The following is a 56,260-nucleotide window of genomic DNA, read 5'->3' on the forward strand; positions in this document are numbered from 1 at the left end:
GCCTCCGGCCGGTTCGGGGTGACCTCGGAGTACCTGGTCAACGCCGACGACATCCAGATCAAGATGGCCCAGGGCGCCAAGCCGGGCGAGGGCGGGCAGTTGCCGCCGAACAAGGTCTACCCGTGGATCGCCCGCACCCGGCACTCCACCGCGGGCGTCGGGCTGATCTCCCCGCCGCCGCACCACGACATCTACTCCATCGAGGACCTCGCCCAGCTCATCCACGACCTCAAGAACGCCAACCCGGCCGCCCGCATCCACGTGAAGCTGGTCGCCGAGGCGGGCGTGGGCACGGTCGCGGCCGGTGTGTCCAAGGCGCACGCCGACGTCGTGCTGATCTCCGGGCACGACGGCGGCACCGGCGCCTCGCCGCTGTCGTCGATCAAGCACGCGGGCGGCCCGTGGGAGCTCGGCCTGGCCGAGACCCAGCAGACCCTGCTGGCCAACCGGCTGCGCGACCGCATCGTCGTGCAGACCGACGGGCAGCTCAAGACCGGGCGCGACGTCGTCATCGCCGCGCTGCTGGGCGCGGAGGAGTTCGGCTTCGCCACCGCCCCGCTGGTCGTCTCGGGCTGCATCATGATGCGCGTGTGCCACCTGGACACCTGCCCGGTGGGCGTGGCCACGCAGAACCCGGCGCTGCGGGCGAAGTTCTCCGGCAAGCCGGAGTTCGTCGTCAACTTCTTCGAGTTCATCGCCCAGGAGGTGCGCGAGTACCTGGCGGCGCTGGGCTTCCGGTCGGTCGAGGAGGCCGTCGGGCACGCCGAGGTGCTCGACACCCGCGCCGCGGTCGACCACTGGAAGGCCTCCGGCCTGGACCTGTCGCCGATCTTCTTCGTCCCGGAGCTGGAGCCGCGCGCGGCCAGGCACCGGGTCGTGGCCCAGGACCACGGCCTGGACAAGGCGCTGGACAACACGCTGATCCAGCTCGCCGAGGGCGCGCTGAACTCCGGCGACAAGGTGCGCCTGGAGATCCCGGTGCGCAACGTCAACCGGACCGTGGGCACGATGCTCGGCTCGGAGCTGACCAGGCGCTGGGGCGGCGACGGCCTGCCCGACGACACGATCGACATCACCTTCACCGGCACCGCCGGGCAGTCCTTCGGCGCGTTCGTGCCCAAGGGCATCACCCTGCGGCTGGTCGGCGACGGCAACGACTACGTGGGCAAGGGCCTGTCCGGCGGGCGGATCACCGTGCGCCCGCACCCGGGCGCGCAGTTCGCCGCCGAGCAGCACACCATCGCGGGCAACGTCATCGGCTACGGCGCCACCGGCGGGGAGATCTTCCTGCGCGGCAAGGTCGGCGAGCGGTTCTGCGTGCGCAACTCCGGCGCGCTGGCCGTCGTCGAGGGCGTGGGCGACCACGCGCTGGAGTACATGACCGGCGGCCGGGTCGTCATCCTCGGCCCGACCGGGCGCAACCTGGCCGCGGGCATGTCCGGCGGCGTCGGCTACGTGCTCGACCTGTCGGCGGTGCGGGTCAACCACGAGATGGTCGACCTGGACCCGCTCGACGCCGAGGACGCGGACTTCCTGCGCGACACTGTCGCCCGCCACGGCGACGAGACCGGCTCGGCGGTGGCGCGCGCGCTGCTGGCCGACTGGGACGCCGCGCTTTCCCGGTTCACCAAGGTGATGCCGAAGGACTACAAGCGGGTGCTGGTGGCGCGGGCCGCCGCCGAGCGCGACGGCCGCGACATCGACCAGGCGATCATGGAGGCGGCGCATGGCTGACCGGCGTCGGACCTCCCCCATGACCCACCCGTTCGGAACCCAGGAGGTGTTCTGCTGTGGCTGACCCGAAGGGCTTTCTCAAGACCCGGCGCGAGACCCCCGCCAGCAGGCCGGTGTTCCTGCGGCTCAAGGACTGGCGCGAGGTCTACGAGGAGAACTCCACCGCGGAGTTCCTCGCGGGCAAGGGCCAGGGCCAGGCGAGCCGCTGCATGGACTGCGGCATCCCGTTCTGCCACCAGGGCTGCCCGCTGGGCAACCTGGTGCCGGAGTGGAACACGCTGGTGTGGCGCGACGACTGGAAGGCGGCGGCGGAGCGGCTGCACGCCACCAACAACTTCCCGGAGTTCACCGGCACGCTGTGCCCGGCGCCGTGCGAGTCCGCGTGCGTCCTCGGGATCAACGACGACCCGGTGTCGATCAAGCGGATCGAGATCTCCATCATCGACCGGGCGTTCCAGGAGGGCTGGGTCACCCCGCGCCCGCCGTCGGTCAAGACCGGCAAGAAGGTCGCGGTCGTCGGCTCGGGCCCGGCCGGGCTCGCCGCCGCCCAGCAGCTCACCCGCGCGGGCCACGACGTGGTGGTCTACGAGCGGGCCGACGCCATCGGCGGGCTGCTGCGCTACGGCATCCCCGAGTTCAAGATGGAGAAGTTCCGCCTCGACCGCCGCCTCGCGCAGATGCGGGCGGAGGGCACCACGTTCGCCGCGGGCGTGGACATCGGCGAGGACATCACCGTCGAGCAGTTGCGCGCCGACCACGACGCGGTGGTCCTGGCGGGCGGCGCGACGGCGTGGCGCGACCTGCCCGCCCCCGGCCGCGAGCTCAACGGCGTCCACCAGGCCATGGAGTACCTGCCGGGGGCCAACCGGGTCGCGGCTGGCTCGCTGGCCGAGCCGCCCATCACCGCGGCGGGCAAGCACGTCGTGGTCATCGGCGGCGGCGACACCGGCGCGGACTGCGTCGGCACCGCCCACCGCCAGGGCGCGGCGTCGGTCACCCAGCTCGAGATCATGCCCCGGCCCTCGGACACGCGCACCGACGCGCACCCGTGGCCGACCTTCCCGATGCTCTACAAGGTCACCTCCGCGCACGAGGAGGGCGGCGAGCGCGTCTACGCGGTCTCCACCACCGAGTTCGTCGGCGACGACCAGGGCGACCTGCAGGCCGTGCGGATCACCGAGGTGGCCAACGAGGGCGGCAAGTTCGTCCCGGTGCCCGGCACCGAGCGCGACCTGCCCGCCCAGCTCGTCACCCTCGCCATGGGCTTCGTCGGCCCGGACAAGGGCGTCCTGCTCGACGACCTCGGCGTCGACCTGGACCCGCGCGGCAACGTCGCCCGCGGCGCCGACTACCAGACCAACGTCCCCGGCGTGTTCTCGGCCGGGGACATGGGCCGGGGGCAGTCCCTCATCGTGTGGGCGATCGCCGAGGGCCGCAGCGCCGCGGCTGGCGTCGACGCCTACCTGACCGGGCGGTCAGTGCTGCCGCGCCCGATCGAGCCGACGGACCGACCCCTGGTCTGACCCCCGCCTCGGCGACGGTCAACGGCGCCCGCACCGAGCCCGGCCCCCGCGGACAACGACGTCCGCGGGGGCCGACCCCTTCTCTGGCTCTTGCCCCGCGCTACGGCTCGGACCGGTCCGAGCCCTGGGCGGCGGTCTCCATCCTGGCCAGGAACGCCGCCACCTCGCCCTGCAGGGCGACGATCTGCTCCCGGGAGCTGCCCGAGGCCGCCAGGACGCCCTGCGGCACCCGCGCGATCCGCGGCCCGAGCGCCCGCCCGGCGCCGGTCAGCGCGACGGTGACGCTGCGCTCGTCGGCGGTGCTGCGCGCGCGGACCACCAGCCCGGCCGCCTCCATCCGCTTGAGCAGCGGCGACAGCGTCCCGGAGTCCAGCCGCAGGGTGGCGCCGAGGTCCTTCACCGACACCGGCTCGCGCTCGAGGAGGGCGAGCATCACCAGGTACTGCGGGTAGGTGAGCCCCAGGTCCTCGAGCAGCGGCCGGTAGCAGGTGGTCATCGCCCGCGAGGCCGAGTAGAGCGCGAAGCAGAGCTGCTGCTCGAGCCGCACCACGTCCGCCTCGCCCATCACTCACTCCTTCACGCCACCGAAAGCTGCACGTCGATGTTGCCACGCGTCGCGTTCGAGTACGGGCACACCTTGTGCGCTTCCTCCACCAGCTCCCGCACCTTTGCCTGGTCGACCTCCGGGATGGTCACGTGCAGGGCCACCGACAGCTCGAACCCGCCGCCGTCGGCCTTCCCGATCCCCACGGTCGCCTCCACCGACGACCCGTCGATCCTCACCTTCGCCTGCCGCGCCACAACCTGGAGCGCCCCGTGGAAGCACGCGGAGTACCCGGCCGCGAACAGCAGCTCCGGGTTCGGCTTGTCCCCACCCGGCCCACCCAGTCCCTCGGGAACCGCCAGGTCGAAGTCCAACACCTTGTCCTCCGACGCGACGTGCCCACCGCGCCCACCACCGGTCGCCGTCGCCTTGGCCTCGTACAGAGCCGCCATGACTGCCTCCTCCACTCGCCGTCCGAACTGTCGACACCGACGCTAGTGGACAATTAAATTGTGTACAACCAAATCGCCCGTGATGAACCCCATCGGGGAACCGGGAACACACGGGGGCTCAGCCGACGCGGGTGCGGAGCCAGTTCTCGGTGATCGTCAGCCGGGCCTGGTTGCCCAGGCTGCCCTGGGCCCCGGTGTCGTAGGCGTGGTTGGCGAAGGGCAGCTCGACCAAGGTCGTGTCGACGCCCGCGCGGGTGGCGCGGTCGGCGAAGTCCCGGACGCCCGCCGGGGGGACGACGACGTCGTCGTCCGGGGAGATGACCAGGGTGGGGGGCGCCGCGGGGGTGATCACGGCGGCGCCGGAGAGGGCTCGGTAGCGGTCGGGGACCTCGTCGGGGCTGCCACCGAAGTACGCGCGGCCCAACCGGCGGGTGTCGGTCGTCAGCGAGTCGCCGAGGGAGTAACCCTCGACGTAGCCGCCGACGGGGTCGACGGCGGGGTACTGGACGGCGACGGCCGAGGACTTGGGCACGGTGCCGCCGCAGGAGGACCGGGCCTGGTCGACGGCGGCCCGGTAGGCGTTGGTGATCGCCAACTGGCCGCCCGCGGAGTCGCCGAGGAGGGCGATCCTCGACGCGTCGCCGCCCCAGCGGGGGGCCTGGGCGGCGGCCCAGGTGAGCGCGCAGCCGACCTGCGGGCCCGCCACGTCCCAGGTGGCCCGGTCCGCCGTGGCCAGGGTGTACTCGACGCTCACGACGAGCCAGCCGCGGTCGGCGAACCAGCGCATGTCCTTGCCCCGGTCCAGCTCCGACCCGGCCACCCAGCCACCGCCGTGCACGTACACCAGCAGCGGCGAACCGGCCGCCGACGGGCGGTAGACGGCGGCGTGCAAGTCCTGCCCCGCCGGGGTCGTCGTGTAGACGAGGTGCTCGTCCGGTTCGGCCCGCGTCGACGGCGCGGGCACGAGCGCGGCGAAGGGGTTGACCGACCCGCCCGCGCTCGAGGTGGCCGACCAGATCATCCCGCTGATCACCAACGACGCCACCACCGCCAGGGCGCCCAGCCCCACCAGCGCCGACCCGACCCGGCGGAACCGCCGCCGCAGCAGCGCCGCGGCGCCGACAGCCACCAGTCCGACCAGGACGAACGGCGCGGCGGTGGTCGCGGCCACCGCCGTCCCGACGTCGCCGAGCAGCCCCAGCCCCGGCACGAACGCGCCCAGGCTCAACAGCAGCACCACCGCCACCCAGAACGCCACCACCACGACCGCGATGACACCCAGCACACCCGACACGACACCGCGCTCCCGAACCGCCACCACACCATCGTGGGCGAGTCGCAGGCCCCCCGCACGACGACGGCGCTCCCCGGGACGTCCCGGGGAGCGCCGTCGCGGTGGATCAGAAGTTGATCATGTGCCCGGCGAGGCCGTGCACGGCCTCCTTGACCGCCTCGCCCAGCGTCGGGTGGGCGTGGACGTTGCGGGCGACCTCGTGCACGGTCAGGTCCCACTGCTGGGCCAGGGTCAGCTCCGGCAGCAGCTCGGTGGCCTCGGGGCCGATGATGTGCCCGCCGAGCAGCTCGCCGTGGGTCTTGTCGCTGATCAGCTTGACGAAGCCGCCCGGGTCGGCCAGGCCGTGCGCCTTGCCGTTCGCGGTGAACGGGAACTTGGCGACCTGGACGTCGAAGCCCTTCTCCCTGGCCTGGGCCTCGGTGTAGCCGAAGCTGGCGATCTGCGGCTGGCAGTAGGTCGCGCGCGGGATCATCGGGAAGTCGAGCTCCATCGTCTCGACGTCGGCGATGGTCTCCGCGGCGATGACGCCCATCGACTCCGCGGCGTGGGCCAGCATCAGCTTGGCGGTGACGTCGCCGATGGCGAAGATGTGGCCGACGTTGGTGCGGCCGCGGCCGTCGACGGCGATGGCGCCGCGCTCGGTCAGCTCGACACCGGTGTTCTCCAAGCCGTAGCCCTCCACCCGGGGCTGGAAGCCGATCGCCTGCATCACCTTGTCGGTCTCCAGGACCTCCTCGGCGCCGTTCTTCGACACCGTCACGCGCACCTTGTCACCGGAGTCGTCGATCTTCTCCACGCGGGTGCCGGTGCGGACCTCGATGCCGAGCTTCTTGTACCGCTTGCCCAGCTCCTTGGACACCTCCTCGTCCTCCAGCGGGACGACGCGGTCGAGGAACTCGACGATGGTGACCTTGACGCCGTAGTTGTGCAGCACGTAGGCGAACTCGACGCCGATGGCGCCCGCGCCCGCGATGACGATGCTGTCCGGCAGCTCGGAGCTGAGGATCTGCTCCTCGTAGGTGACCACGCGCTCGGACAGCGAGGTGCCCGGCAGCAGCTTGGTGGTCGCCCCCGCGGCGATGACCGCGTTGCCGAACGTCACCGTCTCGGTGCCGCCGCCGCTGAGCTCGACCGAGATCGTGTTGGCGTCGGTGAACGAGCCGCGGCCCTCGAACTCGGTGATCTTGTTCTTCTTCATCAGGAAGTGGACGCCCTTGACGCGGCCGTCCGCGACCGAGCGGCTGCGCTTGTGCGCGGCGCCGTAGTCGAAGGTCACGCCCTCGGCGCCCCGCATGCCGAAGACAGCGGCCTCGTTCTTCACCAGGTGCGCCAGCTCCGCGTTGCGCAGCAGCGCCTTGGACGGGATGCAGCCGACGTTGAGGCAGACACCGCCCCAGTACTTCTCCTCGATGATGGCCGTGGACAGCCCCAGTTGCGCCGCGCGGATCGCCGCGACGTACCCGCCGGGGCCAGCACCGAGGACGACCACGTCGAAGTGTGTGCTCATGGTGCCCACGATATTGCCTGGCCGCGGCGGGCGCGGTGAGGGCCCGCTCAGCCCAGTCCGGCGGGTGACGCGCTGTGCCGGACCCGCAGCGGGGCGCCACCGACCGCGCCGCTGAGGCGGGCGGCGGGCAGGCCGACGCTGACCCGGCCCGCGCGCACCCCGGTCCGCAGCGCCCGCTCGATCGCGGCCACCACGAACTCGTCGGCCAGGTCGGGCTCCTCGACGTCGACGACCCTGCGCACGCGCACCCCGCCGGGCTCGGGCAGCTCGCCCGCCCCGACCAGGATCAGGCCCTGGACGGTCTCGCCGAACTCGGCGACCACCCGGGCGGCCACGTCGGCCAGCGACGCGTGCGCCACGACCTGGGTGTGGCTGTTGCGGTCGGCCAGGGTCTCCACCACGTCCTCGACCCGGTGCAGCGACTCCACGCCGTCGGGGACCACGCACCAGGCGACCTGGAAGCGCTGGGCCAGGGACTGCCAGCTCTCGGGCAGGTCACTGAGCCCGCGCACCGGACGGGGGACCAGGACGACGGCCGCGGGCCCGTACTCCAGTCCACGCCACAGCGGTGTGGCCGGGGTCGTCGGGGTCGTCGTTCTCGTTGCGTGCTCCTGCACTGGCGCCTCCTTGGTACAGCCCACCCTGATGGGTGGTTTACCCAGGACGGGTGGCTTCAATCACCATGACAGGCAGACGTGGTATTCGTCCCACATTGTGAGGAAAGGGAACAAAGCCCTCCCCCATATGGGGGAGGGCTTCGCGCTCACACCGCGGGCGGCTGTTCCAGCACCGCGAAGTTCAGGTGCCCGTCGGCGTCCTGCTGGACGTCGAGGACCTTGTCCGAGAGCAGGTCGGCCGCCCCCGGCTCCAGGAACACGTTGGCCTGGGGCTTGGGGGTCACCACCTGGTCGCCGTCGGTGGGCTCCTGGGCCAGGGCCACCGCGAGCGGGGCTCCGTCGGGCTGCTCGGGCTGGACCAGGGTGAACCGCAGGCCGCCGGAGTCTGCGATGCCGTCTTGCCGGGTCAGGGCGCTGATCGCGTCCGCTGCCGCTTCCGTTACCGCCAGCATGCACTGGCTCCTTTCCGTGTCGACCGGGTCCCGGGGTGGGGGGCCGGTCGCTGTTCGTCTCGAGTCGTGCGGCTTGCGCAACCCACGGTAGAGGGATCGCGCGACTCGCGCCGCGCGGAGCGGGCGACCCTGGCTTGCCCCCTCGCTCACGTGATCTTTAGAGTGGGGCCAGCGGTTGAGCAAGCAGCCGCAGCGCGCCGGATCGGTACTGCACCGGGTTCGGCGCTCGCGCGAAGCGAGAAGCTGCGAGTTGCCCGACCCGCACAGCGCCGTCCCGGCGTTCCCGAACCGCTTCGCGCGACCAGGTCCAGATTGGTCGACGGTGGAGGAACGACGATGGCCAGCGCGGTGCGAAGACCGCTGTCGTGCGGTGGAGGCGGCCGGTGAGCCCCGACCACGACAGTGCCGTCTCGCGGCTGCGGTCCGAATTGGACGGTCTGCGTCGGGCGCTGCGGACCAGGGCGACGATCGAGCAGGCCATGGGTGTGCTGGTGGCGCTGCGCCGGTGCGCGCCCGCCGAGGCGTTCGACGCGCTGGTGCGGTTGTCCCAGCAGCACAACACCAAGCTGCACCGGGTCGCGCACCTGGTGGTGGCGATGTTCGCCGAGCCGGGCGCCGAGCCGCTGGAGTCCTACCTGCGGCGGATGACCGGCGAGGGCGAGCTCGAGGCCGAGGCGCCCGCCCCGGACCCGGCGGTCGTCGACGACGACCTGGTGGCCCTGGCCAGCGGGCTGGCCTCGGCCTCGGACCCGGCGGAGCGCGAGCGGGCGGTGTACAAGCTGTACCGGCTGCTGCTCGAACGCGGCTGGGCGCCGCCCTACGAGGTCCTCGGCTCGATCGCCGAGGACCACGAACCGGCGTGATCCGCTCGGCGCCGGCAACCTTGGTCGCGCGCGGTGCCGAGCAGACCTGACACGATGGGAGCGCGGGGCGCAAGCCCCGCGCGAGCGATGGGAGCACGATGAGCGACAGCAGCCGTGAGGTGTCCGAGGACGCCGCCGGGTTCGCGCCCGCGGTGGACGACCGGATCCGCTTGCGGCTGGCCGCCGACCTGGCGAACCTGCCGGTGGTGCGGTCGGTCGCGGGGACGGTGGCGGCCATCGCCGACCACGACATCGATGCCATCTCCGACCTCAAGCTGGCCGTGGACGAGGTCTGCTCGACGCTGATCACCCGGGCCGCGCCCGGCGCGGCGCTGGAGTGCTCGTTCGCCAGCACCGGCGACGAGGTGTGCTTCGAGGGCGCCGTCACCGTCCGCGGCGAGCAACAGGCGCGGGTGGACACCTCCTCGTTCGGCTGGCGGGTGTTGACCACGCTGACCGACCGGGTCGACACGTGGGCCGGTCCGGGCCCCGAGGGGTTGCCGACACTGCACATCTGGATCGCCCGAGCACGCACGGCAGGGGGGGCAGCGTGAACAAGACCCCTGAGAGCGGCGGCCGGGCGAGAGAGCGGGGCGACGGCGGCCACGAGTACCGCCACCTGGCGCCCAAGTTCACCGAGCTCGCCGACCTGGCCGAGGACGACCCGCGCCGCGAGGCCGTGCGCGACGAGCTGGTCACCGGGCACCTGCCGCTGGCCGAGCACATCGCCACCCGCTTCGCCCACCGCGGCGTCGCGCGCGAGGACCTGGTGCAGGTCGGCACGGTCGGCCTGATCAACGCCGTGGACCGGTTCGACCCCACCCGGGGCATCGACTTCCTGTCCTACGCGGTGCCCACGATCATGGGCGAGGTCCGCCGGTACTTCCGCGACAGCGCCTGGTCGGTGCGGGTGCCGCGCAGGCTCAAGGAGCTGCACCTGACGATCTCGGCGGCGGGCAACGAGCTGTCGCAGCGGCTGGGCCGGGCGCCGACGCCCAGCGAGATCGCCGCCCACCTGGGCATCCCGAAGGACGAGGTCTACGAGGGGCTCGAGGCCGGGCAGGTCTACCAGTCGGTGTCGCTGGACGAGGCGCTGTCCTCCGGCGAGCCGGACTCCGACCCGCTGGCCGACACCCTCGGCGAGGACGACGCGGGCCTGCTGGGCATCGAGGACCACGAGTCGCTGCGCCCGCTGATCGAGCGGCTGCCCGAGCGCGAGCGGCGCATCCTGATGCTGCGGTTCTTCAAGAACATGACCCAGACCCAGATCGCCGAGCGGGTCGGCGTGTCGCAGATGCACGTGTCCCGGCTGCTGACCAAGACGCTGGAGACGCTGCGCACGGGACTGGTGGACCAGTCGGAGTGATCCCCCGGCTGGGGTGCGTGGGACATGCCACCGCCCCACCGGGCGGTTCACCCGGCGGGGCTCGGCCCACGCCGTCGTGCTCGATCAGGTGGTGCTCATCCGGTGTCCGGGAGGGGCGCGGGGACGGTGTGGGGCGGGGGCCCTAGCTGGCGGCCTTGGTCTTGCGCGAGCGGGCGGCGTAGGCGGCGCGGCGCTCGGCCTCGTCCAGCCCACCCCAGATCCCGTACGGCTCGATGACCGTCAGCGCGTGCTCCCGGCACTGCGCCAGCACCGGGCACGCCGCGCAGACCTCCTTGGCGCTGCGCACCCTGGCCGCCCTGGCCTGGCCGCGCTCGGCGTCCGGGTGGAAGAAGCGGGCGCTGTCCATGCCCCGGCACGAACCGCTGCGCTGCCAGTCCCAGGTGTCGGCGATCGGTCCGGGCAGGCGGGTCACGTCGCTCATCTCGGGGCTCCCCTCGTCGCTTGTTGACGCCGTGATACCCGAGCGGTTGCGCGACCAAACAACGTGTGGGAGAAATTCCCAGCCGGGTTGAGCAGGACTTTCCCGCCGTCGGCGACGCTGACGGCGTCCGGCTCGACCAGGCGGCCTGCGGAGGGTGACGTGGCGCGACCGATTTGGCACGGAGCGATCAATTTCGGCCTGGTGACTGTCCCGGTCGACATGTTCGGCGCGACCGAGGACCACACCGTCAGCTTCCGCCAGTTCGAGCGGGGCACCTCCGACCGCATCCGCTACAAGCGGGTGAACGAGCGCACCGGCGACGAGGTCGCCTACGGCGACATCGTCAAAGGCGCGGAGGTCGGCGACGGCGAGTACGTGATCATCGAGCCGGAGGAGCTCGACCAGATCGCCCCCGGCCGCTCCAGGACCATCGACATCTCCAGCTTCGTCGCCCTCGAGGAGATCGACCCGATCCACTTCCAGAAGACCTACTGGCTGGCCCCGGCGAAGGAGGAGTACGGCAAGGCCTACGGCCTGCTGCTGCAGGCCATGCGCAAGACCGGCCGCGCGGGCATCGCCAACTTCGTCATGCGCGGCAAGGAGTACCTCACCGCCGTCCGCGCGGGCGACGACGACCTGCTCCTGCTCACCACCCTCCTGTTCGCCGAGGACCTGCGCGACCCGGCCAAGGAGCTCAAGTCCCTGCCGGAGATCACCCCCGCCCGGGGCCGCGAACTGGACATGGCCGTCACCCTCATCGACTCCATGACCGACGACTGGACCCCCGAGGACTACGAGGACACCTACGCCCGCCGGGTCGAGAAGCTCATCGAGGACAAGAAGGCGGGCCGCGAGGTGGTCGCCGAGGACGCCCCCGCCCACCCCACCAAGGTCGTCGACCTCTTCGAGGCCCTCAGCAAGAGCGTCGAATCCCGCAAACGCCGCCGCTCGGACACCCCCTCGAAGCGCGCCGCCGCGAAACCGTCGGTGGACCTCAGTAACCTCACCAAGGCCGAACTAGACAAGATGGCCAGGGAACTCGACGTCAAGGGCCGCAGCAAGATGACCCGAGACCAACTCCAGGACGCGGTCGCCACAGCGTCCACGAGCGCCCAGGCCTCCTGACCACCCGGAGTACGAAGGTGCCAACCACCCCCGAACGCCGCTGCCCCGAGTGCGTGGCCGCTGTGGCCCACTGCCACGGCACCCTCATCCAGGCCGCCGCCCCCGAGTGCACAGACACGACGTGCGCCGACCTGGACATCGCCCTTCACCCCTTGGTGATCAACCTGGCAGACCTCACTCCCGTACGGTCACGGTCGGTGGCCTGAATTCCCGATAGGGGGAAAGCTGTCCACAGGCCCGCTGGAGGCCCTGGATTGTCAGACCTCGGGATTAGCCTTGATATCGGAACGGCGCGCGAGGCAGCAGGCGGTCGGCATGTGCCCTCTCCCACGCACCCGCCCACTGCGTCTTCTCCGGGGTCTCGCCGGTTGGCCCGACGTTGGTCTTGCGACAGCAGGGCCAGGCCGCGCGGGGTGTTGACGGAGCCGAGTGCGCGTCTCAGGCCGGGGCCCGCCGCGGCGTAGTTGAGCGTCGAGCAGCACGAGCGTGGCCGCCACGGCGTTGGCGGGCGGCTGGCTCAGCTTCGCCCGCGTCGCTGGCGTTCGACCCTGGTCGCTGGGCGTCCGACCCGGGTCGCTGGGGCCGCGCCGGGTCGCTGGGGGCAGCGGGATCGCGGCGCCGGGGCGTTGCTTGGGCGGACCCGTGCCTTGTCTTGCCCTCACCTCCGACGGCGCGGTCGACTTCGCGGGCGTCGCATTCGTAGCTCGCATCGGTGCTCTCGCCGTGGCGCGGGGCGATTCGCGATCGCGTGCGTGATCGCCGAATGGTGTGGTCGCGTGGCTATTCGGTGTGTTTTACAGGCTGAGACAGAAGCGGGTTGGTCAGCACTCGATGACGTTGAGGGCCAGGCCGCCTCGGGAGGTCTCCTTGTATTTGGTGTGCATGTCGGCGCCGGTTTGGCGCATGGTTTTGATGACCTTGTCCAGGTGGACGATGTGGGTGCCGTCGCCGCGGAGGGAGAGGCGGGAGGCGTTGATGGCCTTGGCGGAGGCCACGGCGTTGCGCTCGATGCAGGGGATTTGGACCAGGCCGCCGACGGGGTCGCAGGTGAGGCCCAGGTGGTGTTCCAAGCCGATCTCGGCGGCGTTCTCGACTTGGGCGGGGGTGCCGCCCAGGACCGCGGTGAGGGCGGCGGCGGCCATGGCGCAGGCGGAGCCGACCTCGCCCTGGCAGCCCACTTCGGCGCCGGAGATGGAGCCGGTTTCCTTGAGCACCACGCCGATGGCGGCGGCGGTGAGGAGGAAGTCGACCACGCCGTTGGAGGTGGCTGTGGGGATGAAGCGGGTGTAGTAGTGCAGGACGGCGGGGATGATGCCCGCGGCGCCGTTGGTGGGGGCGGTGACGACGCGGCCGCCGGAGGCGTTCTCCTCGTTGACGGCCAAGGCGTAGAGGGTGACCCAGTCCAGGACGTAGAGGGGGTCGTCGAGGCCGTCCTCGGCGAGGAGTTTGTCGTGCAGCGCCTTGGCGCGGCGGGGGACCTTGAGGCCGCCGGGCAGCACACCGTCGCGGACGATGCCCGCGGCGACGCAGGCGCGCATGACCTGCCAGATGTCGAGCAGCCCGGTGCGGACCTCGGCCTCGGTGCGCCAGACGAGTTCGTTGGCGAGCATGACCTGGGCGATGCTCAGGCCGGTGTCGGCGCAGTGCGCCAGGAGTTCGGCGGCGGTGCGGAACGGGTGCGGGACCGGGGTGGTGTCGGCGGAGATGACCGGGCCGTCGGCTGCGGTCTCGTCGAGGACGAAGCCGCCGCCGACGGAGTAGTAGGTCCGCTCGGCGACGGTCTGCCCGGTCGCGTCGAACGCGGTGAAGCGCATGCCGTTGGGGTGCAGCGGGAGTGCTTTGCGCCGGTGCAGGACCAGGTCGGTGTCGGCGAAGGCGATCTCGTGGGTGCCCAGCAGCCGGAGCCTGCCCGCCTGCTTGACGGCGGCGACGCGCTCGGGGACGGTGTCGGTGTCGACGTCCTCGGGGCGTTCGCCCGCCAAGCCGAGCAGGACGGCCCGGTCGCTGCCGTGGCCGTGGCCGGTGGCGCCCAGGGAACCGAACAACTGGGCTCTCACCCGCGCCACCCGGGGCAGGTCGCCAGCGGCACGGAGTCCGTCGGCGAACATCAGCGCGGCGCGCATCGGACCGACGGTGTGCGAACTCGACGGTCCGATGCCGACGCTGAACAGGTCGAAGGCGCTGATCGCCATGGCTGCCTCCTCGGCGGCTCACGACGGGCGGACCGGGTCTCGGTCCGCCCGCACTCGTCCGGCTCGGGTGGAGCCGGACTGGTCTCCAGGATCGTCCTGCGGCGCGAGTGGCGCTCACGGGACGGTGTGCGGGGTTGCCGTGCGGCCGGCCAAGTCCGGAAGCCGCACGATGCGGGTCAGGGCGCTCGGGTCGCGCCGGTGTCCAGGATCGCCCCGCGATGCGGTGGCGTTCGCGGGGCGGTGTGCGGGTCTCTGCGCGGCCGGTCCAGATTGGAGGCCGCACCGTGCGGGTCAAGGCGCTCGGGTGGCGCCGGTGTCCGGGATCGTCCCGCGGTACGGGTGGTGCTCGCGGGACGGTGTGCGAGGTCTGCGTGCGGCCGAGCCAGGTCTGGAAGCCGCTCGATGCGGGTCGGGGCGCTCGGGGCCGCTCTGTGGCACGAGTAGCGCTCACGGGACTGTGTGCGGGGTCGGCGTGCGGCCGAGCCAGGGTCGGAGGCCGCACGATGCGGGTCAGGGCGCTCGCGCAGCGCCGGGGGCAGGGATCGTCCTGCGGCGCGGGTCGCGCTCACGGGACGGCGTGCGAGGTTCATGCGACCGGTCCAGGTTCGAGCGGCTCGGGGCGCTCGGGTGGCGCCGGTGTCCAGGATCGTCCTGCGGTACGGGTGGTGTTCGCGGGGCGGTGTGCGGGGTCTGAGCGGCCGGGCTGGGTTGGGGGCCGCTTGGTGCGGGTCGGAGTGCTCGCGCAGCGCCGGTATTCAAGATTGCCCCGCAGCGCGAGTCGCGCTCACGGGACGACGTGCGAGGTTCGTACGACCAGTCCAGGTCCGGAAGCCGCACAATTCGGGTCAAGGCACTCGCACAGCGCCGGTATTCAAGATTGCCCCGCAGCGCGAGTCGCGCTCACGGGACGACGTGCGAGGTTCGTACGACCAGTCCAGGTCCGGAAGCCGCACAATTCGGGTCAAGGCACTCGCGCAGCGCCGGTGTTCAGGATCGTCCTGCGGCGCGAGTGGCGTTCGCGGGGCGGTGTGCGGGTCTGCTTGACCGGTCTGGATTGGGGGCCGCTTGGTGTTCGGGTGGTGTTGGAGCACCGTCGCGCGGTTTGGTGGGGGGGCGCGCACGGTGTGGGGTCGAGGGGTGGCGGGGCGGGCGCGGTGGGGTCGCCCGCCCCGGTCGGTCAGCCCAGGGTGGGGTAGAGCGGGCGGCGCTTGGCCAGTAGGTCGACGCGGGCCTTGAGGGGGGCGGGGTCGGTGGCCGGGTTGAGGGCCTGGGCGATGATCTCGGCGACCTCGGTGAAGTCGTCGGTGTCGAAGCCTCGGGTGGCCAGGGCGGGGGTGCCGATGCGGAGGCCGGAGGTGACCATCGGGGGGCGGGGGTCGAACGGCACGGCGTTGCGGTTGACGGTGATGCCGATGGAGTGCAGGCGGTCCTCGGCCTGCTGGCCGTCGAGGGTGGAGTCGACCAGGTCGACCAAGACCAGGTGGACGTCGGTGCCGCCGGAGGCGACCTTGACGCCGACGGCGGCGCAGTCGGGCTGTGCGAGTCGGTCGGCGAGGATGCGGGCGCCGTCGAGGACGCGGCGCTGGCGTTCGGCGAACTCCTCGGTGGCGGCGATCTTGAACGCGACGGCCTTGGCGGCGATGACGTGCTCGAGGGGGCCGCCCTGCTGGCCGGGGAAGACCGCGGAGTTGACCTTCTTGGCCAGCTCCTGCTTGCAGAGCACGACGCCGCCGCGGGGGCCGCCGAGTGTCTTGTGCGTGGTGGTGGTGACCAGGTCGGCGTGCGGGACCGGGTTGGGGTGCAGGCCCGCGGCGACCAGGCCCGCGAAGTGCGCCATGTCGACCATGAGCTTGGCGCCCACGGCGTCGGCGATGCGGCGGAACTCGGCGAAGTCGAGCTGGCGGGGGTAGGCCGACCAGCCCGCGATGATCAGGGCGGGCTTGTGCTCGTGGGCGAGGCGCTCGACCTCGGCCATGTCGACCAGGCCGGTCTCGCGGTCGACGTGGTAGGCGGCGACCTTGTACAGCTTGCCGGAGAAGTTGATCTTCATGCCGTGCGTGAGGTGTCCGCCGTGGGCCAGGTCGAGGCCGAGGATGGTGTCCCCCGGCTTGATCACGGCGACCATGGCGGCGGCGTTGGCGCTGGCGCCCGAGTGCGGCTGGACGTTGGCGTGCTCGGCGCCGAAGAGCTCCTTGACCCGGTCGATGGCGAGCTGCTCGATGACGTCGACGTGCTCGCAGCCGCCGTAGTAGCGCTTGCCCGGGTAGCCCTCGGCATACTTGTTGGTCAGCACCGAGCCCTGGGCCTCGAGCACGCCCAGCGGGGCGAAGTTCTCCGAGGCGATCATCTCGAGGGTGTCCTGCTGGCGGCCGAGCTCGGCGGCGACCGCCGCGGCGACCTCGGGGTCGACCTGGGCCAGTGTCTGGTCGAACGTGCTCACGCGTCCCCCTCGGTGGTCAGCTTGGTGTAGTCGGTGGCGGAGAGCAGCTCGGGGGCGTCGCCCGCGAGGCGGATCCGCACCAGCCAGCCGTCGCCGTACGGGTCGTTGTTGACGTGCTCGGGGGCGTCGACGACGGCCTCGTTGACCTCGACGACCTCGCCCGCGACCGGCGCGAACAGCTCGCTGACGGACTTGGTCGACTCGATCTCGCCGAACGACTCGCCCTCGGTGGCGGTGGCGCCGACCTCGGGCAGTTGGACGTAGACCACGTCGCCGAGCTGCTCGGCGGCGTAGGCGGTGACCCCCACGGTGGCAACCCCGTCGGTGAGGTCGACCCATTCGTGTTCCTGGGTGTAGGCCAGGTTCTCCGGGATGCTGCTCATGTTGTTCGTTGATCTCCTGCTCAGGCGGGACGCTGGTAGAAGGGCAGTGCGACGACCTCGACCGGGACGGCCGTGCCGCGGATGTCCACCGACAGGGCGGTGCCGGGCGCGCTGACCGCCGTGGGGACGTAGGCCAGCGCGATCGGGTGGCCCAAGGTCGGCGACAGCGAGCCGCTGGTGACCGTACCGACCTCGGTCCCGTCCGCGGCGAGGACCGGGTAGCCGTGTCGCGGCGACCTGCGGCCCTCGGCGACCAGGCCGACCAGCACCTTCTCTGGCACGTCGGCGTCGCGGCGGCGTTCCAGGGCGGCCCGGCCGACGAAGTCGCCCTTGTCGAACTTCACAACGCGGCCCAGGGCCGCGTCGAACGGGGTGCGGGTGGCGTCCAGCTCGTTGCCGTAGAGCGGCATGCCCGCTTCCAGGCGCAGGGTGTCGCGGCAGGCCAGGCCGCAGGGGACGAGCCCGTGCGCGGCGCCCGCGTCGGTGAGCGCCCGCCAGACCTCGGGGGCGCGCTCCCCCGCGACGTAGAGCTCGAAGCCGTCCTCGCCGGTGTAGCCGGTGCGGGCGAGCAGGACGTCGACGCCCGCGGCGACGGCGGGGGCGCTGGCGTAGTACTTGAGCGCGCCGAGGTCGGCGTCGGTGACCTGGGCCAGGATGGCTGCCGAGCGCGGCCCCTGGACGGCGATGAGCGCGGTGGCCGCGGAGCGGTCGGCGACCTCGACGTCGAACCCGGCCGCCCGTTCGGCGAGGGCGTCGGCGACGGCCGCGGCGTTGGCGGCGTTGGCGACGACCATGTACTCGTCGTCGGCGAGCCGGTAGACGACGAGGTCGTCGAGGACGCCGCCGTCGCCGCCGCAGACCATGGTGTAGCGGGCGCGGCCGGGCTTGACCGCGGAGAGCTTGCCGACCAGGGCGTAGTCCAGGGTGGCGGCGGCGTCGGGGCCGGTCAGCACGATCTCACCCATGTGGCTCAGGTCGAACAGGCCCGCGGCCGTGCGCACTGCCTCGTGCTCGGCGAGCTGGCTGCCGTAGCGCAGGGGCATGGTCCAACCCGCGAAGTCGGTGAACGAGGCGCCGAGGGCCTCGTGGACCGCGTGCAGGGGGGATGGTGTGCTCATCGGTGTCCGTTCTCGTTCGTCCTGGTCTGACCGGCTGCGCCCAGGGTGGCACGGGGCGCCGCCGTTGGGCAGGGGGGTGGGCGCGCCTGTGGACAACTCGGGTGGCGGGTCCGGTTCGGACGACGCGGCGGGCGGCCGCGGGGGTTTCGGGGACAACTCGGGAGTTCCTCCGGCTCGGCGGTGTGGGAACTCCCCCTCTGTCATGGGACCTGAGAGCTTCACCGCCGCTGAGGGCGGTTTGCACCGTGGGTGAGGCGCGCGGGGGCGCCTGCTTTCCAGAGTGGCCTGACCGGGGCGGTAGGTCTACCTGAGAGATTGGCGGGGAGCTTGCTCCTTCGGTGCCCCAGCGCTGTCCTGGGGGCTCTCCCGTCCCGGTTCGTGATGGCCCGATGTTCACTTGTGCGTCCAACGTAACCGGCCGGTCCCCGATCAGTCCAGCGCGAAGCCGTAGGGCAGTTCCAGCCGGTGGGCGGCGAGCAGGTCGGTGTCGGCGAGCAGGTCGCGCGTGGGGCGGTCGGCGACGACGACGCCCTCGTCGACGAGCACCCCGCGCGGGCAGAGCTGCAACGCGTAGGGCAGGTCGTGGGTGACCATGAGCGTGGTGCGGCCGAGGCCGAGCAGGACCTCGGCGAGTTCGCGGCGGGCGACCGGCTCGAGGTTGGCCGATGGTTCGTCGAGCACCAGGACGTCCGGGTCGCAGGCCAGGACGGTGGCCAGCGCCACCCGTCGCCGCTGCCCGCCGGAGAGGTGGGCCGGGGACCGGTCGGCGTGCCCGGCCATGCCGACGGCGTCCAGCGCCCAGTCGACGCGGGCGGCGAGCTCGTCGCCGCGCAGGCCGAAGTTGGCCGGGCCGAAGGCGACGTCCTCGCCGACGGTGGGCATGAACAGCTGGTCGTCGGGGTCCTGGAAGACGAGGCCGACCCGGCGGCGCACCTCGCGCAGCGTGGTCTTGCCGACCTCGATGCCGTTGACCACGACCCGGCCCGCGCCCGCGGTGTGCACGCCGTTGAGGTGCAGGGCGAGGGTGGTCTTGCCCGCGCCGTTGGGTCCCAGGACCGCGACCCGCTCCCCCGGTTCGACGCGCAGGTCGATGCCGAAGAGGGCTTGGTGGCCGTCGGGGTAGGCGTAGGCGAGGCCTTCGACGAGCAGCGCGGGCGGTGTCACGGCCACAGTGTGGTCCCCGCGACCGCGAGTCCGGCGAGGAGGGCGGGGGCGAGTCCGGCGACCCACGCGCGGGTCGGGGCGGGGGTCCCGGTCTCGGGCATCCGGCCGGTCCACCCGCGCGAGACCATCGCCAGGTGCACGCGTTCGCCGCGTTCGTAGGAGCGGATGAACAGGGTGCCCACGGAACGGGCGGTGGCGCCTGCCTGCCAGAGGAAGCGGGGGTTGTGGCCGCGGCAGACGCGGGCCAGCCGCATGCGCTGGGCCTCGGCGGCGATGACCTCCAGGTAGCGCAGCATGAGCGTGGCGATGGTGATGACCATGGACGGCACGCGCAGCCGTTGCAGTCCCACGAGCAGGTCTCGCGGGGAGGTGGTCGCGGCGAGGGTCAGCGAGGTGAGCACGCCCAGGGTGCCTTTGGCGAGGATGTTCCACCCCACCAGCAGCCCTGTCTGGGACAGGCTGACGCCCAGCACGTCCACCGCCGGGCCGCCCGAGAGGAACGGCAGCAGCAGCGCGAGCACGACGAAGGGGGCTTCGATGAGGGCGCGCGCGGCCAGCCACCCCGGTGGGACGCGCGCGATCACCCACACTCCCGCGAGGAGGGCCAGGTGGACGCCGAACGCCCAGAACGCGGTCCGCGGGGTGGTGACGACGCACAGCACGAACGCCAGCGCGGCGACGACCTTGACCTGCGGGGCGAGCCGGTGCACGGGGGTGTCGCCGGGCCGGTGCAGCAGGTGCGCGTGCCCCACGGCCTAGTTCTTGCTGGGGCGCTTGCGGAGCACCCAGAACAGGCCGAACGCCACGGCCAGGGTCGCGATGACGCCGACGACCCCCGCGAGACCGGACAGCCCCTCGTCACCGCCGACGGTGTAGTCGGCGAAGGGGCCTTCGGACAGGGGGTGGTCCTGGGCGTTCTGGGCGATGCACGAGCCCTGCAACTCCTCGCCCGCCTCGGTCTCGGCAACGGTGCAGCCTTGCAGCGTGGCGTGGTCGAGGCCGTCGGGGTTGGAGTCGGCGAAGTAGGACACGCCGCCCGCGAGGACGAGGGCGACGAGCAGGAACGCCGCGAGGAAGCCCAGGTTGCGCTTGGTGGTCGTGGTCATGCCGCCGCCTTCCCGCGCAGCTCCAGCGGCTTGGCCGTGCCGCGCAACAGGTAGACCAGGTCGGGACGGGCCGCGGCGACGGCGCCGACGGTCAGGGCGGTGATGACGCCCTCGCCGATGCCGATGAGCACGTGCACGCCGAGGACCGTGGCCGCGACGGTGCCCAGGCTGAACGCCGCGTCGCCGCCGATGGCGAACTCGATGACGAAGCCGAGCGCGGCCACGACCGTGTTGACCAGGGCCGCGATGAACGAGACCGCGACCAGCCCGGCCTTGCCGCGCGCGGCGAGCCGCTTGAGCGCCAGCGCCACGCCGAACCCGGCGGCGGTGCCGATCAGGGCCATGTTGGTGATGTTCGCGCCCAGCGCCGTCAGGCCGCCGTCGGAGAACAGGAGCGCCTGCACGACGAGCACGATGGACACGCACAGCGCGCCCACCCAGGGGCCGACGAGGATGGCGGCGAGCGCGCCGCCGAGCAGGTGCCCGGAGACCCCGGCCAGGACGGGGAAGTTGAGCATCTGGGTGGCGAAGACGAACGCGGCGACCAGCCCGGCCATGGGCGCGGCGCGGTCGTCGAGGTCGGCTCTGGCCTTCACGGCGGCGATCGCGACCCCGATGACGGCGACGCCGAGGAACAGCACCGTCGTCGGGGTGTTCAGCAGACCATCGCTCATGTGCATGGCGACCGGGGCGGTCATGGCACCTCCGAGCAGGGCGGATCGGAACCAGGTGAGCCTATTGCGCAATCGGTTTTAACGCCATCGGGTGGCAACTGCACACAGAGTGCGACCAGTCACGGCTGGTTCAGCGTGCTCGGGTGCCCGGCGCGGCGGCTTCGGGTGTCGCCGAGTCGAGCTGTTCGGGGCCGGTGGCCGGTGGGTGCTCGCCGCGCGATGGTCACGAACGAAGCACGCCCCGATCGGGTGATGAGCAAATCGGCGATCGGATACTACAGTCCGTGCTCGTGCTGTCACAAGAATCCGTGGACGCCTTGCGCCACGAGGGCGACCCGCTCGCCGACGCCGTGATCGAGGACCTGGTGTCCTCCGGGGCGATCGGCGAGGTCAACGCGGTGCTGACGGAGTTCCGCGGCAACGCCCAGCCGATCCCCGAGAACCTGCCCGCGCGCGTGCGCCAGTACTTGATCGACACTGACGTGCCCCCCGCCTGGATGGACCCTGAACGGGTGGCTGGGGCGCGGGAGTTCTTCGTCGACGACGGCGCGCACGTGGCGTCGGTGCTGTCCTACGGGTCGATGGTCGAGTGCTACGCCCAGGTGGTCCCGGCGAAGGTCCTCACCGCCACCCACCGCCTCAACCAGCCGCACCGGCGCCTGGCCGAGACCTCGCAGTTCGTGCTGAACATGATGGCCGACGACCCGTTCGGCGACCGCGGCGCGTTCGTGCCGACCATCCAGAAGACCCGGCTCATCCACGCGGCCGTGCGCCACCTGGTCACCGGGTCGCCGGACTGGGACCCGGCGGACGGGGTGCCGGTGTGCCAGCGCGACCTGCTGGGCGCGCTGCTGATCTTCTCGGTGCGGGTCGTGCACGGGATGCGCCGCATCGGTGTGTCGGTCACCGACGCGGAGGCCGAGGACTACTGGCACGTGTGGCGGGTCGCCGGGGCGATGCTGGGCATCCGCGAGGACGTGCTCCCGTGGTCGTTCGCCGAGGCCGACGCGCTGAACCGCGCGATGCTCGACCCGTACTTCGCGCCGTCGCCGGAGGGCACGGCGCTGACCGGGGAGATCTTGGCCCTGTACCAGGACTTCGTGCCGGGGAAGGTGTTCGACGGGGTGGTGCCCGCGATGGTCCGGCAGACGATCGGGCACGAGGTCGCCGACATGGTGGGGGTGCCGCGGTCGCCGGGGTGGGGGCGCGTGGTCGGCGGCGGGGCGCGGGTGATGCGGGCGTTGGAACGGGTTGAGGACAACAACAAGGCCGCGCGGGTCGTGCTGGACAAGGCGGGTGGGCTGTTGGTGAAGGTGAGCGCGCGGGTGCTGACGGGTGGCCGGTCCGCGCCGTTGGACATCCCCGCGGGGCTGCGGGGCTGTCCGATGAGCTGAGCCCGCGCGGGGCTTGCCCGCCCCGTCCGGTGCGGTGGTCGTCGGACCGGACGGTGCGGAGCGGGCCTAGAAGCGGATGAGGGTGCGCCCGCCCTTGCCCTGGCGCATGTCCTCGAAGGCGGCCTCGACGCCGGTGAGGTCGGTGGTGTTGGTGACCAGGGCGGAGACGTCGAGCTTGCCCTCGGCGGCCAGGGCGAGCAGGCGGGGGACGTCGACGTCGGGGTCGGTGGAGCCGAAGAGGCAGCCGGTGAGGGTGCGGCCCTGCCAGTAGAGCTCCAGGGCGCTGAACTCGACCATGGCCTTGGCGCTGCCCACGCCCACCACGACGACGTGGCCGCCGCGGCGGCTGGCGGACCAGGCGGCGCGGATGGTGGCGGGGATGCCGACGCACTCGAAGGCGACGTCGGCGCCGCGGCCGCCGGTGAGCTTGCGGATGGCCTTGGTGGTCGTGTCGTCGGAGACGAGGAAGTGGGTGGCGCCCTGGGCGCGGGCCAGCTCCTCCTTCTCCGCGTGCACGTCGACGGCGATGATCGGGGAGGCCCCGGCGATGCGCGCGGCCTGCAGCACCGACAGGCCGATGCCGCCGACGCCGACCACCAGGACGGCCTGGCCCGGCTGGACCTTGGCGGTGTTGAACACCGCGCCGACGCCGGTCAGCACCGCGCAGCCGAGCACGGCGGCCTGCTCCAGCGGGACGTCCGCGGGGATCGGGACCGCGCCGTTCTCCGGGACGATGGTCTCCTCGGCGAACGCGCCCGCGCCCAGGCCGGGGTAGAGGTCGGTGCCGTCGGCGAGCGTGCCGTGCGGGACGCCTGCGGCGTCGGAGTTGTGCGCGCACAGCCAGGGCTCGCCGTTGTCGCAGAACCAGCACTCCCGGCACGGCGGCGCCCAGTTGAGCAGCACGTGGTCGCCGACCGCGACCTTGGTGACCCCCTCGCCGATGGCCGTGACCACCCCGGCGCCCTCGTGGCCCAGCACCGCGGGCACCGGCTGGCGCAGCGTGCCGTTCGACAGCGACAGGTCCGAGTGGCACACCCCCGCCGCCGCGACCCGCACCCGCACCCGGCCGGGGCCGGGCTCCGGCAGGACGATGTCGACGACCTCCATCGGCTTGCCCTGCTCGGACAGAACGGCTGCCCTGACCATGTCACTCCTCGGTGTCGCGCGGGCCTGTGGACAACCTCGGTCCGGGCCCGGCTCGGTGTCGGTGGCCTGCGATAACGTTGAAATCAGGGGTCCCCTTCGCGGCCTGTGGACAACGGGGCGCGGCGGGGCGGTGCTGGTCGTACTCTGGCGGGTTGGCGGTGCGGCGGGGGTAAGGCAGGCGCCGCCGCCCGCCGAGTCGGGGACGGTGCCGGGTGGGCGGTGGGGCTCAGCCGAGCGTGCCGGAGACGCTGGCGTGGCCCTTGAGGATGTTGCGGGCGATGGTGCGGCGCTGGATCTCGTCGGTGCCCTCGTAGATGCGCAGCAGCCGCAGCTCGCGGTACCAGCGCTCGACGGGCAGCTCCCGCGTGTACCCCATGCCGCCGTGGATCTGCAGCACCCGGTCGACGATCTCGTTGGCCTTGACGCCGCCGTAGAGCTTGGCGATCGACTGCCAGTGGCGGGAGTCCTGGCCCTGGTCGACGACCCAGGCGGCGTGCAGGACCAGCCAGCGCAGGGCCTCGATCTCCACCGCGGAGTCGGCGATCATCCACTGGATGGCCTGGCGGTTGGCGATGGGCTCGCCGAAGGTGACCCGGGTGTTGGCCTGCTCGACGGCCATCTCGATGAGGCGTTCGCAGGCGCCGAGGGCGCGGGCGGGGAGCATGTAGCGGCCGCGGCCGATCCACTTCATGGCCAGGCCGAAGCCGTTGCCGACCTCGCCGAGGATGTTCTCCTTCGGGACGCGGACGTCCTCGAAGACCAGGGCGGCGGGGCCCCACTCCCCCATGGTGTCGATGTACTCGCTGCGCCAACCCTGGTCGCGGTCGACGAGGAAGCAAGTGACCGACTGGTCAGTATGCCTTTTGCTGTGCTTGTCCTTGTCGGTCACCGCGAAGACCATCGTGAAGTCGGCCTCGTTGCCGCCGGTGATGAAGGTCTTCTCACCGTTGATGATCCAGTCGGTGCCGTCCTGGCGGGCGGAGGTGCGGATGTTGCGCGCGTCGGACCCGGCGCCGGGCTCGGTGATGGCGAAGCAGGACTTGCGCTCGCCGGACAGCGTCGGGAGCAGGTAGCGCTGCTTCTGCTCGTCGTTGGCGTAGTAGAGGATGTTGTCGGCGTGGCCGCCGAAGCGGAACTGCACGAAGGAGCGGCCCAGCTCGGCCTCCAGCAGCGCCGACATCACCGCGCCCAACCCCATGCCGCCGTAGTCCTCCGGCGTCTGCACGCCCCAGAACCCGGACGCCTTCGCCTTGTCCTGCAGCTCCTTGAGCACGTCGGCGGTGAGGCCGGGCTGGTTGGCCCGCTCGCGGCGCAGGACCTCCTGCTCCAGCGGGATGATCTCCTTGCGGACGAAGGTGCGGACCCAGTCGCGGACCTGCTTCTCCTCGTCGCTGAGCGAGAAATCAACCATGACGTCCCCTCCTCTTGCTCTAGGCCGAACCTGTCACACAAAGGCGTTGATGCCGGTCAGCGCGCGACCGATCAGCAGCTTCTGGATCTGGGTGGTGCCCTCGTAGAGGGTCATCACGCGGGCGTCGCGCAGGTACTTCGCGACCGGGTACTCGTCGAGGTAGCCGTAGCCGCCGAAGACCTGGATGGCCAGGTTGGCCGCGGCGACGGCGTTCTCGCTGGCGTGCAGCTTGGCCATCGACGCGGCGGTGCCGAACGGCAGGCCGCGCTCGATCAGGTCGGCCACCCGCCACACCAGCAGCCGGGCGGCCTCGGTGTTGACCGCCATGTCGGCGAGCATCTCCTGCACGAGCTGGTACGAGGCGATGGGCTTGCCGAACTGCAGGCGCTCCTTGGCGTACTGCACGCTGGCCTGCAACGCGCCGTTGGCCAGGCCGACGCAGCCCGCGGCGACCGACATGCGGCCCTTGTCCAGCGCGCTCATCGCGATCTTGAAGCCGACGCCCTCGTCGCCGAGGCGGGCCGAGGCGGGCACGCGCACGCCGTCGAGGACCAGCTCGCCGGTCGACTGGCCGCGCAGGCCGAGCTTGCCCTTGATCTCGCGGTGCTCGAAGCCGGGGGCGTCGGTGGGCACCAGGAAGGCGCTGACGCCCTTGGGGCCGGGGCCGCCGGTGCGGGCGAAGACCAGGGACACGTCGGCCCAAGTGCCGTTGGTGATGAACATCTTCGAGCCGGTGATGACGTAGTCGTCGCCCTCGCGCACCGCCCGGGTGGACAGGTTGGCCGCGTCGGAGCCGGTGTCGGGCTCGGTGAGGCCGAAGCAGGCCAGCGACTCGCCGGAGCAGATACGCGGCAGCCAGTGCCGCTTCTGCTCCTCGCTGCCCCACTTGTGGATGGACTTGCCGACCAGGCCGAGCGAGACGCTGACGATGCCGCGGATGGCCGAGTCGCCGCGGCCGAGCTCCTCCATCATCAGGCAGTAGCTGAGGTTGTCGCCGCCGGAGCCGCCGTACTCCTCGGGGATGGTCATACCGAGGAAGCCGACCGCGCCCAGCTTGGCCACGATCCCCCGGTCGACCTGCTCGCGGCGGTCCCACTCCCGCGAGTTCGGCACCACCTCGCGGTCGATGAAGTCCCGGGCGAGGTCCCAGAGCGCCTGCTGCTCGTCGGAGAGGGACAGGTCCACGGCGTCTCCCGTCAGCAAACCATACAGTGTTAGGTATTCTCAGGATAGGATGCCCGCAACCCCGGGGCAACAGGGCGCGGGCGTGACCCGGGAGACACGAAGTGCCACGTCCGTCGACACCGCTGCTCAGCCGCGAGCGCATCCGGGCGCACGCCCTCGCGCTGGTGGACGGGCACGGCCTCGACGCCCTGTCGATGCGGCGGCTCGCGGCGGGCCTCGGCGTCCAGGCGGCGTCGCTGTACAGCCATTACCGCACGAAGGACGAGTTGCTGCAGGACGTGGCGGACGCGGTCATGTCCGATGTGGACGTATCGGACTTCGACGGCCCGGACTGGCAGACGGGCCTGCGCACCTGGGCCCGCTCCTACCGGGCGGCGATGGCCGCGCACCCCAACCTGGTGCCCGTGCTCGCCGCCGGACCCGCCCGCCGGGAGACGGCGCTGCAGCGCGCCGACGCCGTGCACGGCGGCCTGGTCCGCGCGGGCTGGCCGCCGCGCTACGCCACGCTGATCGGGGCGTCCACCAAGTACCTGGTGCTGGGGGCGGCGATGTCGTCGTTCTCCCGCGGCTTCGAGGACGACGTGCAGGTGTACGTGGACCGCTACCCGCACCTCAACCAGGCTCACCTGCTGCGCGAGAACGCCGACGCGATCGACGCGGAGAGCTTCGAGCTGGCGCTGGAGGCGTTCGTCGCCGGGCTGGTCGCGCTGCGCGCCAGGGTCGCCTGACCCCGCCGGGCCCCGACCTGGGTCAGCGCCACCCCCGCCAGCACCGCCGCCACCCCGGCCCACTGCGCCGCGCCCAGCCGCTCCCCCAGCACCAACGCCGCCAGGACCCCGCCCACGACGACCTCCAGCGCCGCCACCGAACTGGCCGCCGTCGGCGCGAGCCCGCGCTGCGCGACGACCCCGAGCAGCACCGCCAACGCCAGGCCGACCAGCCCCGCGTAGAGGACCAGCGCCCACACCGGCACCCCGTCGACGACGTCGGCGAGCACCGCGACCGGGAACGGCCGCACCACGAGCAGGGCCACCGCCCCGCAGGACGCGCCCCACATCGCGAGCACCAGCGGGTCGTGGTCGCGCAAACCCCGCTCCGCCAACAGGAACCGGCCCGCCATGGTCACCGCGGCGAGGAGCCCGAACAGCACGCCCACCGCGTCCAGCGGCCCCGTTCCCGTGCCGCCGACCAGCGCCACGCCGACCAGCAGCACGCCGGTGCCCGCCCACAGCGCGCCCGGGGCCGGGCTCCCGCGCGCGAACCGGACCCACAGCGCCACCAGCACCGGGGCCAGGTACTCCAGCAGCAGCGCGACCCCGACCGGCAGCCGCCCCAGTGCCACCACGTACACGACCTGGTTCACCGCGATGGTCACCACACCGTAGGCGGCGATCAGCGGCCACTGCGCCCTGGGCACCCGCAACCGCCGCCGCAGCGCCACAGCGGCGATCGACAGCGCCAGCGCGCCCAGCACGACCCGGGCCTGGATGACGTTGACCGGCGACAGCGCGGTCGATCCCAGCATCTTCAGGGCGGGCGCGGCGCTGCCCATCGCCACAGCGCCCAGCACGCCTGCCAGCAGGGCGGAAGTCGGTTTCGGCACGGTGAGAACGCTAGCCAGGTCACGCGCAACGCGATTGAGAGTTCACCGCCCGCGGCGCAACAATGTCGCGTGCCCAGACCCGAGCTCGACGACCTCGACCACGCCCTCCTCGGCCTGTTGCAGCGCGACAGCGCGCGCACGCTCGCGGCGCTCGGCGACCAGGTGGGCCTGTCCCCCAGCGCCGTGCAGCGGCGGATCGAGCGCTTCCGCGAGACCGGACTCGTCGACCGGACGGTCGCCGTGCTCGACGCCAAGCGGGCCGGGGCGCTGCTGGCGGTGTGCCTGGCGACGCTGGACCGGGAGTCGCGCGCGGAGCACGAGCGGTTCCGCGCGCACGTGCTGGCCAGTCCGCACGTGCAGCAGCTCTACAACGTCACCGGCGACTGGGACTACGTCGTGGTGCTGGCGACGACCGGCGTCGAGGAGCACCGCGTGGTGGCCGACGCGGTCCTCAAGGACGCGCCCAACCTGCGCCGCTACTCGACGATGCTCGTGCTCGACCCGGTGCGCGCCACCCTGGACCTGCCCACCCGGCCCGCGCCGTGACGCTTGCGCTGGATGAGCCAGTCGATCGCCTCGTCGATCTGCACGCCGTTCGGGCCCGCGGCGAACCGGCAGTCGGGGTACCGCTCGATCATCCGCGACAGCAGCTCGACGCCGAACCCCTTGCCCTGCCACGGGATCAGGACGCGCAGGCAGACGAGTTCGACGCGGGCGGCGTCGGCGTCGTGGTGGAACGAGGCGGTGGCCACCTTGTCGGTGCCGCGCCACAGGTCGAGGTGGGTGGCGCTGTCGCCGGGCACGAGGTCGACCCGGCACGACGGGTGCGGGTGCGGCAGTTCGGACCGCACGTCGGAGGCGAGGTCCTGCAGCAGGGAAGGCATGATCAGCCCACCCCCGCGCCGTGCAGGGTGACCCAGCGCTGCATGGCGTACTCGACCATGGTGATCAGGGATTGCTTGACGCTGGCCCGGTCGCGGGCGTCACAGGGGATGATGGGCACCTCCGGGGAGACGACGAGGGCGTCGCGGACCTCTTCGATGTCGTGCTTGAGGACGCCGTCGAAGCAGTTGAGGCCGATGACGTAGGGCAGTTCGCGCTCCTCGAAGAAGTCGATCGGGGAGAACGAGTCGGCCAGGCGGCGGGTGTCGGCCAGGACCACCGCGCCGATGGCGCCGCGGACCAGGTCGTCCCACATGAACCAGAACCGCTGCTGGCCGGGCGTGCCGAACAGGTACAGGATCAGGTCCGAGTCGAGTGAGACGCGGCCGAAGTCCATCGCGACCGTGGTGGTCGACTTGTCCGGGGTCGCCGAGGTGTCGTCGATGTCGCTGGAGGCCGAGGTCATCACGGCCTCGGTGGTCAGCGGGACGATCTCCGACACCGCGCCGACGAAGGTGGTCTTGCCCGCGCCGAACCCGCCCGCCACGACGATCTTGACCGAGGTGAGCGCCGGGGCTTCCGCGTCGTCATAGCCGACGGAGTCCACTGAGTACCCTTTCCATCAACACCAGGTGGGCGCGGTTGGCGCCCCCGGTCGCTGTCTTGTGCACGGTGATCAGGCCCAGTTGGGCCATGTCGCCCAGCAGGACCTTGGCGACCCCGAGCGGGGCGCCCATCAGGGTGGCGACCTCGGCCACCGACCTCGGCTGGTGGCACAGCGCGCCGATCGCCCGGTGCTCGGACTCGGCGAACGCGGCCGCGTCGGCGGCGCGCGCGCTGGTGGACACCATCGTCTCCAGCCGCAGCTCGAACGTGGAGCGGGTGCGGCCCCTGGTCCAGGCGTAGGGGCGGACGATCGAGGTGACCTCGTCGGCGATCACCCCGTCCGCCGCCGCGGCGTCGGAGAGGTCGGTGGCGGGCCACTGCGGCTCGGTGCGGCGCAGGACGCCGTCCTCGGCCACCGGGGCGGGCGGTGGCGGCGCGGGCACCTCGGCGGCCCGGTGGCGTTCGCGGCCTGCCATCGACAGGCCGTTGACCACGTCGGCGAACGTCGGCTCGTGGGGCTGCTCGGTCATCGGGCGCTCACGCGGGCTGCCGGACCATCCGCGCGGACCCGCCGCGCAGCGCCGCCCGAAGCTCGGGGGTCAGGATCTGGCCGACCCGGTCGACCAGCAGCGTCATCTCGTAGGCCACCTGGCCGATGTCGCAGGTCGGGGCGGCCAGCACGGCCAGGCAGGAGCCGTCGCTGATGGCCATCAGGAGCATGATGCCGCGCTCCATCTCGACCACGGTCTCCTTGACCGACCCGGCCTCGAAGCAGCGGGCCGCGCCCTGGGTCAGGCTGATCACCCCGGAGGCGACCGCGGCGAGCTGGTCGGCGCGGTCGACGGGCAGCCGCGCCGACGAGGTCAGCAGCAACCCGTCCGCGGAGACCACCACGGCGTGCGCGACGCCGACGATGCGGTCGGCGAAGTCGTTGACCAGCCATCCGAACTGGCTCGGCTTGGGCTGCGTGGTCGTCATCGTGCTCCATTCCTCACTGCTGGTGGCTGAGCTGGTCGGTGCGGTTCGGCGCTCACGGGCCGGCGCCCTCCTGGTGCTCGGGCCCGCGCCGGGCGAGGCTGTCGCGGCCCCGGCCGATGCCGCGCTGCAGGCTGCCCAGTCGCGAGCGCAGCGCCTCGGCGTCGCGCTCCATGACCGGGCCGCGGTGCGCGGTCGGGGCGGGCTTGTCGAGGCTGCCCGGCAGCAGCCGCTCCCGGGGGGTGCGCTGGGGCAGACCGTCCTGGCCGGGGGGTTCGCCGACGAACCCGAACCGCGCGCCGCGCAGGTCCAGGCCCCGCTCGGGGGTCGTCGGCTGATCCTGCGCGGGGTCGCTCTGCTGCGCGCCGCGGGCCCGGTGCACGCCGCGCTGGTAGCTGCTGAGCCTGCGGCGCAGCTCGGCGGCGTCGCGGGAGCCGAACGGGGCCCACTGCGGCAGTGGCCGGGCCTCGGGCTTGGGCTCGGGCCTGGCCTGGCCGTTGACCGAGCCGGGCACCAGGTTGCGCCGGGGGGTCCGGCGCGGCAGGCCGGTGTCGGTGAAGTCCTCGGGGGTGGTGTCGGCGACGGCCCGCGCGGCGCTGAACCCGTGGTCGGCGGCGAAGTCCCAGGCCTCGGGGACCTGGCTCGGCGCCTGGGTGGCGGGGTCGTCGGTGACCGTCCGGAACCAGGCGGAGACCATCTCGTCGAAGATCGGCGTGGTCTCGTGCATCGCGTCGGGCGGCGGCGCGCTCGCGCCGAGGCTGTCGTCGGACGGGGTGTCCCACCACCCGGTCTGCTCGGCGGGGCTGAACAGGTCCGGGGCCGCGGCGCGCGGCTCGGGCCGTTCGCGGCGGGGCAGCGGGACTTGGTCCTCGTCCGGTGCTGGCCGGGGCGCCGCCGGGGCCGCGGGGGCCGCCTTGCCCTGGTCGGGGGTGCGCGGCTGCGGCACCGAGTGGGGGAGTTGGGCCCCGTCGCCACCGGTGGGGCGGGTGTCGCGGGGTGTGCGGCGGGGCAGGCCGCCGTCGGTGGTGGGGCGGCCGTTGACGGCGGAGCCGTTGGTGCCGTTGGGCTTGTGCGACCCGTTGACCGACCCGTTCACCGCGCCGCGGCCGTTGACGGCCGTGCCGTTGGTGCCGTTGGTGCCGCTGCCGTTGACCCCGGCGCCGTTCACACCCGAGCCGTTGACGGCGTGCGGGGCGCGCTTGCCCTCGGCCGCGGGGGGCGGCGAGGCGGGCTTGGGCGGGACGGCGGGCAGGCCGATGACGTTGGCGGTCACCAGCTCCGGCGGGATCACCACGGTGGCCCGGGTGCCGGACTGGTTGCCCGCCCGCAGCGCCACCCGCACCCCGTGCCGGGCGGCCAGCCTGCCGACCACGAACAGGCCCATGCGGCGGGCGGTGGAGGCGTCGACGGTGCCCGCGTCGGCGAGGCGGTGGTTGGCCTCGGCCAACTCGTCGTCGCGCATGCCGATGCCGCGGTCGACGACCTCGATGCGCACCGCGCCGTCCTCGGTGTGCTGGCCCGCCACGGTCACCTGGGTGGTCGGGGCGGAGAACGCGGCGGCGTTGTCCAGCAGCTCGGCGACCAGGCGGATCAGGTCGCCCACGGCGTAGCCGACGACCAGGGCCGAGGGCGGCGACTGGATGACCACCCGTTGGTACTGCTCGATCTCGGAGACCGCGGCGCGCAGCAGGTCGGCCAGCGGCGCGGGCTGCTGGGCGCGGCGGGCGGGCTCGCTGCCGGAGAGCACCATCAGGTTCTCGTTGTTGCGGCGCATCCGGGTCGCGAGGTGGTCGAGCTGGAACAGGGTGGAGAGCTGGTCGGCGTCCTCCTCGTCGCGCTCGAGCCGTTCGAGCAGGTGCAGTTGGCGCTGGACCAGGCCCTGGCTGCGGCGCGACAGGTTGACGAAGACGTTGCCGTAGTTGGCCCGCAGCGCGGCCTGCTCGCCCGCCAGCCGCAGCGCCTGCTCGTGCACGGCGTCGAAGGCGCGGGCGACCTGCCCGACCTCGTCGGCCGACGGCACGGCGATCGGGTCGACCTTGGCGGTGACCTCGCCGCCGTCGCGGATGCGGGCCACCGCGGCGGGCAGCCGGGTGCGGGCGATGTCCAGCGCGCCGCGGCGCAGCTCGGCCAGCGACCGCAGGAGCTGGCGGCCCATCAGGAAGATGACCGCGGCGGCGAGCACGAGCGCGAGGATCAGCACGACCGAGGCGAGCCCGGCGGCGTCGCCCGCGTCGTCCTGCAGCGCGTCGGAGCGGGCCTTGATCCGCTCGCCCAGGGTGGCCGCCGCCGCGCTGAGGCGGGCGGAGGTCTGGTCGGAGGCGAGGTCCCAGTCCACGGCGGGCAGCGGCAGCGGCACGTCGACCGCGGCGGGCGCGGCGGCGTCGCCGAGGACCCGGGTGAGCAGCGCGGACCGGTCGCGGACGACCGGCACGGACACCTGCCGCTCGAACTCGGCGCGCTCGGCCTCGGTGGCCACCGCGCGGAAGCCGGAGTTGTGGTCGTCCAGGCGGGCCTGCGAGGAGCGCAGCGCGGTCAGCTCGGCGCTGTTGAGCCCGCCGCGGGCGATGCCGACGGCGACCAGCGCCCACTGGAACCGCACCTCCTCCTGGGCCGCGTCGAGCTGGGCCAGGGCGGCGGCGGTGCCGGAGAGCTCGCGGTCGGTGATCTCCTCGGCGACGGCGCGGTCGAAGTCGAGCAGCACGCCGATGATGCCGGTGAACTGGGCCAGCGCGGTGGCCGCGTCGACCGCGCCGCCGGAGACCGAGCGGCGCAGCACGTCGAGCCGCTGCAGGGCGGTCCGGGCGTCGGCGGCGCGGGCGGCGGTGACCGGGGAGCCGAACTCGGCGGCGGCCACGGCGGCCCGCAGTTGCTCGCGGGCGTAGTCGGCGCTGCGCCGCTCGGTGGCGGTGGCCTCGTCGATGGCGGCGCCGCCGGTGAGCGCGACCGCGGACTTGGTCCGCTCGCGCTGCACCCAGCCGAGCAGGCCGCGCAGCGAGTCGGTGACCTCGACGACCCGGTCCACCTGGCGGTAGCCGTCGGCGCGGTTGACCTGGTCGGTGATCCGCAGGGCGCCGAGCACGACGGCGAACAGCACCGGGACGGCGATGACGGCGGTCAGCTTGACCGGGATGGACCAGTCCCGCCAGGCGGTCAGGGATCGCCACCGTGACCTGCCCGACCGCCCGCCGGCTTCCCCACCGGCGGCGGCGCGGCGCCCGTCGGCCACGTCGTTGTCGTCCCGGCCCGCCCCCGCCCGGCCGGTGGACGTGGGAGAGGACCTGGTGCGGGGGACGGTCGCGGTCATGCGCGTCCTCCCGCGACGGACCGCCTTCGCCGTCGGAGCAACACCTTCACCGCGCCGCTCTCCTTCCACGGTTGGAACCTGGACAGCACAGGGCACCTGCAGGGCATTTCCCGGGGACTCCCGGGAACGGCTCGTCGTCCGCCACCCTTCACGGACATCGGCGTTCACCGGGGGAACTTGAGGGCCAACCGTACCCCAATCAAGCGATCTGGCCCCGCTTCTGATGAAACCATTGCTGACCAGCCACGACACCCTTTTTCCGCGCCTTGGAACGGTGCGCCTGCCCGTTCTTGCGAGCGATTTGGTCACTCTCCGGAGATCAATCGACCTTGAGTCGCTCGATCGGGTGGGACGTCTCCTGGTATGACCCAAGACCTCACCCGTACCGGTGACAGGCCCGCTGAGCTGCCCTCTTCGGTCCGGCCGAATCGACGAAGGGTTGTTCCGGCGCGCCAAACGACAAACCGGCCCGGGAGGGCGGCTTGCGATCGGCAACTTCCGCTCGGCATCCTGATTGCACAGTTCACTATTACGTGTGACAGTTCGTCGATCTCGAACCAATATCGCCCTGATCTCGTTCTCCGGACTGCCGACGCGCATTAGACCGTTCTCGCGGCGGGTGGTTAACATGGCCCGGGCCATTCGCCCCGACGCCCTTTCCGCCACCACCGGCGCGGCGTCCATTCCCCGCCTCCCCCTCGCCTAGGAGGAATGTATGACCGCCCCAGCCGCACGGGCGACCGCGCCCGCGGGCGACCGGCCAGCCGCCTTCGGCGGCGTGGACCGCGTCCCCGCCCCGACCGCCCCGCCCGACTTCGCCGCGCTGCACGCGAGCCCGGAGTTCACCGCTCTGCGCGCGCGGTTCCGCCGCTTCACCTTCCCGGCCACCGGCTTGTTCCTGAGCTGGTACCTCACCTACGTGCTGCTCGCCGCCTACGCCCCCGGCCTGCTGGCGATCCGGGTCAGCGGCGCGGTGACCCTCGGCCTGCTGCTGGGCCTGGGCCAGTTCGCCAGCACGATCGCGCTCACCCTCGTCTACACCCGCTGGGCGCGGCGGTCGCTGGACCCCGCCGCCGCCGCGATCCGGCAGTCGGCGGGTGAGCGCGGGTGATCACCGCCCAGGCGCAGGCCGGGGTGGGCGACCCCGCGCTCAACACCGCCGTGTTCGCCGCGTTCGTGCTCATCACGCTGTACGTGGTCTACCGGTTCAACAGCGGGGGCACGACCGCCGACGACTACTACGCGGCAGGGGGGCGGTTCACCGGTGTGCAGAACGGGTTCGCCCTCTCCGGCGACTTCCTGTCCGCCGCGTCCTTCCTCGGCGTCGCGGGCGCCATCGCGATCACCGGCTACGACGGCTTCCTGTACTCGATCGGCTTCCTGGTCGCCTGGCTGGTGAACCTGCTGCTGGTCGCCGAGCTGGTCCGCAACACCGGCCGGTTCACCATGGGCGACGTGCTGGCCTACCGGATGCGCCAGCGCCCGGTGCGCGCGGCCGCGGCGACCTCGACGCTGGTGATCTCGCTGTTCTACATGCTGGCGCAGATGGCGGGCGCGGGCGCGGTCGTGGCCCTGCTGCTCGACGTGCACGGTGCGGTCGGGCAGGCGGTGGTCATCACCGTCGTCGGCCTGATCATGATCTGCTACGTGCTCGTCGGCGGGATGAAGGGCACCACCTGGGTGCAGATTATCAAGGCCGGGCTGCTGCTGCTCACCGTGGTGCTGATGACGGTGTTCCTGCTGGGCAAGTTCGGGTTCAGCCCGAGCTCGCTGCTGGAGCAGGCCGCGGCGAACAACACCAACGGCGAGCGGGTCCTCGGCCCCGGGGTGCAGTACGGGCAGTCGCCGACGGCCACGCTGGACTTCGTGTCGCTGTCGCTGGCGCTGATCCTGGGCGCGGCCGGGCTGCCGCACGTGCTGATGCGCTTCTACACCGTGCCCGACGCCCGCGAGGCGCGGCGGTCGGTGGTCTGGGCGGTGGGCGCGATGAGCGTGTTCTACCTGGGCACGCTGGTCATCGGCTACGGCGCGTCGGCGCTGGTCGGCTCCGAGCGCATCCTGGCCGCCACCGGCCGGGAGAACTCGGCGGTGCCGCTGCTGGCCTTCGAGGTCGGCGGCACCGTGCTGATGGGGGTGGTGGCGGCGGTCGCGTTCGCGACGATCCTGGCCGTGGTGGCCGGGTTGACGATCACCGCGTCGGCGTCGTTCGCCCACGACGTGTACGCCAACATCCTGCGCAGGGGCACGCCGGAGCCGGGCGCCGAGGTCCGCGTCGCCCGGTTGACCGCGGTGGTGATCGGGCTGCTGGCGATCGTCGGCGGCATCCTGGCCAACGGGCAGAACGTGGCGTTCCTGGTGGCGCTGGCGTTCGCCTTCGCCGCGTCGGCCAACCTGTCGACGCTGCTGTACTCGTTGTTCTGGAAGCGGTTCACCACCACCGGGACGCTGTGGGCGATGTACGGCGGGCTGGGGTCGTGCCTGCTGCTGGTGTCGCTGTCGCCGGTGGTCTCCGGGGCGCCGACCTCGATCCTGTCCGATGTGGACTTCGCGGTGTTCCCGCTGTCGAACCCCGGCATCGTCTCGATCCCGGTGTCGTTCCTGTGCGGCTACCTGGGCACGGTGTTGGGCAAGGACGAGGCGGACCCCGAGCGGCAGAAGGAGATGGAGGTCCGGGCGCTCACGGGGCTGGGGCGCCAGGCCTCGCCGCGGGCGCGCTGAGCCCGCGCTGCCGCAGCAGCGGCAGCGTGGCCAGCACCAGCAGCGGGGGCAGCACCGCGAACCCCACGACGATGGCGGTCGACGCCGACCCGGGCTGCGCGGCCGGGTCGGCGCCCGCCGCGTAGCCGCCGATCCCCAGCACGAGGCCGAACAGGCCGGGCCCCAGCGCCAGGCCGAGCGTGTCGCCCGCGGTCCACACCCCGGCGAACAGCCCGGCCCGGGTCTGGCCCGCCTTGGCCTCCTCGTCGGCGATCAGGTCGGCGAGCAGGGTCAGCGGGAACACCTGCAGCCCCGCGTAGGCGACACCGCCGAGGGCGACCAGGCCGATCAGGACCGGGGTGGGCGGGCCGAAGGCGATCCCGCCGAACGCGGCGGCGAACAGCACCGTCGCCACCGACCACGACCGCTGCACGCCCCACCGCGCCGCGACCCTGCGCAGCACCGGCATGACCACCAGCGCGGGCCCCACGAACGCCGCGAACAGCAGCGTCTGCGCCCCCGGCTCGCCCAGCACGACCCTGGCCAGGTAGTCCACCCCGGCCAGCAGGGTGCCGATCGCCGTGGACTGGATGACGAACGCGGTCAGCAGCACCCGGAACCGGCGGGCCTGGCGCAGCAGCGCCACCAGCTCCCGACCCCGCACGCCGGTCTCCTGCGGCTTGGCCCTGGGCGCGTGCTTGGTGCCCCACATCACCCCCGCGGTGCCCACCACGATGACCAGACCCACGCCGACGCCCATGCCGAGGTAGCCGAACTCGTCGCGGACGAGCGGGGCGCCCGCGCCGCAGACCAGGATGCCCAGGGCGAGCACCGCGATCCGCCAGGCGGTCAGCCGGGTCCGGTCCTCCTGGGTGGTGGCCAGCTCCGGCGGCAGCGCGTTGTAGGGCACCTGGAAGAAGGCGAACGCGGTCGCGCACAGGACGAACACGACGGCCACGTAGGCCCCGTCGAGCCAGGGCGAGCCGAACAGCGGCGGCAGGAACAGCAGCGCGAACAGCACCGCGAGCGAGAGGCCGCCGCGCAGCAGGAACGGGCGGCGTGGTCCGTCCGGGTGCCGCGACGCGTCGCTGACGCGCCCCGCGACCGGGTTGAACACGACGTCCCAGGCCTTGGGCAGCAGCACCAGCACCCCGGCGACGGCGGCGGGGATCGCCAGCGAGTCGGTCAGGTAGGGCAGCAGCAGGAGGCCGGGAACCGTCCCGAAGGCGGCGGTGGCCAGCGAACCGAGCGAGTACCCGGCGCGGACCCGCGCGGACGGGGGCGGGAGGGCCGTCATGATCACCGATGGTACGACTCGCGCCCGGGGTGGCGACGGCCACGGCACCCCCGCACGGGGGTCACTCGGTATTACAGTGCACGCCGTGTTCCCCCCCACGGAGGCAGCAGCGACCGCCGATCAGCGGTTGCGCGCGTTCCTCGACGACAACGCGCCCACCACGCCGTGCCTGGTGGTGGACCTGGCGACCGTCCGGGAGAACTTCCGGTCGCTGCGCGCTGAACTGCCCGGCGCGGACGTCCTGTACGCGGTGAAGGCCAACCCCGCCCCCGAGGTGGTGGCCGCGCTGGTCGCCGAGGGCAGCGGGTTCGACGTGGCCAGCACCGGCGAGGTCGAGCTCTGCCTGGCGCAGGGCGCGGACCCCTCGTCGCTGTCCTACGGGAACCCGATCAAGAAGGCGTCGGACATCGCGCGCGCGCACGCGGCGGGTGTGCGGCGGTTCACCTTCGACTCCGACGGGGACCTGGAGAACCTGGCCGAGCACGCGCCGGGGGCGCGGGTGGCGTGCCGGTTCCTGGTCGACGCCCCGGCGTCGGGCACCCCGTTCGGCGCGAAGTTCGGCTGCGCGCCGGAGATGGCGGCGCGGCTGCTGCGGCGCGCGGCGGGCCTGGGGCTGTCGGTCGACGGCGCGGCCTTCCACGTGGGCTCTCAGCACACCGACCCGGCCGCGTGGGTGGCGGGCATCCGGCAGGCCGCCGAGCTGGGCGTGCCGATGCGGGCGCTGAACATCGGCGGCGGCTTCCCCACCGGCTACCGCGATCCCGCTCCCCCGCTGTCCGAGCACGCGGCCGCGATCCGCGGCGCGCTCGCCGAGCACTTCCCGACCCCGCCCGCGCTGGTGGTCGAGCCGGGGCGTGCGGTGGTGGCGACCGCGGGCGTCATCCGGACCGAGGTGGTGCTGGTGTCGCGCAAGTCCGACGCCGACGAGCACCGCTGGGTCTACCTCGACGTCGGCCGGTACTCCGGCCTGGCCGAGACGGAGAACGAGTACATCGCCTACCGGCTGCGCACCGCGCACCCCGGCGGCGGCGACGGCCCGGTGGTCATCGCGGGCCCGACCTGCGACGGCGACGACGTCGTCTACCAGCGCACGCCGTACCGGTTGCCGCTCGCCCTGCGGGCGGGCGATCTCGTTGACATCCTGGACGCCGGTGCGTACACCGCGAGCTACTCGTCGGTGTCGTTCAACGGGTTCCCGCCCCTGCCGACGCTGGTCGTCGGCTGACCAACACCCCTAGTTGGAGGTCACATGTCCTACGACGGCGCGCCCGCTGCGGGCGTCGGCCAGTTCGCGGGCAGGCACGTGCTCGCCGAGTTCGGCGGTATCGATCCGTCGCTCCTGGACGACCTCGGCTTCCTGCGCACCACGCTCGAGGGTGCGCTCACAGCCGCAGGCGCCACCATCTGCGACGTGGTGTCCAAGCGCTTCGAGCCGCAGGGTGTGACCGTGCTCGCCCTGCTGTCGGAGTCGCACGCCTCCATCCACACCTACCCGGAGATCGGCGCGATGTTCCTCGACATCTTCACCTGCGGCGACACCGCGGACCCGGAGCTGGCGGCCACGGTGCTGCGCGACCGCCTCGGCGCGGCGCACGCGCGCGTCAACACCGTCCACAGGGGACACCGGATGGAGTCGGCGGCGTGATCAACGAGCCACTGGGCCCCGGCCTGTCCCGCGCCTGGGACGTCGAGTCGACCACCGTCGACACCCGGACACCGTTCCAGCACCTGGTGATCGCGCGGACCGCGCAGGGCGTGTCCCTGTTCTGCGACGACGACCGGCAGAGCACCGAGTTCTCCCAGCTCACCTACCACGAGGCCCTGATGGTCCCGGCGTTCCTGCTGGTCCCCTCGGTGACCCGGGTGCTGGTCATCGGCTCCTCGGAGGGCGTCGCGTCGGAGATGTCGGTCACCGCGGGCGCCCGCGTCGTCGACCACGTCGACATCGACCAGCAGGCCGTCGAACTGTGCGCCGAGCACCTGCCCTACGGCTACACCGCGGCCGCCCTCGCCGACGCGGTTCGGGGCGAGGGCCCGATCCGCGTCCACTACGCCGACGGCCACCGGTTCGTCGAGGACGCGACCGACACCTACGACATCGTCGTGGTCGACCTCCCCGACGAGCGCCCGGAGTTCGCCCAGCACAACCGCCTCTATGAGGCGGAGTTCCTGGGCGAGTGCAAGGCGCTGCTGTCCCCCGGGGGTGTCGTGGTGTGCCAGGCGGGCTGCCAGACCATGTGGCGCAACGAGACCCTCGTCCGGTCCTGGCAGCGCTTCAACTCGGTCTTCCCGGAGACGGTCTACTACGGCTCCGACGAGCACGAGTGGGCGTTCCTGTTCGGCCTCGCCGACGCCCTGCCGGACTCGCTGGCCACGATGACCGCGCGGCTGGAGACCCTGCCGTACCGGCCGGAGACCATCGACGCGTTGGCGCTGCGCGGCAACACCATCCCGCCGTACCGGGTGCGCAACCCGGGCTGAGCCGACACGCGCGGGCCCTGGGGGTGGTTCCCCTGGGCCCGCGCGTGTCCGGTGTCAGATCTTCTCGCCCGCGCGGACCTTGGTGGTGACCTTGCGCTCGACGACGAAGGAGACGAAGGGGACCATGCCCGCGAGCAGGACGCCGAGGGTGGACTTGACCGACCAGCGGGCCTTGAGGGCGAGGTCGAAGGCGAAGACCAGGTAGACGGCGTAGACGAAGCCGTGCGCCGGGCCGACGACGGCCATCGGGGCGGCGTTGTCGAAGGCGTACTTGACGACCATGGCCGCGACGAGGGCGAGCAGGCCGATGCCGACGATGTAGGCCAGGACGCGGTAGCGGGCGAGGGCGCCGCGCACCCCCTTGACGCCGACGGCCTGGGCCGGGTGTTCCTCGTCGGTCATGCTCATCGGGGCTCCTGGGCGTTGAGTCGGGCGAGGTAGCGGTTGTACTCCGCGAGCTCGGGGTCTTCGTCGTCGGTCACCGGCGGCACGGCGGCGAGCACCGGGGCGGGCCCGGGTGCGGGGCGGTCCGGCGTGGCGACGGCCTGGTCCTGCTGCCGCTCCTGCTCGCGCAGCTTGCGCATGCGCCAGAACATGTACCCCGGCGCTATCCCGAACAGCGGCCACTGCAGCACGTACCCGAGGTTCTGGAACGTGCCGTTGGCCGACTCGAACCGCTGCCACTGCCACCAGGCCAGACCGCAGCACGCGACCAGCGACAACGCGCTGACGAGGATGACGAGGAGCTTGCGGGGCACACGCCGATGCTAACCCGGGGCCGCTGAGGGCCGGTCAGCCCCCGGCGGCGGCGCGGGCGTAGCCGTCGGCCAGGCCGAAGACCTTCTGGCCGTACTCGACGGAGTTGTTGTAGGAGAACACCGCCGCCCACCAGCCCGCCGGGGCGCCCAGGTCGCGCCCGCCCGCGCACAGGTAGCGGCCCGCGGCGAGGGCGGCGTCGTCGAGCTGCTGGGGGTCGCCGCGGCCGTCACCGTCGGCGTCGGCGGCCCACCTGCGCCAGGTCGAGGGGATGAACTGCATCGGGCCGACCGCCCGGTCCACGGTCGGGTCGCCGTCGAACTCGCCGCCGTCGGTGTCGCCGATCGCCCTGACCCCGGCCGAGCCGTCCAGGGGCACGCCGATGATCGGGATGGACGGGCGCCCGTCCGCGCCGAGGACCGCGCCCGCGTACCGGCCGTGGTCGGACTCGATCCGGCCGATCCCGGCCAGCGTCGCCCAGGACAGGCGGCAGCCGGGGGTGGTGGAGCGCACGACCAGCTCGGCGTTGCCGTAGGCCATCAGCGCCCTGGCGGGCACGCCGGTGCGGCCCGCGAGCCGGCCCGCCCACGCGCGCAGCGGATCGGCGCCCTGGGCCGCGGCCTGCGGCTGGGGCGCGGGCCGCGGGTCGGCGGCCTGGGCCGGGGCGAGCGAGTTCGGCTCGACGTCGGCGGCCTGGACCCGCGCGGCGGGGACCTCGGGCGCGGGCGGGCCCGCGGCGGGGGTGATCGCCCACCGGACGCCGACGACCGCACCCGCCGCGACGGCGAGCGCGACCACGACGACGGCCAGCCGGGCGGGCAGCCCGGTCGGCCGGAGCGATCCGGTCACCCGGGACAGGCGGCTCGACCGGGGCGGCGGGCGCCGCCCCGGTTCCCGCGCCACCGACGAGGTCGGGGTTCGTGTGTCCGCCACCTGCTCCAGCCCTGGGTCCGCTCCGGTCCCGGGCGCGCGGCTCGCGCGTCCGGGACTGACAGCATCAACGACCCCGCCACCCCGGCGTTACGCGGGTCGGCCCGTCCCCGCGGCAGGGAGTGCTCCAAATGGTGAAACATTCCCCGACCGGGGGCGTGGCCTGGCGGCGGGGACCGGGTGGGGCTTGCGGCCCCGGACCCGGCTCGTCGCGGGCGGGTGTCGGCGGGCTGGGCGCCGACGAGCACCGGGTGGCAGGCGGCCGTTGCCCCGGGGGGACCTGCGCTGTCGGGTGGCGTGTCGCCGTTGCCCCGACGGGTGGGTCTCCGGGTGGCCGTGCCGTTGCCCCGGTTTGCCGCGGCCCGGGTGGCTGGTGGCCGTTGCCCCGGACGTGGGCAAGATCAGGCGGTGCTGGTCGAGCGGCGCCGTGCGCTGGGGGGGTGGCTGGTCAGGCGGCTCCGTCTCGGCGCTGGCGCTGGAGTCGGGCGACGCACCAGGCGGGGGCGCTGCCCCTGCGGAGGTGGTCGAGGACGGTCAGTGGACCGAGCCGGCGCGCGAGGTCGGACGGGGCCAGCCCCGCCGCGCGGTAGTCCAGTGCGCGCTGGTCGAGCGGGCTCAGCCCCGCGTCCCACCACTCCTCGGCCTCCGCCACGCCACCGACCATCTGCCACCAGCTCGCGGCGGCGGCCAGCAGCTCCTCGGGCACCTCGGGGAGGCGCTCGCGCATGGCGGTGAGGTAGCGGGGGTCCGCGGTCTCCACCGACGCCCACCGGGCGTCCTTGCCGCCCCGCTGGCCGGGGATGCCCGGCAGGGGCCGCGCGGTGGTGGTGGGCGCGTCGGCCAGCCACTCGGAGGCGATGCGGCTCGCCTCCACCGCCTCCGCGTCCTGTGCTCGCTCTGCGGTCCACTGTCGGACCAGGGCATCGACCCCGGGATCGTCGAGCATTCTGCCTCCTGGAGGTCTCATGATCACTCGATGGCTGAAACCGTAGGGCCAGGGACCGACAGATCGCCAGACCCCAGGCCGACCCATTTCCCGGATTGGGTCGGTTGACCGCCAGATCCACCCGGACGGTCCAGTGTGGATCTCCAGAATCGGTAAGATCATCACAGAAAGTGATCGTCGGCGGCGGCGGACCACTTCGGCCGGACACCCGCGACCGGAAACCCTTACCAGCCAGTAGTCCTACCCGACGGTAGAACCGACGGGTAGGACACGTGGAGGTAACACGCCGTCACCCATTAGGGGCGGTGGCGAGATCCACGGGCCTAGGCGAACACGTTCTTGAGGAACGTGATGATCGCCTCGGCGCCGTCCCGCAGCCACCCGAGGATGCCCTGCACCATCCCGGCGGCCTGGCCCGGCTGGGTGATCACGTAGAACAGCGCCAGCGCGACGAACACGACGATCATGACCTTCTTGACGTTCATCGGGCTCTCCGTCCGCTCCGCCCCGGGCCCCGCCCGGGACCCCGCCCCATGATCCACCACAGGGGTGGCCGATGGGGCCTCAACCACCAGATTGGCGGCACCCAGGGTGAGGATCACCGCCGGAAACCGCCGCGGGTCACTCTACGGGCGTAGCCGGTCGGTCACGCGCGGGGATATGCCGTGGTGCCCTCAAGTCCGGTGAACGACCACTCACCAATCCCGGAAACGGTGTCACCTTCGGGTAGGTGTCTGGAAAATGACACCACGGACTGTCCGGGTCTTATAAAAATGACAGCGGACCGGAACGGGAGGGATCTCCCCCGGTCCCGGCCTGGAGACGGGCCCGCCGCGCGGACCCAGCAGGCCCGCGCGAGAGCACACCTGGGGCTGTGAGGACGCCACAAGCGTCCTCACAGCCATCCCTCTAGGCGATGACGCCCCCGGCGCGCAGGCGCGCGATCTCCGCCTCCTCCAGCCCGAGCCCGGCCAGCACCTCGGCGGTGTCCGAGCGGGCCGCGCTCGGCGGCGTGGGCGCGGCCGGGGTCGACCGGCTGAACTTCGGCGCGGGCGCGGGCTGCGGCGCGCCGTCGACCTCGACGAACGTCCCGCGCGCCACGTTGTGCGGGTGCGCAAGCGCCTCCCCGGGGCTGAGCACCGGGCTCAGGCAGGCGTCGGTGCCCTCGGCCAGCGCCGCCCACTCGTCGCGCGTCCGAGTGCGCAGCGTCTCGGCGAGGCGGGCCCGCAGCCCCGGCCAGTTCGCCGGGTCGGTGTGCGCGGGCACGGTGGCCGGGTCCCAGCCCAGGACGCCGACCAGCGCCGCCCAGAACCGGGCCTCGATCGCGCCGACGGCGACGTGCCTGCCGTCGGCGGCCTCGTAGGTGTCGTAGAACGGCGCGCCGCCGTCGAGCAGGTTCTCGCCCCGCCCGTTGGGCCACATCCCGATGTTGCGCAGGCCGTGCAGGTGCGTGGTGAGCAGCGCCGCACCGTCGACCATCGAGGTGTCGACGACCTGGCCGCGGCCGGAGGTCTGCCGCTCGACGAGCGCGGCGAGCACGCCCATCGCCAGGACCAGCCCGCCGCCGCCGAAGTCGCCGAGCAGGTTGACCGGCGGCACCGGCTTGCCGCCGGGCAGCCCGATCGGGTCCAGCGCGCCCGCGATGGCGATGTAGTTGATGTCGTGGCCCGCGGTGGGCGCCAGCGGCCCGTCCTGGCCCCAGCCGGTGATCCGGCCGTAGACCAGGCGCGGGTTGCGCTCGAGCAGCGCGTCCGGGCCCAGCCCCATGCGCTCGGCGACGCCGGGCCGGAAACCCTCGACGAGCACGTCGGCCCCGTCCACCAGCCGCAGCACCAGGTCCAGCCCCTCGGGGGACTTGACGTCGACGCCGATCCACCTGCGGGAGCGGGTCAGCGGGTCGTTCGGGAACGAGATCACGTCCGCGCCCGGCCGCGCCCGGTCGACCCGGACGACCTCGGCGCCCAGGTCGGCCAGGACGGTGCAGGCGAACGGCGCGGGCGCGAGCCCGGCCAGCTCGACGACCTTGATCCCGGTGAGCGGTCCTGCCATCGTTCCTCGTTCCCTTCCGCGCCCCGCTGGTCCACCCCCCGTCACAGCGAGCGGGAGATGATTTCCTTCATGATCTCGTTGGTGCCGCCGTAGATGCGCTGCACCCGCAGGTCGGTGTACATGCGGGCGATCGGGTACTCGTTCATGTACCCGTAGCCGCCGTGCAGTTGCAGGCACTCGTCGACGGCCTTCATGGCGCGGTCGCTGGTGTAGTACTTGAGCATCGCCACGGTGGGGATGTCGAGCTGGCCCTTGAGGTGCTTGTCGATGCAGTGGTCGAGGAAGACCCGGCAGACCCTGGCCTCGGTGGCCACCTCGGCGAGGGTGAACTTGGTGTTCTGGAAGGCGAAGACCGGGCGGCCGAAGGCCTGGCGCTCCTTGGTGTAGCGCAGGGTCTCGGCCAGGGCCAGCTCCAAGCAGACCACCGAGGACACGCCGATGATCAGGCGCTCCTGCGGGAGCTGCTGCATGAGCTGGACGAAGCCCTGCCCCTCCTCGGGGCCGAGCAGGTTGTCGACCGGGACGCGCACGTCGTCGAAGAACAGCTCGGCGGTGTCCTGGGCCTTGAGGCCGATCTTGTCCAGCACGCGGCCGCGGCGGAAGCCCTCGCGCGCGGTCTCGACGCCGATCAGCGAGATGCCCTTGGCGCCCTCGTCCGCGGCGGTCTTGGCCACGACGATGACGAAGTCGGCCTGCGCGCCGTTGGTGATGAAGGTCTTGGCGCCGTTGACGACGTACTCGTCGCCGTCGCGGCGCGCCTTGGTCTTGATGTTCTGCAGGTCCGAGCCGGTGCCGGGCTCGGTCATCGCGATGGCGCCGACCCACTCGCCGGAGGCCAGCTTGGGCAGCCAGGCGCGCTTCTGCTCCTCGGTGCCGTAGGCCAGGACGTAGTGGGCGACGATGCCGTTGTGCAGGGACACGCCCCAGCCGCTGTCGCCGGAGCGGGCCTGCTCCTCGATCAGCACGGTCTCGTGGGCGAAGCTGCCGCCGCCGCCGCCGTACTCCTCGGGGATCGACAGGCACAGCAGGCCGACCCCGCCCGCCTTGGTCCACAGCTCCCGGTCGACGTGCTTCTGCTCGATCCAGCGCTCGACGTTGGGGGTCAGCTCCTTCTCGCAGAAGGAGCGGGCCAGGTCCCGGAACGCGTCCAGGTCCTCGTCCATCCAGGGGGAGCGCTCGGTCACGACAGGCCTCCAGCGGGTCTGAGCAGCGGTTTCGACAGAAACAATCACACGTGCATGTAAGTTCTCCCATGAAGGTACATGCGACCCGGACGGCAAGTAAAGTGACCTCGACACCGGCCCCCGGAGGTGGACCCGCCCGTGCCGACCGCCCGCACGCACCGCACCCAGGCACAGCGCCGCGAGCAGACCCGCGAGGCGCTGCTCGAGGCGACGATCGCCTGCCTGGTGGAGCTCGGGTACGCGCGCACCACGGTGCAGGAGATCGCCGCCCGCGCCGGGGTCTCGCGCGGCGCCCAGCAGCACCACTTCACGACCAAGGCCGAGCTGATGACCGCCGCGCTGGAGCACCTGTTCGGCAGGCTGATCCGCGAGGTCACCACGGCCGCTGACAGCGGCCCCGACGCCGCGCTGCCCGCCGGGCGCGAGCGGGTGGCCAGGGGCATCGACCTGCTGTGGCAGGCCTACTCGGGGACGCTGTCGACCGCGGCGGTGGAGCTGTGGGTGGCCGCGCGGACCGATCCGGAGCTGCGGGCGTCGCTGCGGCCGGTGGACCGCCAGCTCGGCCACGCGACGCTGGAGCTCTACCGGCGGGCGGTGGGCGGGGAGCTGCCGGAGGCCGAGGTGGAGACCCTGATGCTGCTCAGCGTGAACCTGGTCCGCGGCCTGGCGCTGGACGCGATGATGGGCGGCGACCCCGACCGCAGGACGCGACTGCTCGACGAGTGGAAGGCGCGCGTCCTGGAGAGCGTGGGCCGCTGACCGCCCGGCGGGGCGGACCAGCGGCCGACCCGGCCCTCGCTCGGGTCGGCCGCCGCACACAGTGAAGAGGCGGCCACGGTCGGATCATGACGTTCGCTTTCGCTAAGACCTGGCGTGCCGGGCCATCCGCCCACCGCGGCTCGTGGCCGCGGAGGTCCACTCCGTGGCCGTTCCCACGGCGGGCGAGCGGGTCGCGACCGGCGTGCGCGCGCCGACCGGGCGCTGTCGCATGTGGACGGATCAGCAGCGGTCGCCCGTCGACTCCGACCGCGGGCGCGCGGACCACTCCCGGGCAAGAGCCTCAAGCGCTCCGGGGCGGCAGCGGCACCGGCAGCGCCGCCAGGCCGTCGAGGCTGGTGGGGACGTGCGGCTTGCCCGCGCAGTAGGCGGCGAACTCCTCGTCGGTCTTGCGGCCGAAGTACTCGGCGTGCAGAGTCCGCTCCTCCCGGTAGTCCATGAAGGGCACCGCGAACCCGCAGGTGTCGCTGATCCGCGTCGCGGTGACCACGACCACCGCCCGGATCGCGGGCGCGCCCCCGTCGGGGAACAGCGCGATCAGGTCGGCCCACCTCGGGTCGTCGCGAAACACCGGCTCTCCCCTGCCGTGCACGCGCACGATGGACGGCGGGCCGTCGAAGGCGCACCACATCAGGGTGATCCGCCCGTTCTCCCGCAGGTGCGCGATCGTCTCCGCGCCACTGCCGCCGAAGTCCAGATAGGCCACTGTCCGCTCGTCGAGCACCCGCAACGACCCGGACCGCCCCTTGGGGGAGAGGTTCACGTGGCCGTCGCCGGACAGCGGCGCGGTGGCCGCGAAGAACACCGGCTGCCGGTCGATGAACTCCCGCAGCCGACCGTCGATGCGGTCGAAGGTTTTCCCCATGCGGGGATTCTGCGCCCGCCCCCGGCCGCACGACAGCGGATTTCCGTCACAGACCTCAACCGCGCGGGGGGCGATCTGACTCGGGGTAAGTTCCCCCTGTCGCTCGTACCTACCGCGAAGTAACATGGGCCCACTGTCGAGCAGAGGGAGCGTTCATGTCCGTCGCCGCGTCCGCCACCACCATCGGCGCCGTCCCCGGCGCCCCGTCGTCGGCCAGGGCGGCCGAGTTGGTCGGGCGGTCGGTCCCCGGCGCCGAGCCGACCACCGTCGAGATGGCCGCCCCGTTCACCGGCGAGCCGATCACCACGCTGCCGCAGATCGCCGACCAGGACGTGCGCGAGGCCTTCGCCCGCGCCCGCAAGGCGCAGGCGGAGTGGGCGGCGACCCCGGTCGAGGAGCGGGCCAAGGTCTTCCTGCGGCTGCACGACCTGCTGCTGGCCCACCAGGACGAGGCCCTGGACATCATGCAGGTGGAGACCGGCAAGTCCCGGATGGACGCCTACGACGAGATCGCGGTGACCGCGATGGCCGCGGCCTACTACGGCCGCAAGGCGCCCAAGCTGCTCGCGCCCAAGCGCAAGGCGGGCGCGCTGCCGGTGCTGACCCGCACCACCGAGGTCCGCCACCCCAAGGGCGTCATCTCGATGATCTCGCCGTGGAACTACCCGCTGGCGCTGACCGGACTCGACGCCATCCCGGCGCTGGCCGCGGGCAACGCGCTGGTGCAGAAGCCGGACAACCAGACCGCGCTGAGCGCGCTGTGGATCCAGGAGCTGGCGGAGAAGGCCGGGCTGCCCGCCGAGGTGTGGCAGATCGTGCTCGGCCGCGGCTCCAAGATCGGCAAGGCGCTGATGGAGGAGGGCGACTACCTCGCCTTCACCGGCTCCACCGACACCGGCAAGAGCCTCGCCGCGCAGGCCGCCGCCCTGCTGACCAGCTACTCCATGGAGCTCGGCGGCAAGAACCCGATGATCATCCTGCCGGACGCCGACGTGGACAAGACCGCCGCGGGCGCGGTCACCGCGTGCTTCTCCTCGGCCGGGCAGCTCTGCGTGTCGGTCGAGCGGATCTACGTGCACGAGAGCATCCGCGCCCGGTTCACCCAGGCGTTCGTCAACCGCACCAAGGCGATGAAGCTGGGCTCGACCCTGGGCTACAGCGTCGACATGGGGTCGCTGACCTCCACCGAGCAGCTCGAGACCATCGCCAAGCACGTCGAGGACGCCAGGACCAAGGGCGCGACGGTGCTCGCGGGCGGCAAGGCCCGCCCCGACCTGGGACCGATGTTCTACGAGCCCACCGTCCTCACCGACGTGCGCGAGGGCATGGAGCTGTTCAAGGAGGAGACGTTCGGCCCGGTCGTGTCCATCTACGGCTACACCGACGTCGACGAGGCCATCGCCCGCGCCAACGACACCCGCTACGGCCTCAACGCCAGCGTGTGGACCCGCGACACCCGCGAGGGCGAGCGCGTCGCGACCCTCATCCACGCGGGCACGGTAAACGTCAACGACGGCTTCGGCGCGGCGTTCGCCTCCGTGGACGCCCCGATGGGCGGCATGGGCGAGTCCGGCGTCGGCCGCCGCAACGGCGCGGAGGGCCTGCTCAAGTACACCGAGGCGCAGACCATCGCCACCCAGCAGCTCATCCCGCTGCGGCCGGGCAAGGCCATCCCGAACCGGGCCTGGACCGCGGGCCTGACCGTGGGCCTGCGCGCGATCAAGCGCCTGCCCAGGTAACACCGGGGCAGTCCTGGCGGATCTTCCCCGGAAGAGCACGCACGACCCACTGGGGAGAGCACGACAGTGAAGGCAAGGAAGGCGCTGGCGGCCGCCGCACTCGTGGCGGCCGCCGCGGCAGGCTGCACCACCGCACAGGGCGACACCGCCCCCGCCCCGTCCACCAGCGCGGCGCCGAGCACACCGGCCAAGCCGGAGCTCAGTCGCGAGGCGTACCAGGAGCTGCTCGACGCCGCCGAGGCGGCGCTCATGCCCGCCGCGGGCGCGTTGTCGTGGGCAGGCACGTCGGCCGCCTACAAGGAAGCCGCCGGGAAGCTGCACAAGGCGCTCGGCGAGCAGCGGGACGCCCTGGCCGGGCAGACCCCGCCCGCGGCGGTCGCGACCGCGCACACCGCCCTGCTGCGCGGGCTGCGGGCTGCGCAGCGCGCGGCGAAGACCGTGCGGCTGCCGGGCCCCCAGCGCAACGCCTGCGGCGCGGTCGACGCGCTGCCCAGGCAGACCGCCCGCCGGTTCCCGGACCGGCTGCTGGACGAGAGCAGGCTCGTGCGCCGCGTCGAGGCGATCCAGGCCGGGGGCTACATGTTCGGCGCGTTCGTCACCGTGCTGGCCGCCCCGCGCGCGGCCGAGGCCGAGATGCCCTCCGGCGCAGCCGTGGTGCCGCTCGGCGCCAAGGGCGCGGGCACGCTGGAGTTCACCAACAAGCTGCGCCACGACGCCGTGGCCTACCTGGTCTCGAGTGGCGACACCGCGAAACCCCTCGCGGCTGTGTACGTCCGCAAGGACGAGACGGCGACGGTCCCCGGGATCGGCGGGTCCTACGAGATCTACGTCAAGGCGGGGTCCGACTGGGACTCGGGCGCCTCGGCGTTCACCCGGGACTGCTACTTCGCGCGGTTCAACGAGGCGATGGGGGCCGACAAGGTCACCACGGCGACCATCTTGGCCACCGACACCCCCCAGGAGAACGGTCCCGTCGAGATCCCCCCGTTCTGAGCGGGCCGACCGGGCATCCGGCCCCGGGGCCAGGCGCATGGCCACCGGGGTCGGCGGGTGGGGTGGTCCGGGGGAACGGGGCCACGGCCGCGACCGTGGCCCCGCCCGTCGACTGTCGAGCCGGGACCGGGGTGCTGTCGATCACCCCGGTCGGGCCGCGCGCGGCCCGCCTCAGCGGGTCCTGAGCACGCCGCCCTTCACCTCGTTGAGGAACTCGGCCCACTCGACGTCCGCGAACGCCAGGTGCCCGGACTCGGTGTTCTTCGAGTCCCGCACCGCTGCGCCGCTCCTGCTGACCACGAGCTCCACGCAGTCGTTACCTCCACCGCTGTGGCTGCTCTTGCGCCAGACGGCGCCTGCCAGGTCAGAAACGGTCACGCCCCACTCCTCTCGTCGTCGATCAACCGCGGGCCAGCCGCTCAGCCGCCCGTGCGACCATGTCGGCGGTGTCATCGGGTCTCAACGCCGCCGCGCGCAGATGGTCGAAAATCAGGGCGTACCGGTGGACGTCGGACGGCTCTTCTAGGTAGACGCCCGACATGGAGTTCTCGACGTAGACGACGTCCGGGTCCGCCTGCTCCGGGAAGCCCAGGATCAGGAAGGGGGATTCCATGCCCGCGTGCGCCCCGGCCCCGAAGGGGACCACCTGCAGCGTCACGTGCGGCATGGCCGTCGCCTCGACGAGCCGGGTCAGCTGCGCGTGCATGACCTCGGGTCCACCGGTCGCCCGGTGCAGCACGGCCTCGTCGAGGACCGCCCAGTACTCGGGCGGCTGAGGGTCGGTGAGCAGGCGTTGGCGCTCGAGCCTGCCCTTGACCCTCTTCTCGATCTCGGCCTCCTCGACACCCGGGCGCGAGGCCCGGATGACGGCTCTGGCGTAGTCCTCGGTCTGCAGCAGTCCGGGGATCAACAGCGCCTGGTGGGTGTGCAGGGACGTCGCCTCCGCCTCCAGGCCGACGAAGGAGCCGGTGAAGACCTCGTTGTAGGCGTGCCACCACCCCCGCTGGCGGGCCTCCCTGGCCAACTGCACCAAGGCCTCGCGCCGGTCCTCCTCGATGCCGTAGAGCTCGAGCATGTCCCGCACGTCGCGCGGGGTGACCCCCACCGTGCCGGTCTCGATCCGGCTGATCTTCGACGCGGAGCACTCCAGCTTCTCGCCCACCTCGTCGATCGTCAGCGCGGCGGCCTCGCGGAAACGGCGCAGCTCGCTGGCGAGCCTGCGACGGCGCACCGTCGGGCTGTGGCCTCGCACCAAAGTCGTCCACCTCGTCTCTGCCCGCACAACGACACGACGCGGCCCAGGTTCCCGCGTCGCGCTTCGCGGGTCAGTGTCAGTGCTGATCACGCGGAAACACAAGAGATCTTCCACCACACTGGGGACTGAAAGCGTGGAGGGCTAACTGTGACTGGCTGGATCATCACCCGATCGGGTAATGCAACTTGCAGAATGTCGTTGGCAAGTCGCAAGCTGCACATACCGGCGATGGCGCTGGACCCGCTGTGCCGGATTGCTCGCCGCGGCACAAAGGTCATCGGCAGGTCACCGCCGGAACTTGAGCACGGGAAACGAACACCGACACGGAATTCGAACGCGATCCGGCCGAGCGCGGGACGGAAGGTGGAGCGGGCGGTGACGAGGTCTCTCTTCGGACACATGGAGGCTTCCCTGCGGGGATACCTGACCGAGATCGATTCCCGGGCCAGCGCGGGCCACGGGGCCGCCGAACTGGCCCGCGTGGAGATCCCCAGGGTCGTCGCCGCCCTGCGCGCGCTGCTCGACGACCACCAACCCGACCCCGACGGCCGCTGCCCCAGTTGCCGCACCCGCTGGTTCACCCGGGCCCCCTCTCCCTGCCGCGCCTACCTGACGACCCACCTGTGCCTGCTGGCGGCCGAGGATGAGGTCGAGGACTTCACCACCGCCACCACCGCCTACCCCCGCCACCTGGCCAACCCCAGCCCGGCCTGACCCCGGTCCCCGAGGCGCGCGGCCACCCCACCCTCCCCCGCGCCTCGGCCACCGGCGCCCCGCCGCGAACGGCGCGCCGGTCAGGGCGGTGGGTTCACACCTCCCCCAAAATGGTGGTGAGCCCACCGCCCTCTCCATGCCCGCCAGGTCGCGCTTCGGGAGTCCGTCCGATGAGCGTCGTGATCGGGGTGGTCCCTGGCGGCGCGGCTATCGCGGACATCGGCTCCCGAAACACGCCCTAGTTGATGCGGAGCAGGCCCTCCTGCACGACCGTGGCGACCAACTGGCCGTCGCGGGTGTAGAAGCGGCCGGTGGCCAGGCCCCGACCGCCGGAGGCGCTCGGCGAGGCGCAGTCGTAGAGGACCCACTCGTCGGCGCGGAAGGGGCGGTGGAACCACATCGCGTGGTCGAGGCTGGCGCCGTTGACGTCGTCGGTGCCCCAGTAGACGCCGTGGCGGGCGAGGATGGCGTCGAGGAGGGTCATGTCCGAGGCGTAGGCCAGGACGCACACGTGCAGCAGCGGGTCGTCGGGGAGCACGCCGTCGGCGCGCATCCAGACCTGGTTGCGGGCGTCGCGGGGGCCGGTGTTGCGCGAGACCCAGGCGGGCTCGGTGACGTAGCGGACGTCGATCGGGCGGGGCCGGGAGGTGACGTTGGCGAAGGTCCGGCGCAGGTCCTCGGTGACCAGGTCAGCCATCGTGGGCAGGTCCTCCGGGCCCGGGACGTCCGGCATCTCCTCGGCGTGCTCGGCGCCGGACTCGGCCACCTGGAACGACGCCGACAGCGCGAAGATCGCCTTGCCGTGCTGCACGGCCACGACCCGGCGGGTGGTGAACGAGCGGCCGTCGCGGATGCGGTCGACCTCGTAGACGATCGGGACGCTCGGGTCGCCGGGGCGGATGAAGTAGGCGTGCAGCGAGTGCACCCCGCGCTCGGGCGGCACCGTGCGCCCCGCCGCGACCAGCGCCTGACCCGCCACCTGGCCGCCGAACACGCGCAGCGTGGAGTGCTTGGGGCTCACGCCGCGGTAGATGTCCTCCTCGATCCGCTCCAGGTCGAGCAGGGCCACCAACCGGTCGAGGACGGGCTGTCCGTGCGGGACCCCGTCGGCCGCCTTGGGGGCGTCGACGGGGACCCCGGCACTGGCCGCGATCCTGGCTGCCTCGGTCAATCGGACCTCCTGCACCGTGCTCGGCGCTGCTCAGGTGTCGACGGCTCCTGGCCGGGGGCGTGGGAGCCGCCCGCCCGCGCACCCCGGCGGCCGTGGTGCCGAGTCGGGGTCGATGCCGGGCGGGGACGTGGGGGGCGGGTGGCGGGACTGGTGAGGCAGCGCCTACGCGTGGTCTTCCTCGCCCAGCCGGTGGACGCGGATGAGATTAGTCGAGCCGACGGTCCCCGGCGGCGACCCGGCGACGATCACCACGAGGTCGCCGGGCTGGTAGCGGCCGATCGAGAGCATCGCGTTGTCGACCAGGCGCACCATCCGGTCGGTGGAGTCGACCTCCTCGACCAGGAAGGTCTCGGTGCCCCAGGTCAGCGCGAGCTGGCTGCGCACCTCCGCCTCCGGGGTGAAGGCCAGCAGCGGGAGCTGGGTGTGCAGCCGGGCCAGGCGCTTGATGGTGTCGCCGGACTGGGTGAAGGCGACCAGGGCCTTGGCGTTGAGCCGCTCGCCGATGTCGCGGGCGGCGTAGCTGAGCACGCCGCGCTTGGTGCGCGGGACGTGGGTCAGCGGCGGCACGGCGGGCGTCTCGGTCTCGACGGCGGTGATGATCCGGCTCATCGTCTCGACGGTCTCGATGGCGTAGCGGCCCACCGAGGTCTCCCCCGACAGCATCAGCGCGTCGGCGCCGTCGAGCACCGCGTTGGCCACGTCGGAGGCCTCGGCGCGGGTCGGCCGGGAGTTGCTGATCATCGAGTCCAGCATCTGGGTGGCCACGATGACCGGCTTGGCGTTCTCGCGGGCGATCTGGATGGCGCGCTTCTGCACCAGCGGGACCTGCTCCAGCGGCAGCTCGACGCCCAGGTCGCCGCGGGCGACCATGACCCCGTCGAACGCCAGCACGATGGCCTCGAGGTTGTCGACGGCCTCGGGCTTCTCGAGCTTGGCGATCACCGGCAGCCTGCGCGGGCCGACCCGGTCCATCACCTGGTGCACCAGGTCGATGTCGGCCGGGGACCGCACGAACGACAGCGCGATGAAGTCGACGCCGAGCTGCAGCGCGAACTCGAGGTCCTCGATGTCCTTCTCGGACAGGGCCGGGACGGAGACGTCCATGCCGGGCAGCGACAGGCCCTTGTTGTTGGAGACCTGGCCGCCCTCGGTGACCTCGCAGACCACGTCGGGGCCCTCCACGGCGGTGACCACCAGGCCGACCTTGCCGTCGTCGACCAGCAGCCGGTCACCCGCCCTGGCGTCGTCGGCCAGGCCCTTGTAGGTGGTGGACACGCGGTCGTGGGTGCCCTGCACGTCCTCGACGGTGATCCGCACGACGTCGCCGTCGCGCCACTCGACCGGGCCGTTGGCGAACGTGCCCAGGCGGATCTTGGGTCCCTGCAGGTCGGCCAGCACCCCGACGGCGCGGCCGGACTCGTCGCTGGCCTGCCGGATCAGGTCGTAGACCTGCTTGTGGTCGCTGTGGGCCCCGTGGCTGAAGTTCATCCTCGCCACGTCCATGCCCGCCGCGACCAGCTCGCGCACCTTCTCCGCGGTGGCGGTGGCGGGGCCCATCGTGCACACGATCTTCGCTCGTCGGCTCACATCCGCACAGCCTAGTCCTGTGGGCTGTACCGATCCCGAAGTACCGGTGAGTAGCAGATGACGAGCACCCGATAGGTGCCCGTCGGCCCAGCCTGCCGGGAGCGGGGGCATCACGGGAGGGGCAGGTCGAGCGCGGCGAGCAGCCCCGGGCCCAGGACGGAGACGATCCTGGTCATCCGCCCCTCCCGCACCGTGCAGGCCATCACGCTCAACGGCCTGCCGTTCGGGCCGCGGACCAGGATGCCGGGGCGGCCGTCGACCAGGACCCTGCGCATCGCGAACCGCGCGGGATCGCCGCGCCTGGCGACGCGGAGCAGCTCGGCCACGCCGGTGTGGACCGTCGTGCCCGCGGCCGTGCGGACCTCCCAGACGACACCGGGGTCGAGGATCTCCACCAGGTCCTCGAAGCGCCCGTCGCGGGCGGCGGCCAGGAAGGCGTCGACCACCGCGCGCTGCTCCCGCCTGTGCGCGGCGGACACCTCCGGCGCCGCCCCGCGGACCTTGCGCCGCGCCCGGCTCGCCGCCATCTTCGCCGCGTCGGTCGACTTGCCCAGCACCGGGCCGATCTCGGCGAACGGGACGGCGAACAGGTCGTGCAGCACGAACGCGAGGCGCTCGTCGGGTCCGAGCGCCCCGAGCACGACGAGCAGCGCGAGGCCGACCGCGTCCGCCTGGACCGCGCTGTCCTCCGGCCGCACCGCCCGGTCGTCGTCCTCGGTCACGACCAACCCCGGCCCGTACGGGGTTTCCGGCCGCGCCGCCCGCGACCGCAACTGGTCGACGCACAGCCTGCCCACCACGGTGGTCAGCCAGCCCGCGACGTTGTCGATCGCGCCCGCCTCCTGCCGCGCCAGGCGCACCCAGGCCTCCTGGACGACGTCCTCGGCGTCGGCGCGGCCCCCCAGCACCCGTGCGGCGATGCCCGTCAGGCGGGCGCGGTGCGCCTCGAAGACCTCCGCCAGGTCGGTGTCAGCCGCCATCGTTACCTCTCCTCGTTCGCTCCCGTCACCACCACGACGGGCCCGAGCGGCCCGAGGTAACCACGAGGGAGATCACGTGCACATCACGCTGTGGGTCATGGCCGGGGCTCTCGCCGCCGCCTTCGCGACCGGGGCGCTGGCCCAGCTCACCATGCCCAAGGACCGCTACCGGGGGCTGGGCCGCAGCCAGCACTGGGTCGACGACTTCAGCGGCGGGCAGCTCAAGGCCATCGGCGCGGTCAAGCTGGCGGGCGCCCTCGGGCTGGTCGTGCCCGCCGTGGCGCCGCTGGCCGCCTGCGGGCTCGCGCTGTTCATGGCCGGGGCCGCGACCACCCGG

At 72.6% G+C, this 56,260-nt stretch carries 57 protein-coding genes and 2 riboswitches (1 of these 59 cut by a window edge); of the genes, 19 read left to right on the forward strand and 38 right to left on the reverse strand.

All coding sequences use genetic code 11. The features are described 5' to 3' along the window. Positions 1-1,734, forward strand: a 1,734-nt coding sequence (locus tag GCL84_RS25820; RefSeq protein WP_235926723.1) for a glutamate synthase-related protein, incomplete at its 5' end; no start/stop codon positions are given. A gap of 56 nt (positions 1,735-1,790) precedes the next feature. Beyond that, a complete protein-coding gene (locus GCL84_RS25825; protein WP_156758162.1) occupies positions 1,791-3,257 on the forward strand; it encodes a glutamate synthase subunit beta in 1,467 nt (488 codons plus the stop codon). A 100-nt stretch (positions 3,258-3,357) separates the two neighbouring features. On the opposite strand, the gene GCL84_RS25830 is transcribed toward GCL84_RS25825, so the two are convergent. The 6 genes from GCL84_RS25830 to GCL84_RS25855 all read right to left on the reverse strand — a co-directional run bounded on the left by GCL84_RS25830 (position 3,358) and on the right by GCL84_RS25855 (position 8,123). Continuing rightward, positions 3,358-3,822 carry a MarR family winged helix-turn-helix transcriptional regulator gene (locus tag GCL84_RS25830; RefSeq protein WP_156758163.1) on the reverse strand — a complete coding sequence of 155 codons (465 nt, stop codon included), beginning with the start codon at positions 3,820-3,822 and terminating at the stop codon, positions 3,358-3,360. An 11-nt stretch (positions 3,823-3,833) separates the two neighbouring features. After that, positions 3,834-4,253, reverse strand: a complete 420-nt coding sequence (locus GCL84_RS25835) for an organic hydroperoxide resistance protein (protein WP_156758164.1) — start codon at positions 4,251-4,253, stop codon at positions 3,834-3,836. A gap of 118 nt (positions 4,254-4,371) precedes the next feature. Then, entirely contained in the window at positions 4,372-5,571 is a 1,200-nt protein-coding gene (locus GCL84_RS25840; RefSeq protein WP_156758165.1) for an alpha/beta hydrolase, read from the reverse strand. A gap of 82 nt (positions 5,572-5,653) precedes the next feature. Then, positions 5,654-7,054 (reverse strand): dihydrolipoyl dehydrogenase, encoded by a 1,401-nt coding sequence (lpdA, locus tag GCL84_RS25845; protein ID WP_156758166.1) that lies wholly within the window; start codon positions 7,052-7,054, stop codon positions 5,654-5,656. A gap of 47 nt (positions 7,055-7,101) precedes the next feature. Beyond that, a complete protein-coding gene (locus GCL84_RS25850; RefSeq protein WP_156758167.1) occupies positions 7,102-7,671 on the reverse strand; it encodes a hypothetical protein in 570 nt (189 codons plus the stop codon). 146 nt (positions 7,672-7,817) lie between these two features. Further along, positions 7,818-8,123 carry an iron-sulfur cluster biosynthesis protein gene (locus tag GCL84_RS25855; protein ID WP_156758168.1) on the reverse strand — a complete coding sequence of 102 codons (306 nt, stop codon included), beginning with the start codon at positions 8,121-8,123 and terminating at the stop codon, positions 7,818-7,820. Between the two features lie 383 nt (positions 8,124-8,506). On the opposite strand from GCL84_RS25855, the gene GCL84_RS25860 reads away from it, so the two are divergent. From GCL84_RS25860 to GCL84_RS25870, 3 genes are all read left to right on the forward strand, one after another. Next, complete coding sequence (locus tag GCL84_RS25860; protein WP_156758169.1) at positions 8,507-8,986, forward strand: ANTAR domain-containing protein; 480 nt, start codon at positions 8,507-8,509, stop codon at positions 8,984-8,986. Positions 8,987-9,084: 98 nt separating this feature from the next. Continuing rightward, on the forward strand, positions 9,085-9,540 hold the full coding sequence (locus GCL84_RS25865; RefSeq protein WP_156758170.1) for an ATP-binding protein: 456 nt from the start codon (positions 9,085-9,087) through the stop codon (positions 9,538-9,540). Continuing rightward, positions 9,537-10,352, forward strand: coding sequence for a SigB/SigF/SigG family RNA polymerase sigma factor (locus GCL84_RS25870; protein WP_156758171.1), 816 nt, complete (start codon positions 9,537-9,539; stop codon positions 10,350-10,352). The genes GCL84_RS25865 and GCL84_RS25870 overlap by 4 nt, the downstream gene beginning before the upstream one ends. A gap of 142 nt (positions 10,353-10,494) precedes the next feature. Here the strand turns inward: GCL84_RS25870 and GCL84_RS25875 are convergent, their stop codons facing one another. Then, a complete protein-coding gene (locus tag GCL84_RS25875; protein WP_156758172.1) occupies positions 10,495-10,794 on the reverse strand; it encodes a WhiB family transcriptional regulator in 300 nt (99 codons plus the stop codon). 159 nt (positions 10,795-10,953) lie between these two features. On the opposite strand from GCL84_RS25875, the gene ku reads away from it, so the two are divergent. Next, on the forward strand, positions 10,954-11,919 hold the full coding sequence (ku, locus tag GCL84_RS25880) for a non-homologous end joining protein Ku (RefSeq protein WP_156758173.1): 966 nt from the start codon (positions 10,954-10,956) through the stop codon (positions 11,917-11,919). A gap of 821 nt (positions 11,920-12,740) precedes the next feature. Here the strand turns inward: ku and GCL84_RS25885 are convergent. From GCL84_RS25885 to GCL84_RS25920, 8 genes are all read right to left on the reverse strand, one after another. After that, the gene (locus tag GCL84_RS25885; RefSeq protein ID WP_156758174.1) at positions 12,741-14,111 is read right to left on the reverse strand and encodes an L-serine ammonia-lyase; all 1,371 of its coding nucleotides are present in this window, start codon (positions 14,109-14,111) and stop codon (positions 12,741-12,743) included. A gap of 1,177 nt (positions 14,112-15,288) precedes the next feature. Beyond that, positions 15,289-16,551: a serine hydroxymethyltransferase gene (gene glyA, locus GCL84_RS25890; protein WP_156758175.1), complete on the reverse strand. Its 1,263-nt coding sequence runs from the start codon at positions 16,549-16,551 to the stop codon at positions 15,289-15,291. Continuing rightward, positions 16,548-16,934: a glycine cleavage system protein GcvH gene (gene gcvH, locus GCL84_RS25895; RefSeq protein WP_156758176.1), complete on the reverse strand. Its 387-nt coding sequence runs from the start codon at positions 16,932-16,934 to the stop codon at positions 16,548-16,550. The genes glyA and gcvH overlap by 4 nt, the downstream gene beginning before the upstream one ends. A gap of 20 nt (positions 16,935-16,954) precedes the next feature. After that, positions 16,955-18,052 (reverse strand): glycine cleavage system aminomethyltransferase GcvT, encoded by a 1,098-nt coding sequence (gene gcvT / locus GCL84_RS25900; protein ID WP_156758177.1) that lies wholly within the window; start codon positions 18,050-18,052, stop codon positions 16,955-16,957. Positions 18,053-18,239: 187 nt separating this feature from the next. Then, positions 18,240-18,337: riboswitch (glycine riboswitch) on the reverse strand. After that, positions 18,338-18,431, reverse strand: a riboswitch (glycine riboswitch). A 50-nt stretch (positions 18,432-18,481) separates the two neighbouring features. After that, positions 18,482-19,216 (reverse strand): energy-coupling factor ABC transporter ATP-binding protein, encoded by a 735-nt coding sequence (locus GCL84_RS25905; protein ID WP_235926725.1) that lies wholly within the window; start codon positions 19,214-19,216, stop codon positions 18,482-18,484. Beyond that, positions 19,213-19,968 (reverse strand): cobalt ECF transporter T component CbiQ, encoded by a 756-nt coding sequence (gene cbiQ / locus GCL84_RS25910; RefSeq protein WP_156758179.1) that lies wholly within the window; start codon positions 19,966-19,968, stop codon positions 19,213-19,215. The genes GCL84_RS25905 and cbiQ overlap by 4 nt, the downstream gene beginning before the upstream one ends. 3 nt (positions 19,969-19,971) lie before the next feature. Beyond that, positions 19,972-20,322, reverse strand: a complete 351-nt coding sequence (locus GCL84_RS25915; protein WP_156758180.1) for a PDGLE domain-containing protein — start codon at positions 20,320-20,322, stop codon at positions 19,972-19,974. Further along, positions 20,319-21,020, reverse strand: a complete 702-nt coding sequence (locus GCL84_RS25920) for an energy-coupling factor ABC transporter permease (RefSeq protein ID WP_156758181.1) — start codon at positions 21,018-21,020, stop codon at positions 20,319-20,321. The genes GCL84_RS25915 and GCL84_RS25920 overlap by 4 nt, the downstream gene beginning before the upstream one ends. A 266-nt stretch (positions 21,021-21,286) precedes the next feature. Here GCL84_RS25920 and GCL84_RS25925 point away from each other — a divergent pair, with 266 nt between their 5' ends. Continuing rightward, entirely contained in the window at positions 21,287-22,390 is a 1,104-nt protein-coding gene (locus tag GCL84_RS25925) for an oxygenase MpaB family protein (protein ID WP_235926726.1), read from the forward strand. A 66-nt stretch (positions 22,391-22,456) separates the two neighbouring features. Here the strand turns inward: GCL84_RS25925 and GCL84_RS25930 are convergent, their stop codons facing one another. The 3 genes from GCL84_RS25930 to GCL84_RS25940 form a co-directional block, all read right to left on the reverse strand. Next, positions 22,457-23,536 (reverse strand): zinc-binding dehydrogenase, encoded by a 1,080-nt coding sequence (locus tag GCL84_RS25930; RefSeq protein WP_156758182.1) that lies wholly within the window; start codon positions 23,534-23,536, stop codon positions 22,457-22,459. A gap of 226 nt (positions 23,537-23,762) precedes the next feature. Further along, a complete protein-coding gene (locus GCL84_RS25935) occupies positions 23,763-24,947 on the reverse strand; it encodes an acyl-CoA dehydrogenase family protein (RefSeq protein ID WP_156758183.1) in 1,185 nt (394 codons plus the stop codon). A gap of 33 nt (positions 24,948-24,980) precedes the next feature. Beyond that, positions 24,981-26,132 carry an acyl-CoA dehydrogenase family protein gene (locus GCL84_RS25940; RefSeq protein ID WP_156758214.1) on the reverse strand — a complete coding sequence of 384 codons (1,152 nt, stop codon included), beginning with the start codon at positions 26,130-26,132 and terminating at the stop codon, positions 24,981-24,983. Positions 26,133-26,233: 101 nt separating this feature from the next. Here GCL84_RS25940 and GCL84_RS25945 point away from each other — a divergent pair, with 101 nt between their 5' ends. Next, the gene (locus GCL84_RS25945; protein ID WP_156758184.1) at positions 26,234-26,860 is read left to right on the forward strand and encodes a TetR/AcrR family transcriptional regulator; all 627 of its coding nucleotides are present in this window, start codon (positions 26,234-26,236) and stop codon (positions 26,858-26,860) included. Here the strand turns inward: GCL84_RS25945 and GCL84_RS25950 are convergent. After that, on the reverse strand, positions 26,755-27,735 hold the full coding sequence (locus GCL84_RS25950) for an EamA family transporter (protein ID WP_156758185.1): 981 nt from the start codon (positions 27,733-27,735) through the stop codon (positions 26,755-26,757). The two genes, GCL84_RS25945 and GCL84_RS25950, sit on opposite strands and share 106 nt — an antisense overlap. Positions 27,736-27,804: 69 nt before the next feature. Here GCL84_RS25950 and GCL84_RS25955 point away from each other — a divergent pair, with 69 nt between their 5' ends. Continuing rightward, positions 27,805-28,281: an Lrp/AsnC family transcriptional regulator gene (locus tag GCL84_RS25955; RefSeq protein WP_156758186.1), complete on the forward strand. Its 477-nt coding sequence runs from the start codon at positions 27,805-27,807 to the stop codon at positions 28,279-28,281. Here GCL84_RS25955 and GCL84_RS25960 read toward each other — a convergent pair. From GCL84_RS25960 to GCL84_RS25980, 5 genes are read right to left on the reverse strand one after another with little or no spacing between them, the layout of a single operon-like run. After that, positions 28,212-28,619 carry a hypothetical protein gene (locus GCL84_RS25960; protein WP_156758187.1) on the reverse strand — a complete coding sequence of 136 codons (408 nt, stop codon included), beginning with the start codon at positions 28,617-28,619 and terminating at the stop codon, positions 28,212-28,214. The two genes, GCL84_RS25955 and GCL84_RS25960, sit on opposite strands and share 70 nt — an antisense overlap. Before the next feature lie 2 nt (positions 28,620-28,621). Then, positions 28,622-29,224: a GTP-binding protein gene (locus tag GCL84_RS25965; protein WP_156758188.1), complete on the reverse strand. Its 603-nt coding sequence runs from the start codon at positions 29,222-29,224 to the stop codon at positions 28,622-28,624. After that, positions 29,205-29,753: a DUF742 domain-containing protein gene (locus GCL84_RS25970; RefSeq protein ID WP_235926728.1), complete on the reverse strand. Its 549-nt coding sequence runs from the start codon at positions 29,751-29,753 to the stop codon at positions 29,205-29,207. Before GCL84_RS25970 ends, GCL84_RS25965 begins: the two co-directional genes overlap by 20 nt. 7 nt (positions 29,754-29,760) lie before the next feature. Continuing rightward, on the reverse strand, positions 29,761-30,201 hold the full coding sequence (locus GCL84_RS25975; RefSeq protein ID WP_156758189.1) for a roadblock/LC7 domain-containing protein: 441 nt from the start codon (positions 30,199-30,201) through the stop codon (positions 29,761-29,763). 52 nt (positions 30,202-30,253) lie between these two features. Beyond that, positions 30,254-33,502 carry a nitrate- and nitrite sensing domain-containing protein gene (locus GCL84_RS25980; protein ID WP_156758190.1) on the reverse strand — a complete coding sequence of 1,083 codons (3,249 nt, stop codon included), beginning with the start codon at positions 33,500-33,502 and terminating at the stop codon, positions 30,254-30,256. A 715-nt stretch (positions 33,503-34,217) separates the two neighbouring features. Between GCL84_RS25980 and GCL84_RS25985 the strand changes: the two genes are divergently transcribed. After that, positions 34,218-34,613, forward strand: coding sequence for a DUF485 domain-containing protein (locus tag GCL84_RS25985; protein ID WP_156758191.1), 396 nt, complete (start codon positions 34,218-34,220; stop codon positions 34,611-34,613). Further along, on the forward strand, positions 34,613-36,220 hold the full coding sequence (locus tag GCL84_RS25990; RefSeq protein ID WP_156758216.1) for a solute symporter family protein: 1,608 nt from the start codon (positions 34,613-34,615) through the stop codon (positions 36,218-36,220). Before GCL84_RS25985 ends, GCL84_RS25990 begins: the two co-directional genes overlap by 1 nt. On the opposite strand, the gene GCL84_RS25995 is transcribed toward GCL84_RS25990, so the two are convergent. Next, a complete protein-coding gene (locus GCL84_RS25995) occupies positions 36,180-37,496 on the reverse strand; it encodes an MFS transporter (protein ID WP_156758192.1) in 1,317 nt (438 codons plus the stop codon). The two genes, GCL84_RS25990 and GCL84_RS25995, sit on opposite strands and share 41 nt — an antisense overlap. 85 nt (positions 37,497-37,581) lie before the next feature. On the opposite strand from GCL84_RS25995, the gene GCL84_RS26000 reads away from it, so the two are divergent. The 3 genes from GCL84_RS26000 to GCL84_RS26010 are packed head-to-tail and all read left to right on the forward strand — an operon-like array spanning position 37,582 to position 39,977. After that, positions 37,582-38,721, forward strand: coding sequence for a type III PLP-dependent enzyme (locus GCL84_RS26000; protein WP_328618792.1), 1,140 nt, complete (start codon positions 37,582-37,584; stop codon positions 38,719-38,721). Positions 38,722-38,745: 24 nt separating this feature from the next. Next, a complete protein-coding gene (gene speD / locus GCL84_RS26005; RefSeq protein ID WP_156758194.1) occupies positions 38,746-39,141 on the forward strand; it encodes an adenosylmethionine decarboxylase in 396 nt (131 codons plus the stop codon). Next, entirely contained in the window at positions 39,138-39,977 is an 840-nt protein-coding gene (locus GCL84_RS26010; protein ID WP_156758195.1) for a spermidine synthase, read from the forward strand. Before speD ends, GCL84_RS26010 begins: the two co-directional genes overlap by 4 nt. Positions 39,978-40,031: 54 nt before the next feature. Here GCL84_RS26010 and GCL84_RS26015 read toward each other — a convergent pair whose 3' ends face one another. From GCL84_RS26015 to GCL84_RS26040, 7 genes are all read right to left on the reverse strand, one after another. Further along, positions 40,032-40,379: a DUF3817 domain-containing protein gene (locus GCL84_RS26015; RefSeq protein WP_407924435.1), complete on the reverse strand. Its 348-nt coding sequence runs from the start codon at positions 40,377-40,379 to the stop codon at positions 40,032-40,034. Positions 40,380-40,381: 2 nt separating this feature from the next. After that, on the reverse strand, positions 40,382-40,735 hold the full coding sequence (locus tag GCL84_RS26020; RefSeq protein WP_197523511.1) for a hypothetical protein: 354 nt from the start codon (positions 40,733-40,735) through the stop codon (positions 40,382-40,384). Positions 40,736-40,769: 34 nt separating this feature from the next. After that, positions 40,770-41,582 carry a lytic transglycosylase domain-containing protein gene (locus tag GCL84_RS26025; protein ID WP_407924434.1) on the reverse strand — a complete coding sequence of 271 codons (813 nt, stop codon included), beginning with the start codon at positions 41,580-41,582 and terminating at the stop codon, positions 40,770-40,772. Between the two features lie 529 nt (positions 41,583-42,111). Beyond that, entirely contained in the window at positions 42,112-42,609 is a 498-nt protein-coding gene (locus tag GCL84_RS26030) for a helix-turn-helix transcriptional regulator (protein WP_156758197.1), read from the reverse strand. A gap of 323 nt (positions 42,610-42,932) precedes the next feature. Then, positions 42,933-43,094 (reverse strand): hypothetical protein, encoded by a 162-nt coding sequence (locus GCL84_RS29525; RefSeq protein ID WP_197523512.1) that lies wholly within the window; start codon positions 43,092-43,094, stop codon positions 42,933-42,935. A gap of 424 nt (positions 43,095-43,518) precedes the next feature. Next, positions 43,519-44,658, reverse strand: a complete 1,140-nt coding sequence (locus GCL84_RS26035; RefSeq protein WP_156758198.1) for a CaiB/BaiF CoA transferase family protein — start codon at positions 44,656-44,658, stop codon at positions 43,519-43,521. 41 nt (positions 44,659-44,699) lie between these two features. Continuing rightward, entirely contained in the window at positions 44,700-45,821 is a 1,122-nt protein-coding gene (locus GCL84_RS26040) for an acyl-CoA dehydrogenase family protein (protein ID WP_197523515.1), read from the reverse strand. A gap of 159 nt (positions 45,822-45,980) precedes the next feature. On the opposite strand from GCL84_RS26040, the gene GCL84_RS26045 reads away from it, so the two are divergent. Beyond that, on the forward strand, positions 45,981-46,601 hold the full coding sequence (locus GCL84_RS26045) for a TetR/AcrR family transcriptional regulator (protein ID WP_156758200.1): 621 nt from the start codon (positions 45,981-45,983) through the stop codon (positions 46,599-46,601). 301 nt (positions 46,602-46,902) lie between these two features. Here the strand turns inward: GCL84_RS26045 and GCL84_RS26050 are convergent, their stop codons facing one another. Further along, positions 46,903-47,484, reverse strand: a complete 582-nt coding sequence (locus GCL84_RS26050) for a pyridoxamine 5'-phosphate oxidase family protein (protein WP_156758201.1) — start codon at positions 47,482-47,484, stop codon at positions 46,903-46,905. Positions 47,485-47,639: 155 nt separating this feature from the next. Here GCL84_RS26050 and GCL84_RS26055 point away from each other — a divergent pair, with 155 nt between their 5' ends. Then, complete coding sequence (locus tag GCL84_RS26055; protein WP_156758202.1) at positions 47,640-49,223, forward strand: succinic semialdehyde dehydrogenase; 1,584 nt, start codon at positions 47,640-47,642, stop codon at positions 49,221-49,223. Positions 49,224-49,289: 66 nt separating this feature from the next. Next, entirely contained in the window at positions 49,290-50,216 is a 927-nt protein-coding gene (locus tag GCL84_RS26060; protein ID WP_156758203.1) for a hypothetical protein, read from the forward strand. A gap of 171 nt (positions 50,217-50,387) precedes the next feature. On the opposite strand, the gene GCL84_RS26065 is transcribed toward GCL84_RS26060, so the two are convergent. Further along, positions 50,388-50,594 (reverse strand): DUF397 domain-containing protein, encoded by a 207-nt coding sequence (locus tag GCL84_RS26065; protein ID WP_235926730.1) that lies wholly within the window; start codon positions 50,592-50,594, stop codon positions 50,388-50,390. Positions 50,595-50,616: 22 nt separating this feature from the next. Next, entirely contained in the window at positions 50,617-51,471 is an 855-nt protein-coding gene (locus GCL84_RS26070; protein ID WP_156758205.1) for a helix-turn-helix domain-containing protein, read from the reverse strand. Positions 51,472-51,870: 399 nt separating this feature from the next. Here GCL84_RS26070 and GCL84_RS26075 point away from each other — a divergent pair, with 399 nt between their 5' ends. Next, on the forward strand, positions 51,871-52,185 hold the full coding sequence (locus GCL84_RS26075; protein ID WP_197523513.1) for a hypothetical protein: 315 nt from the start codon (positions 51,871-51,873) through the stop codon (positions 52,183-52,185). Between the two features lie 238 nt (positions 52,186-52,423). On the opposite strand, the gene tesB is transcribed toward GCL84_RS26075, so the two are convergent. The 3 genes from tesB to GCL84_RS26090 form a co-directional block, all read right to left on the reverse strand. Further along, positions 52,424-53,356 carry an acyl-CoA thioesterase II gene (gene tesB, locus GCL84_RS26080; RefSeq protein ID WP_156758206.1) on the reverse strand — a complete coding sequence of 311 codons (933 nt, stop codon included), beginning with the start codon at positions 53,354-53,356 and terminating at the stop codon, positions 52,424-52,426. A 162-nt stretch (positions 53,357-53,518) separates the two neighbouring features. After that, complete coding sequence (gene pyk / locus GCL84_RS26085; RefSeq protein ID WP_156758207.1) at positions 53,519-54,943, reverse strand: pyruvate kinase; 1,425 nt, start codon at positions 54,941-54,943, stop codon at positions 53,519-53,521. Between the two features lie 110 nt (positions 54,944-55,053). Further along, positions 55,054-55,923, reverse strand: coding sequence for a sigma-70 family RNA polymerase sigma factor (locus GCL84_RS26090; protein WP_156758208.1), 870 nt, complete (start codon positions 55,921-55,923; stop codon positions 55,054-55,056). 76 nt (positions 55,924-55,999) lie between these two features. Between GCL84_RS26090 and GCL84_RS26095 the strand changes: the two genes are divergently transcribed. Beyond that, positions 56,000-56,260: the 5' portion of a DoxX family protein gene (locus GCL84_RS26095; RefSeq protein WP_156758209.1), read on the forward strand. It continues 99 nt past the right edge of the window; the window shows 261 of its 360 coding nt (coding positions 1-261); it begins with the start codon at positions 56,000-56,002; its stop codon lies beyond the right edge, outside the window.

The sequence above is a fragment of the Actinokineospora pegani genome, assembly GCF_009745975.1.
Classification (GTDB): domain Bacteria; phylum Actinomycetota; class Actinomycetes; order Mycobacteriales; family Pseudonocardiaceae; genus Actinokineospora; species Actinokineospora pegani.

Bases quoted from the DNA above. Each gene is read 5' to 3' on its own strand.
- GCL84_RS25830 (WP_156758163.1), bottom strand. From the start codon at position 3,822: ATGGGCGAGGCGGACGTGGTGCGGCTCGAGCAGCAGCTCTGCTTCGCG.
- GCL84_RS25835 (WP_156758164.1), bottom strand. From the start codon at position 4,253: ATGGCGGCTCTGTACGAGGCCAAGGCGACGGCGACCGGTGGTGGGCGC.
- lpdA (WP_156758166.1), bottom strand. From the start codon at position 7,054: ATGAGCACACACTTCGACGTGGTCGTCCTCGGTGCTGGCCCCGGCGGG.
- GCL84_RS25855 (WP_156758168.1), bottom strand. From the start codon at position 8,123: ATGCTGGCGGTAACGGAAGCGGCAGCGGACGCGATCAGCGCCCTGACC.
- GCL84_RS25865 (WP_156758170.1), top strand. From the start codon at position 9,085: ATGAGCGACAGCAGCCGTGAGGTGTCCGAGGACGCCGCCGGGTTCGCG.
- GCL84_RS25875 (WP_156758172.1), bottom strand. From the start codon at position 10,794: ATGAGCGACGTGACCCGCCTGCCCGGACCGATCGCCGACACCTGGGAC.
- GCL84_RS25885 (WP_156758174.1), bottom strand. From the start codon at position 14,111: ATGGCGATCAGCGCCTTCGACCTGTTCAGCGTCGGCATCGGACCGTCG.
- gcvH (WP_156758176.1), bottom strand. From the start codon at position 16,934: ATGAGCAGCATCCCGGAGAACCTGGCCTACACCCAGGAACACGAATGG.
- gcvT (WP_156758177.1), bottom strand. From the start codon at position 18,052: ATGAGCACACCATCCCCCCTGCACGCGGTCCACGAGGCCCTCGGCGCC.
- GCL84_RS25915 (WP_156758180.1), bottom strand. From the start codon at position 20,322: ATGACCACGACCACCAAGCGCAACCTGGGCTTCCTCGCGGCGTTCCTG.
- GCL84_RS25920 (WP_156758181.1), bottom strand. From the start codon at position 21,020: ATGACCGCCCCGGTCGCCATGCACATGAGCGATGGTCTGCTGAACACC.
- GCL84_RS25930 (WP_156758182.1), bottom strand. From the start codon at position 23,536: ATGGTCAGGGCAGCCGTTCTGTCCGAGCAGGGCAAGCCGATGGAGGTC.
- GCL84_RS25935 (WP_156758183.1), bottom strand. From the start codon at position 24,947: ATGGTTGATTTCTCGCTCAGCGACGAGGAGAAGCAGGTCCGCGACTGG.
- GCL84_RS25960 (WP_156758187.1), bottom strand. From the start codon at position 28,619: ATGCCTTCCCTGCTGCAGGACCTCGCCTCCGACGTGCGGTCCGAACTG.
- GCL84_RS25970 (WP_235926728.1), bottom strand. From the start codon at position 29,753: ATGACCGAGCAGCCCCACGAGCCGACGTTCGCCGACGTGGTCAACGGC.
- GCL84_RS25975 (WP_156758189.1), bottom strand. From the start codon at position 30,201: ATGACGACCACGCAGCCCAAGCCGAGCCAGTTCGGATGGCTGGTCAAC.
- GCL84_RS25980 (WP_156758190.1), bottom strand. From the start codon at position 33,502: ATGACCGCGACCGTCCCCCGCACCAGGTCCTCTCCCACGTCCACCGGC.
- GCL84_RS25985 (WP_156758191.1), top strand. From the start codon at position 34,218: ATGACCGCCCCAGCCGCACGGGCGACCGCGCCCGCGGGCGACCGGCCA.
- GCL84_RS25995 (WP_156758192.1), bottom strand. From the start codon at position 37,496: ATGACGGCCCTCCCGCCCCCGTCCGCGCGGGTCCGCGCCGGGTACTCG.
- speD (WP_156758194.1), top strand. From the start codon at position 38,746: ATGTCCTACGACGGCGCGCCCGCTGCGGGCGTCGGCCAGTTCGCGGGC.
- GCL84_RS26015 (WP_407924435.1), bottom strand. From the start codon at position 40,379: ATGACCGACGAGGAACACCCGGCCCAGGCCGTCGGCGTCAAGGGGGTG.
- GCL84_RS26030 (WP_156758197.1), bottom strand. From the start codon at position 42,609: ATGCTCGACGATCCCGGGGTCGATGCCCTGGTCCGACAGTGGACCGCA.
- GCL84_RS29525 (WP_197523512.1), bottom strand. From the start codon at position 43,094: ATGAACGTCAAGAAGGTCATGATCGTCGTGTTCGTCGCGCTGGCGCTG.
- GCL84_RS26035 (WP_156758198.1), bottom strand. From the start codon at position 44,658: ATGGCAGGACCGCTCACCGGGATCAAGGTCGTCGAGCTGGCCGGGCTC.
- GCL84_RS26040 (WP_197523515.1), bottom strand. From the start codon at position 45,821: ATGGACGAGGACCTGGACGCGTTCCGGGACCTGGCCCGCTCCTTCTGC.
- GCL84_RS26050 (WP_156758201.1), bottom strand. From the start codon at position 47,484: ATGGGGAAAACCTTCGACCGCATCGACGGTCGGCTGCGGGAGTTCATC.
- GCL84_RS26055 (WP_156758202.1), top strand. From the start codon at position 47,640: ATGTCCGTCGCCGCGTCCGCCACCACCATCGGCGCCGTCCCCGGCGCC.
- GCL84_RS26075 (WP_197523513.1), top strand. From the start codon at position 51,871: ATGGAGGCTTCCCTGCGGGGATACCTGACCGAGATCGATTCCCGGGCC.
- GCL84_RS26090 (WP_156758208.1), bottom strand. From the start codon at position 55,923: ATGGCGGCTGACACCGACCTGGCGGAGGTCTTCGAGGCGCACCGCGCC.